Source organism: Hoeflea sp. AS60, from assembly GCF_038900115.1.
Lineage (GTDB): Bacteria > Pseudomonadota > Alphaproteobacteria > Rhizobiales > Rhizobiaceae > Hoeflea.
The window spans coordinates 173015-230685 of record NZ_JBBMQP010000001.1; the positions used below are offsets into that span (position 1 = coordinate 173015).

Annotated in this window: 54 protein-coding genes (2 of these 54 running past the window's edge); 22 read left to right on the forward strand and 32 right to left on the reverse strand. The window is 58.4% G+C overall.

Annotated features, from left to right (window positions below):
• On the reverse strand, positions 1–639 hold the start of the coding sequence (gene katG / locus WNZ14_RS00740) for a catalase/peroxidase HPI (protein WP_342866707.1). It extends 1566 nt beyond the left edge of the window; the window shows 639 of its 2205 coding nt (coding positions 1–639); the start codon lies at positions 637–639; its stop codon lies off the left edge, out of view.
• Positions 640–894: 255 nt separating this feature from the next.
• Between katG and WNZ14_RS00745 the strand changes: the two genes are divergently transcribed.
• A complete protein-coding gene (locus tag WNZ14_RS00745) occupies positions 895–1812 on the forward strand; it encodes a hydrogen peroxide-inducible genes activator (protein WP_342866708.1) in 918 nt (305 codons plus the stop codon).
• Between the two features lie 75 nt (positions 1813–1887).
• Here WNZ14_RS00745 and recQ read toward each other — a convergent pair whose 3' ends face one another.
• The 11 genes from recQ to WNZ14_RS00800 all read right to left on the reverse strand — a co-directional run bounded on the left by recQ (position 1888) and on the right by WNZ14_RS00800 (position 13194).
• Entirely contained in the window at positions 1888–3747 is a 1860-nt protein-coding gene (gene recQ, locus WNZ14_RS00750) for a DNA helicase RecQ (protein WP_342866709.1), read from the reverse strand.
• 203 nt (positions 3748–3950) lie between these two features.
• Positions 3951–4298 (reverse strand): RidA family protein, encoded by a 348-nt coding sequence (locus WNZ14_RS00755; RefSeq protein WP_342866710.1) that lies wholly within the window; start codon positions 4296–4298, stop codon positions 3951–3953.
• On the reverse strand, positions 4295–5422 hold the full coding sequence (locus WNZ14_RS00760) for an FAD-binding oxidoreductase (protein WP_342866711.1): 1128 nt from the start codon (positions 5420–5422) through the stop codon (positions 4295–4297). The genes WNZ14_RS00755 and WNZ14_RS00760 overlap by 4 nt, the downstream gene beginning before the upstream one ends.
• Positions 5419–6441, reverse strand: a complete 1023-nt coding sequence (locus WNZ14_RS00765) for a histone deacetylase family protein (RefSeq protein ID WP_342866712.1) — start codon at positions 6439–6441, stop codon at positions 5419–5421. Before WNZ14_RS00765 ends, WNZ14_RS00760 begins: the two co-directional genes overlap by 4 nt.
• Positions 6438–6923 (reverse strand): GNAT family N-acetyltransferase, encoded by a 486-nt coding sequence (locus tag WNZ14_RS00770; RefSeq protein WP_342866713.1) that lies wholly within the window; start codon positions 6921–6923, stop codon positions 6438–6440. Before WNZ14_RS00770 ends, WNZ14_RS00765 begins: the two co-directional genes overlap by 4 nt.
• 2 nt (positions 6924–6925) lie before the next feature.
• Positions 6926–7852 (reverse strand): 3-keto-5-aminohexanoate cleavage protein, encoded by a 927-nt coding sequence (locus WNZ14_RS00775; protein WP_342866714.1) that lies wholly within the window; start codon positions 7850–7852, stop codon positions 6926–6928.
• A gap of 12 nt (positions 7853–7864) precedes the next feature.
• Positions 7865–9211, reverse strand: a complete 1347-nt coding sequence (locus tag WNZ14_RS00780) for an aspartate aminotransferase family protein (protein ID WP_342866715.1) — start codon at positions 9209–9211, stop codon at positions 7865–7867.
• The gene (locus WNZ14_RS00785; protein ID WP_342866716.1) at positions 9208–10296 is read right to left on the reverse strand and encodes an ABC transporter ATP-binding protein; all 1089 of its coding nucleotides are present in this window, start codon (positions 10294–10296) and stop codon (positions 9208–9210) included. The genes WNZ14_RS00780 and WNZ14_RS00785 overlap by 4 nt, the downstream gene beginning before the upstream one ends.
• 63 nt (positions 10297–10359) lie before the next feature.
• The gene (locus tag WNZ14_RS00790; RefSeq protein ID WP_342866717.1) at positions 10360–11505 is read right to left on the reverse strand and encodes an extracellular solute-binding protein; all 1146 of its coding nucleotides are present in this window, start codon (positions 11503–11505) and stop codon (positions 10360–10362) included.
• Between the two features lie 37 nt (positions 11506–11542).
• Positions 11543–12328, reverse strand: a complete 786-nt coding sequence (locus WNZ14_RS00795; RefSeq protein WP_342866718.1) for an ABC transporter permease — start codon at positions 12326–12328, stop codon at positions 11543–11545.
• Positions 12328–13194, reverse strand: a complete 867-nt coding sequence (locus WNZ14_RS00800) for an ABC transporter permease (protein ID WP_342866719.1) — start codon at positions 13192–13194, stop codon at positions 12328–12330. The genes WNZ14_RS00795 and WNZ14_RS00800 overlap by 1 nt, the downstream gene beginning before the upstream one ends.
• A gap of 107 nt (positions 13195–13301) precedes the next feature.
• Here WNZ14_RS00800 and WNZ14_RS00805 point away from each other — a divergent pair, with 107 nt between their 5' ends.
• Positions 13302–14261, forward strand: coding sequence for a LysR family transcriptional regulator (locus WNZ14_RS00805; protein ID WP_342866720.1), 960 nt, complete (start codon positions 13302–13304; stop codon positions 14259–14261).
• 18 nt (positions 14262–14279) lie between these two features.
• On the opposite strand, the gene WNZ14_RS00810 is transcribed toward WNZ14_RS00805, so the two are convergent.
• The 4 genes from WNZ14_RS00810 to WNZ14_RS00825 all read right to left on the reverse strand — a co-directional run bounded on the left by WNZ14_RS00810 (position 14280) and on the right by WNZ14_RS00825 (position 19258).
• The gene (locus tag WNZ14_RS00810; RefSeq protein ID WP_342866721.1) at positions 14280–15437 is read right to left on the reverse strand and encodes an iron-containing alcohol dehydrogenase; all 1158 of its coding nucleotides are present in this window, start codon (positions 15435–15437) and stop codon (positions 14280–14282) included.
• A 79-nt stretch (positions 15438–15516) separates the two neighbouring features.
• Entirely contained in the window at positions 15517–16515 is a 999-nt protein-coding gene (locus tag WNZ14_RS00815; RefSeq protein ID WP_342866722.1) for an ABC transporter permease, read from the reverse strand.
• Positions 16515–18140, reverse strand: coding sequence for a sugar ABC transporter ATP-binding protein (locus tag WNZ14_RS00820; RefSeq protein WP_342866723.1), 1626 nt, complete (start codon positions 18138–18140; stop codon positions 16515–16517). Before WNZ14_RS00820 ends, WNZ14_RS00815 begins: the two co-directional genes overlap by 1 nt.
• Positions 18140–19258: a sugar ABC transporter substrate-binding protein gene (locus WNZ14_RS00825; RefSeq protein WP_342866724.1), complete on the reverse strand. Its 1119-nt coding sequence runs from the start codon at positions 19256–19258 to the stop codon at positions 18140–18142. Before WNZ14_RS00825 ends, WNZ14_RS00820 begins: the two co-directional genes overlap by 1 nt.
• Before the next feature lie 276 nt (positions 19259–19534).
• Between WNZ14_RS00825 and WNZ14_RS00830 the strand changes: the two genes are divergently transcribed.
• Positions 19535–20608: a LacI family DNA-binding transcriptional regulator gene (locus WNZ14_RS00830; RefSeq protein ID WP_342866725.1), complete on the forward strand. Its 1074-nt coding sequence runs from the start codon at positions 19535–19537 to the stop codon at positions 20606–20608.
• Positions 20609–20684: 76 nt separating this feature from the next.
• Here the strand turns inward: WNZ14_RS00830 and WNZ14_RS00835 are convergent, their stop codons facing one another.
• Together WNZ14_RS00835 and WNZ14_RS00840 are read right to left on the reverse strand one after the other, a co-directional pair.
• Positions 20685–22463 carry a hydantoinase B/oxoprolinase family protein gene (locus WNZ14_RS00835; protein ID WP_342866726.1) on the reverse strand — a complete coding sequence of 593 codons (1779 nt, stop codon included), beginning with the start codon at positions 22461–22463 and terminating at the stop codon, positions 20685–20687.
• A 5-nt stretch (positions 22464–22468) separates the two neighbouring features.
• On the reverse strand, positions 22469–24526 hold the full coding sequence (locus WNZ14_RS00840) for a hydantoinase/oxoprolinase family protein (protein WP_342866727.1): 2058 nt from the start codon (positions 24524–24526) through the stop codon (positions 22469–22471).
• Positions 24527–24720: 194 nt separating this feature from the next.
• Here WNZ14_RS00840 and leuC point away from each other — a divergent pair, with 194 nt between their 5' ends.
• The 6 genes from leuC to WNZ14_RS00870 all read left to right on the forward strand — a co-directional run bounded on the left by leuC (position 24721) and on the right by WNZ14_RS00870 (position 30805).
• On the forward strand, positions 24721–26133 hold the full coding sequence (gene leuC, locus WNZ14_RS00845; protein ID WP_342866728.1) for a 3-isopropylmalate dehydratase large subunit: 1413 nt from the start codon (positions 24721–24723) through the stop codon (positions 26131–26133).
• The gene (leuD, locus tag WNZ14_RS00850) at positions 26133–26783 is read left to right on the forward strand and encodes a 3-isopropylmalate dehydratase small subunit (RefSeq protein ID WP_342866729.1); all 651 of its coding nucleotides are present in this window, start codon (positions 26133–26135) and stop codon (positions 26781–26783) included. The genes leuC and leuD overlap by 1 nt, the downstream gene beginning before the upstream one ends.
• Before the next feature lie 66 nt (positions 26784–26849).
• Positions 26850–27731, forward strand: coding sequence for an isocitrate lyase/PEP mutase family protein (locus tag WNZ14_RS00855; protein ID WP_342866730.1), 882 nt, complete (start codon positions 26850–26852; stop codon positions 27729–27731).
• Positions 27728–28672 carry a 3-hydroxyacyl-CoA dehydrogenase gene (locus WNZ14_RS00860; protein ID WP_342866731.1) on the forward strand — a complete coding sequence of 315 codons (945 nt, stop codon included), beginning with the start codon at positions 27728–27730 and terminating at the stop codon, positions 28670–28672. Before WNZ14_RS00855 ends, WNZ14_RS00860 begins: the two co-directional genes overlap by 4 nt.
• A gap of 60 nt (positions 28673–28732) precedes the next feature.
• Positions 28733–30040: a histidinol dehydrogenase gene (gene hisD / locus WNZ14_RS00865; RefSeq protein WP_342866732.1), complete on the forward strand. Its 1308-nt coding sequence runs from the start codon at positions 28733–28735 to the stop codon at positions 30038–30040.
• 3 nt (positions 30041–30043) lie between these two features.
• Positions 30044–30805, forward strand: a complete 762-nt coding sequence (locus tag WNZ14_RS00870) for an SDR family NAD(P)-dependent oxidoreductase (protein WP_342866733.1) — start codon at positions 30044–30046, stop codon at positions 30803–30805.
• Between the two features lie 18 nt (positions 30806–30823).
• Here the strand turns inward: WNZ14_RS00870 and WNZ14_RS00875 are convergent, their stop codons facing one another.
• The 7 genes from WNZ14_RS00875 to WNZ14_RS00905 form a co-directional block, all read right to left on the reverse strand.
• Entirely contained in the window at positions 30824–32737 is a 1914-nt protein-coding gene (locus WNZ14_RS00875) for a TRAP transporter fused permease subunit (protein ID WP_342866734.1), read from the reverse strand.
• A 127-nt stretch (positions 32738–32864) separates the two neighbouring features.
• Positions 32865–33809 (reverse strand): TAXI family TRAP transporter solute-binding subunit, encoded by a 945-nt coding sequence (locus WNZ14_RS00880; RefSeq protein WP_342866735.1) that lies wholly within the window; start codon positions 33807–33809, stop codon positions 32865–32867.
• Between the two features lie 95 nt (positions 33810–33904).
• Positions 33905–35080, reverse strand: coding sequence for an ABC transporter substrate-binding protein (locus WNZ14_RS00885; RefSeq protein ID WP_342866736.1), 1176 nt, complete (start codon positions 35078–35080; stop codon positions 33905–33907).
• A 52-nt stretch (positions 35081–35132) separates the two neighbouring features.
• A complete protein-coding gene (locus WNZ14_RS00890; protein WP_342866737.1) occupies positions 35133–35879 on the reverse strand; it encodes an ABC transporter ATP-binding protein in 747 nt (248 codons plus the stop codon).
• Entirely contained in the window at positions 35869–36666 is a 798-nt protein-coding gene (locus WNZ14_RS00895; protein WP_342866738.1) for an ABC transporter ATP-binding protein, read from the reverse strand. The genes WNZ14_RS00890 and WNZ14_RS00895 overlap by 11 nt, the downstream gene beginning before the upstream one ends.
• Complete coding sequence (locus tag WNZ14_RS00900) at positions 36663–37583, reverse strand: branched-chain amino acid ABC transporter permease (protein ID WP_342866739.1); 921 nt, start codon at positions 37581–37583, stop codon at positions 36663–36665. Before WNZ14_RS00900 ends, WNZ14_RS00895 begins: the two co-directional genes overlap by 4 nt.
• Positions 37584–37585: 2 nt before the next feature.
• Complete coding sequence (locus WNZ14_RS00905) at positions 37586–38503, reverse strand: branched-chain amino acid ABC transporter permease (RefSeq protein ID WP_342866740.1); 918 nt, start codon at positions 38501–38503, stop codon at positions 37586–37588.
• 391 nt (positions 38504–38894) lie between these two features.
• Between WNZ14_RS00905 and WNZ14_RS00910 the strand changes: the two genes are divergently transcribed.
• Genes WNZ14_RS00910 through WNZ14_RS00940 form a run of 7 tightly spaced genes read left to right on the forward strand, consistent with a single transcriptional unit; the run spans position 38895 to position 45801 of the window.
• Positions 38895–40100, forward strand: a complete 1206-nt coding sequence (locus tag WNZ14_RS00910; RefSeq protein ID WP_342866741.1) for an NAD(P)/FAD-dependent oxidoreductase — start codon at positions 38895–38897, stop codon at positions 40098–40100.
• A gap of 44 nt (positions 40101–40144) precedes the next feature.
• Positions 40145–40891, forward strand: a complete 747-nt coding sequence (locus tag WNZ14_RS00915; protein WP_342866742.1) for an Asp/Glu racemase — start codon at positions 40145–40147, stop codon at positions 40889–40891.
• A 22-nt stretch (positions 40892–40913) separates the two neighbouring features.
• Positions 40914–41822 carry a hypothetical protein gene (locus tag WNZ14_RS00920; RefSeq protein ID WP_342866743.1) on the forward strand — a complete coding sequence of 303 codons (909 nt, stop codon included), beginning with the start codon at positions 40914–40916 and terminating at the stop codon, positions 41820–41822.
• A gap of 2 nt (positions 41823–41824) precedes the next feature.
• Positions 41825–42544, forward strand: coding sequence for a GntR family transcriptional regulator (locus WNZ14_RS00925; protein ID WP_342866744.1), 720 nt, complete (start codon positions 41825–41827; stop codon positions 42542–42544).
• An 18-nt stretch (positions 42545–42562) separates the two neighbouring features.
• Positions 42563–44071, forward strand: a complete 1509-nt coding sequence (locus tag WNZ14_RS00930; RefSeq protein ID WP_342866745.1) for an aldehyde dehydrogenase — start codon at positions 42563–42565, stop codon at positions 44069–44071.
• Between the two features lie 5 nt (positions 44072–44076).
• Entirely contained in the window at positions 44077–44913 is an 837-nt protein-coding gene (locus WNZ14_RS00935) for an SDR family oxidoreductase (RefSeq protein WP_342866746.1), read from the forward strand.
• 12 nt (positions 44914–44925) lie between these two features.
• Positions 44926–45801, forward strand: coding sequence for an MBL fold metallo-hydrolase (locus WNZ14_RS00940; protein WP_342866747.1), 876 nt, complete (start codon positions 44926–44928; stop codon positions 45799–45801).
• Between the two features lie 20 nt (positions 45802–45821).
• On the opposite strand, the gene WNZ14_RS00945 is transcribed toward WNZ14_RS00940, so the two are convergent.
• On the reverse strand, positions 45822–46586 hold the full coding sequence (locus WNZ14_RS00945; RefSeq protein WP_342866748.1) for a GntR family transcriptional regulator: 765 nt from the start codon (positions 46584–46586) through the stop codon (positions 45822–45824).
• Between the two features lie 181 nt (positions 46587–46767).
• Between WNZ14_RS00945 and WNZ14_RS00950 the strand changes: the two genes are divergently transcribed.
• The 6 genes from WNZ14_RS00950 to WNZ14_RS00975 all read left to right on the forward strand — a co-directional run bounded on the left by WNZ14_RS00950 (position 46768) and on the right by WNZ14_RS00975 (position 51446).
• Positions 46768–47514 (forward strand): aspartate/glutamate racemase family protein, encoded by a 747-nt coding sequence (locus WNZ14_RS00950; RefSeq protein WP_342866749.1) that lies wholly within the window; start codon positions 46768–46770, stop codon positions 47512–47514.
• Positions 47515–47559: 45 nt separating this feature from the next.
• Positions 47560–48420, forward strand: coding sequence for an isocitrate lyase/PEP mutase family protein (locus tag WNZ14_RS00955; RefSeq protein WP_342866750.1), 861 nt, complete (start codon positions 47560–47562; stop codon positions 48418–48420).
• A gap of 11 nt (positions 48421–48431) precedes the next feature.
• Entirely contained in the window at positions 48432–49076 is a 645-nt protein-coding gene (locus tag WNZ14_RS00960; RefSeq protein ID WP_342866751.1) for an isochorismatase family protein, read from the forward strand.
• Positions 49069–49815 carry an SDR family oxidoreductase gene (locus WNZ14_RS00965; protein ID WP_342866752.1) on the forward strand — a complete coding sequence of 249 codons (747 nt, stop codon included), beginning with the start codon at positions 49069–49071 and terminating at the stop codon, positions 49813–49815. The genes WNZ14_RS00960 and WNZ14_RS00965 overlap by 8 nt, the downstream gene beginning before the upstream one ends.
• Positions 49816–50130: 315 nt before the next feature.
• The gene (locus WNZ14_RS00970) at positions 50131–50346 is read left to right on the forward strand and encodes a hemin uptake protein HemP (RefSeq protein WP_342866753.1); all 216 of its coding nucleotides are present in this window, start codon (positions 50131–50133) and stop codon (positions 50344–50346) included.
• Positions 50343–51446: an alpha-hydroxy acid oxidase gene (locus tag WNZ14_RS00975; protein WP_342866754.1), complete on the forward strand. Its 1104-nt coding sequence runs from the start codon at positions 50343–50345 to the stop codon at positions 51444–51446. The genes WNZ14_RS00970 and WNZ14_RS00975 overlap by 4 nt, the downstream gene beginning before the upstream one ends.
• Here the strand turns inward: WNZ14_RS00975 and WNZ14_RS00980 are convergent.
• The 6 genes from WNZ14_RS00980 to WNZ14_RS01005 form a co-directional block, all read right to left on the reverse strand.
• Positions 51443–52288 carry a TonB family protein gene (locus tag WNZ14_RS00980; protein WP_342866755.1) on the reverse strand — a complete coding sequence of 282 codons (846 nt, stop codon included), beginning with the start codon at positions 52286–52288 and terminating at the stop codon, positions 51443–51445. The genes WNZ14_RS00975 and WNZ14_RS00980 overlap by 4 nt on opposite strands.
• Positions 52285–52761, reverse strand: a complete 477-nt coding sequence (gene exbD / locus WNZ14_RS00985) for a TonB system transport protein ExbD (protein ID WP_342866756.1) — start codon at positions 52759–52761, stop codon at positions 52285–52287. Before exbD ends, WNZ14_RS00980 begins: the two co-directional genes overlap by 4 nt.
• 5 nt (positions 52762–52766) lie before the next feature.
• Positions 52767–53654 carry a tonB-system energizer ExbB gene (gene exbB, locus WNZ14_RS00990; protein ID WP_342866757.1) on the reverse strand — a complete coding sequence of 296 codons (888 nt, stop codon included), beginning with the start codon at positions 53652–53654 and terminating at the stop codon, positions 52767–52769.
• 3 nt (positions 53655–53657) lie between these two features.
• Positions 53658–54341 (reverse strand): Fe2+-dependent dioxygenase, encoded by a 684-nt coding sequence (locus tag WNZ14_RS00995; RefSeq protein ID WP_342866758.1) that lies wholly within the window; start codon positions 54339–54341, stop codon positions 53658–53660.
• 64 nt (positions 54342–54405) lie between these two features.
• Complete coding sequence (locus WNZ14_RS01000) at positions 54406–56820, reverse strand: TonB-dependent siderophore receptor (RefSeq protein WP_342866759.1); 2415 nt, start codon at positions 56818–56820, stop codon at positions 54406–54408.
• A 468-nt stretch (positions 56821–57288) separates the two neighbouring features.
• Positions 57289–57671, reverse strand: partial view of an aminotransferase gene (locus tag WNZ14_RS01005; RefSeq protein WP_342866760.1) — the 3' portion only. It continues 808 nt past the right edge of the window; the window shows 383 of its 1191 coding nt (coding positions 809–1191); its start codon lies beyond the right edge, outside the window; its stop codon occupies positions 57289–57291.

Below are 57671 nucleotides of genomic sequence, written 5' to 3' on the forward strand. Positions count from 1 at the left end.
TGCGGCCAGAGGATTTTCGAGATCACGCTCGCCGCTGTAGCGGGTCTTGTCGTCGAGCCATGTTTCTTCCGAACCCCAATAGATATCTTCTTCCGGCTCCCACACATCGCGGCGTCCACCGGCAAAGCCGAACGTCTTGAAGCCCATCGATTCCAGCGCGACGTTGCCGGTCAGAATCATCAGATCCGCCCAGGAAATCTTGTTGCCGTATTTCTGCTTGATCGGCCAGATCAGCCGGCGCGCCTTGTCGAGATTGACGTTGTCGGGCCAGCTGTTGAGCGGCGCAAACCGCTGCGCACCCGAGGTCGATCCGCCACGACCGTCAGCTGTGCGGTAGGTACCGGCGCTGTGCCAGGCCATACGGATGAAAAATGGACCGTAATGTCCGAAGTCGGCTGGCCACCACTCTTTCGAGTCCGTCATCAGGGCATGGAGGTCCTGCTTCACCGCCGCCAGGTCGAGTTTCTTGAACTCTTCAATGTAGTTAAAATCCGCATCCATCGGGCTGGCCGCGGGCGAATTCTGATGCAGCATGCTGACATTCAGCTGGTTCGGCCACCAGTCGCGGTTCTGCCGAATGCTCATATTGGTTGCGCCATGCGCCACGGGGCATTTGCCCACTTTTGGAACGACATTCATTGTTTTCTCCGATCCTGCCTGTTTCGTTTGGTCCAGATGGCTATTGCCAAATTTTTTCCGGAAGGCGGTAAGCCGTGTGAAAATGGCTCAAACCGCATCGCTGCGTCCGGCCCATGGACGTTTGTCCAGGAACCTGCCTGCCACTGGGACAGGCAATAGGAATCAGCGATATCTCCTCCATGTGTCAATTCAGTGTAGCAAAGCCATGTCATTGGGATAAGTTGTTTTTATTGATCACTCTGATAATTTGAAACTATGAGAAATCTGACACTCAAACAGCTACGCTACTTCGAGGCGCTGGCGCAACATGGCCACTTCGGTCGTGCAGCGAATGCCTGTTCTATCTCCCAGCCGGCCTTGTCGGTGCAGATCAAGGAGCTTGAGGAAACACTCGGAACCGAGCTGTTCGAGCGTGGCGCCCGGCAGGTCAGGCTTTCAAACTTCGGAGAGGAGTTTGCAATCCGCGCTCGCGGAATCCTGCGTTCAGTCGATGAACTGGGCGAACTGGCTCGTGCTTCACGGGATCATCTGGTTGGACGCCTCCGGATAGGCGTGATCCCGACCATAGCCCCCTACCTGCTGCCCGATATCATCACGAAGCTGACCTTCGCCAATAGCAACATTGATATCCAGATCCGCGAGTCGCTCACGCCCATTCTGGTCCGCGAACTGGCTGACGGTCGTCTCGATGCAGCAATCGTTGCCCTGCCGGTTTCGGAACCTTCATTGACCGAGGTGTCGCTGTTTGAAGAAAATTTCGTTCTGGTTCGCCCGGTCGGTGACGAGGACAAGCCTGTGCCCGGTCATGAAGACCTGCGCGAGATGAAACTTCTTCTGCTCGAGGAAGGCCACTGTTTTCGCGATCAGGCTTTGTCCTTCTGCGACATTCAATCGTCGCGGCCGCGGGAAATGCTCGATGCGAGTTCGCTGGCCACATTGGTGCAGATGGTCGGCGCCGGTCTGGGAGTGACGCTCATACCGGAGATGGCAATCGTGGTGGAAACCCGTTCCGCGCCGGTTTCCATTGCCCACTTCAAAAGCCCACAGCCATCAAGAACCATTGGCATGATCTGGCGCAAGACAAGTCCGCTTTCCAGACAGCTGTTACAGATATCCGAGATTGTTCGCCAAGCGACCCTAGCCCACGGCAAGACTGAACGATTGGGTTCTTAGCGCGAGAGACTGATCTACGGCTTCAAAGCACAACAAAGACAAGAGCTTTTCCACGTACAAAACGTGATGGAGCACCTATCTCTGGTGCGCCTGAATCACCTTCAGGAAGGCATCCCCGTAACGCTCCAGCTTTGACTGCCCTACCCCGGAAATGCCGAGCAGCGCTTCGCGATCCTCTGGCCGGTTGGTTGCAAATGCCACCAGCGTCGTGTCCGGAAAAACCACATAGGGCGGCACCGACAGCTCCTTGGCGATCGCCATGCGTGCCGCGCGAAGCGCCTCGAAGAGCTCCATGTCAGCTTCTTCCAGCGCGGATTTTGCAGTCGATGAACTTGACGACGCGCCACGTGCCGCCTTTCCCTTGGTCGGGCGGTCCTTGCGAAAGCGCACCTCGCGCTCACGCTTGAAAACGGCGCGAGCATCTGGCCCGAGCTTCAGCGCGCCAAAGGCTTCGTGATCGACACTGACCAGGCCGCTAGCCAGCAGTTGCCGGTAGACCGACTGCCAGGTTTTTGCCGGAATATCTTTGCCTGCGCCGAACACCGGCATGTCGACATGACCAAAACGGCTGGTCTTGTCGTTCTCGTTGCCCGTCAGAACATCGATCAGGTGCCCTGTGCCGAAGCGCTCGCCGGTGCGGTAGATAGCCGCCAGCGCCTTGATCGCAGCATCGGTTCCGTCCCAGGTTTCAACCGGCTTGATGCAGGTATCGCAATTGCCGCAATTGCCCTGATGCGCCTCGCCGAAATGGGAAAGGATCGCCTGCCGACGACAACCCGAAGTCTCGCAGATGCCAAGCAATGCATTGAGCTTGGACCGTTCCACCCGCTTGATGTCTTCACTCGACCCGCCACCATCAATCATCCGTCCGCGCTGAATGACATCAGCCATGCCGTAAGCCATCCAGACATCGGATGGCAGACCATCACGCCCCGCGCGACCGGTTTCCTGATAGTAGGCCTCGACCGAGCCTGGCAGATCCAAATGGGCGACGTAGCGGACGTTCGGTTTGTCGATGCCCATGCCGAAGGCAACGGTTGCGACCAGACAGAGACCCTCTTCCTTGAGGAAGGCGTCCTGATTGTCATCGCGAACCTCACGCGCCATCCCGGCGTGATAGGCGCGGGCTCGGACGCCCTGCTTGTTCAACCATTCCGCCGTGTCCTCTACCTTGGCGCGTGACAGGCAATAGACGATGCCGCTCGAGCCCTTGTGGCGTTCAAGGAATCGCAGAAGCTGCTGGCGCGGCTGGTCGCGCTCGACAATCTCGTAGGCGATATTAGGACGGTCAAACGACGTGGTGAAAACCTTGGCTGATCGGAGCGCCAGCTTGTCGATAATGTCTTCACGGGTATGGGGATCAGCGGTCGCCGTCAGCGCCATCCGCGGCACGCCCGGATAGGCCTCGCCAAGATCTCCGAGTTCGCGGTACTCCGGCCTGAAGTCATGGCCCCATTGGGACACGCAATGCGCCTCATCAATCGCAAAAAGCGAAATCCGGGCATTGCCGATCATGTCCTTGAAGGCGGGCGTGACAATCCGCTCAGGGGTCACATAGAGAAGATCAAGTTCGCCGCTGGCAATCGCGCGGCGAACATCCATGAACTCCTCGCGCGTCAGCGAGGAATTGAGCGCTGCCGCACGAACACCCAGCTGCTTGAGCGCCTCGACCTGGTCACGCATCAGCGCAATCAGCGGCGAAACCACGATACCGACACCATCACGGCAAAGCGCCGGGATCTGGAAACAGAGCGATTTCCCGGCGCCGGTGGGAAACAGCACCACAGCATCACCGCCCGATACAACCTGATCGACCACCTCTGCCTGCCGCCCCCGAAAAGCCGGATAACCATAGACCCGCTTCAGGATGGAAAGGGGATCTTCAGCACCGTTCGTGGCAAGCATAGGGTCGGCAAGATTTGGGGATTGCGGCATGGAATCGCTTTCTTGGGAAGACCCGGACTATGGCACAGATTCCACCTGGGTCGCGAGCATTTCCAGACGTCCTCAGCACACCGCGCATCAAAACGCCGCGCATCAATGGTGACGCGCGGCGTTGGCATGTCAAATCACCCGATAGCCATTTGGCTGGGATCGGGAGCCGGAATCAATGCCTCGGCATCTACCGGCCTTTGAGGTCAGATCGCTGCGATGCAGATGATCTCTACCTTGTACTCAGGTGTGGCCAGCCTGGCTTCGCCAGTGGCGCGCGCCGGTGCATTGCCCTGCGAAACCCAGCCATCCCAGACAGCGTTCATTTCGGCAAAATCATCCATCGATGCCATCCAGATCGTGGTCTGCAGGATCTTGCTCTTGTCAGAGCCAACCGACGCCAGCAGCCGATCAATGTTGGCGAGGATGTCCTGGGTTTGCACGGTGACGCTTGCACCGGCAGTGCCGACCTGGCCGGCCAGGTAGACCAGACCGCCATGGACAACAGCCTGGCTCATGCGTGGGCCGGTTTCGATGCGTTTGATATCACTCATGTGTTTTGTCCTTGTTGTAATTTCAATACCGCCCGACCGGGGCTGAGCGCTTCTATTACGGTCTGGCCCAACGGCGATAGTCGTCCAAGACACAAATCCGCAGCAAGTTGCGACAAAGCGGGCGCCGTCTGCATACCATAGCCGCCCTGCCCTGCCAGCCAGAAGAAACCATCCACGTCCGAGGCGAAGCCAACCACGGGCGTTCTATCCGGAGCAAAGGTGCGCATGCCGGCCCACGTATGCTCGACCCTCGTGACCGGAGTGGTCACGGCCTGCTCGTAGCGGTGCAGCCCCTCGGCAATTACCATGTCGTCGGCCCAGACATCATGCGGCTCGACCGGATCTTCATCCGCCGGCGAGATCATCAGCTTGCCTGCTTCCGGCTTGGCATACCATTGATCGCCCGCATTGGCGAACAGCGGCCAGCGGTTGATGTCATGGCCATCGGGCGCCGGGATCAGCACAGCAGAACGCCGCAAAGGCGCCAGACCCGAAGTACGGACACCGGCCATCCGGGCTACGGCATCCGCCCAACCACCAGCCGCATTTATCAGCACCGGCGCTGTGAAATCTCCCGCTGGCGTGATCACGGTCCAGATCCCATCGCGGCGGGTAATCGACTGAACCGGAGCACCGGTGACTATGCTACCGCCAAGGCTCCGCAGCTTGCGAGCAAAGCCCTGCAACATGCGATCAACATCAATGTCCTGCGCGTCCCATTCAATCGCAGCGTCGGCGATGGCGTCTTGCCGCAGAATCGGAACAAGCTCAAACGCCTGGGCCGGCGACAATCGTTCCAGACCCTCGCTGCCATCGAGATAGGCATTGAACTTGGTCAGATCCTCATCTGTCGCCAGCAACATTTCGCCACGGGGCGATAGCAGACTGGTTTCGGAAACACCTTCCGGCGATGCCAGGAACGGTGCCGACGCCGCATTCAGTGCCCTCAAGGTGGCATTGCCGTAGTTGCGAATGAAGATCGCCGCCGAGCGGCCAGACGAATGATGGCCGATAACCGGCTCGGCTTCGAGCACGGTGACGTTCGCGTCAGGCGCCAGGCGGGCCGCTGCGCTGATGCCGGCAATGCCGCCGCCGATCACCAGAATGTCGAAATTCGTGCTCATCCTGCCTGATACCCGTTGAGAAAGCTCGTCAGATTGTCGCCCAGATTGGAGGACAGATAGCCGCCTTCCTGTACGATGACTGTTGGCAGGTCCAGTCCCGCAACCGCCGAAGCAATCTGCGCAAAACCCGGCGTCGTCACCTTGAAGCCATGGAACGGATCGTTCTCATGCGCGTCAAGCCCAAGCGCCAGCACCAGCACATCGGCGCCAAAAGACCGTATCCGGGCCAGCGCCAAATCCAGTGCGTCAAGATAGTCTGTATCCCCCGTGCCACGAGGCAATGGCAGATTAAGATTGTATCCCATTCCCTCGCCCTCCCCACGCTCCGCGGCGTGGCCCCAGTAGAACGGATAGAACCGTGCCGGATCGGCGTGGATCGAGACCGTCAGGACATCACGACGCTGGTAGAAGATACCCTGGGTACCGTTGCCGTGATGCACGTCGACGTCGAGAATTGCCGGACGGCGGCCGGCTCGCAACAGTGCCTGTGCCGCGATCGCTGAATTGTTGAGAAAGCAGAACCCGCCGGCCAGATCGCCGAACGCGTGGTGACCGGGCGGACGGCACAAGGCATAGGCCTGAGGCTCGCCTCCGAGCACCGTGTCCACGGCACCCAACGCCGTCTGCGCTGACCAATAGGCAGATTGCCAGGTTCCAGCAGCAATCGGACAGGACGTGTCAGCCTGGTGGAAGCCCGCCTGTCCGGCAGCTGAACTCGGATAGCTGGCGGTGCGCCGGTCGGGATGGATATTCGGGACCACCTCCTCGGAAGCCCCCTCGGTGCGCAGCCAGCGGCCATGAATGGTTTCAAGAAAGGTCAGGTATTCGGGCGAATGGATCTCCGCGATCGGGCCCACCCCATGATCAGTCGGCGCAACGAAATCACACCCGGCCGCCCGGGCGCCGCGGCTCAACTCCTCGATGCGTTGCGGCTGCTCGGGATTGGCCGAGAGCCTGCCATTTGCCATGAAGTGCTTCGGATCATGCGCCCATTGACGCTCATGGAAAATCGCCTTCATGCCTCATCTCCCAGTGACTCGTATGCCTTGCCGGCCAGCGTCATGAATTGGGTATCGGCGGCCGGGACAAAGCCAATGCGCTCATAGAAGGCCAGCGCTTTTGGATTGTCTTGGTAGACACCAAGCCGGATGAAGCCCGCATCCCAGGCAACGATCCCGGCCTTGCGAACTGCGGCCAGAAGCCCTTGGCCAAGCCGCTTGCCTCGCATCTGTTCAGCCACCCAGAGATCGGAAACATAGATGCCAACCGATCCATTGACGGTCGAGAAGAACGGCGAATAAGCCGCTGCGCCGACAATGGTTCCGTCTGCGGCCTCCGCCAGAAGCGCATGGAAAACCGGGTTTGCACCGAAGCAGAAGCGAGCAATTTCCGCTTCGCCGGCACGATGCTCGTCGCCCATGTCGGACGACAGCTGACTGAGCACCCTATTCAGGTTTGCAACATCTGCTGGCACTGCCTGCCTGATTTTGATCTCATCCATCCTCAAAACCTCACCCTGTCCTTGCCTTTCAGCTCCAGCATCGCTCGTGCCTCATCGGGCGTTGCTACCTCGCGACCGACGGCTTCGACGATCTCGCGCACCATCTCCACCTGCTCGGCATTGGATTTGGCGAGTTGACCGCGCGCGATGTAGAGATTGTCTTCGAGCCCCACCCGCACGTGGCCGCCCATAGTTGCGCCGAGCTTTGCCAATGCCATTTGCTGGCGACCGGCTGCAAGCACCGAAAACATGTAGTCGTCACCAAACAGGTTGTCGGCGGTTTGCTTCAGATATGCCAGATGCTCGGGCTCGGCAGCCACTCCGCCCAGTACTCCCATGACGAACTGGACGAAGATCGGAGCCCGGATAAGTCCTCGATCCACAAAATGTCGCAGCATCTGCAGATGGCTCAAATCATAACATTCGAATTCGAACCGCGCCCCGCGCTCCTGCCCCATCAGCCGAAGCACGCTTTCGATGTCCCTTGGCGTGTTCTTGAAGACCAGATCATCAGACTCGCGCAGAAACGGTTCTTCCCAGGCATGCAGCCATTCGGTGCGTTTGCCGAGCATCGGATAGAGCGCGAAATTCATTGTGCCCATGTTGAGCGAACACATCTCCGGTTCCGCTGCCAAAGGACCGGCCAGACGCTGTTCCATTGTCATCACCGCGCTGCCACCGGTGGTGAGATTGACCACGGCATCGGTCGCTGCCTTGATGGCAGGCAGGAAGGCCATGAAGTGCTCGACGGCAGCCGATGGCTGCCCGTTCTGCGGATCGCGGGCATGCAAATGCAGGATTGCAGCGCCTGCTTCTGCGGCGCCGATAGCCTGCTCTGCGATCGCCTCGGCGGTCACCGGCAGATACGGCGACATTGAAGGCGTGTGAATCGAGCCGGTGACGGCACAGGAGATGATGATTTTCGACATGCAGATCTCCGGTCAGACCGTCTCGACCGCAAGTCCGGCCTTGGCGGCGAACTTGTCGAGCGCCGTGGTCAGCATGTCGATGATTTCATCGACTTGACCTTCAGTGATGATCATCGGCGGGCAAACCAGAAAATGGTCGCCCTCTATGCCGCCCCGCGTGCGCCGCGAATAGATGATTAGGCCTTCCGCGTAGGCAAGTTCCACCAGTTCGAGGTAGGCATTGAGCTCCTTGGGCAGCGGCTGCATCGTCTGCCGGTCTGCCACCAGCTCAAAGGCCAGCAGCAGGCCTTCGCCGCGCACATCGCCAATGAAGGAAAACCGCTGCATCAGATTTTCAAGCCGCGCCTTGAGCAACGCACCGATACGGGCAGCATTCTGCATCAATCCGCCGGCTTCGATTTCCTCGAGCACGGCCAGACCCGCGGCACAGGCCTGCGGGTTACCGGCATAAGTGTGACCATGCAGAAATCCGCCGGCATCGAGGACCGGATCGATCAGCCGGTCCTGAGCAATCATCGCGCCGAGCGGAGCGTATCCGGCACCAAAGCCCTTCGAGATCGCGATGATATCTGGCTCGACGCCGAAATGCTCGGCGCCCATGAATTTGCCAGTGCGGCCTCCCCCCGACATGACTTCGTCATGGATCAGTAGCACGCCGTATCGGTCGCAAATCTCGCGCACCGCCTGCATGTAACCGGTCGGCGGAATAAGCGCCCCGGTAGACGCGCCGCCAATGGGCTCCTGGATGAAGGCCAGCACGCTGTCTGGCCCCTCTTCGATAATCTTCGCTTCCAGCATCGACGCGTAATGGGCGCCAGTCGCCGGATCATCAATCGCCAGACCATCGAGATAGGCGCGGGGCGCCGGGATCTTCGGCATCGCCCGCATCATCGGAAGAAACGGATCGGAGAGCGGCGCGTATCCGGTCAGCGCCAATGCACCCAGCGTGGAGCCGTGGTAGCTCGGATCACGCGAGATCACCTTCCAGCGCGATCCCTGACCGACCGTCACCGCATATTGGCGCGCCAGCTTGATCGCGCTTTCGACTGCCTCCGATCCACCGGAAACGAAGAACACCTTTTCCATGCCTGCAGGCGAGAGCGAGGCCACCTTGCTGGCGAGCTGCTCGCTTGCTTCGGTTTCAAAATGCAACCTGTAGCCGAAAGTCGACTTTTCCATCTGCCGGCGCATGGCATCCAGAACCCGGGGATTTGAATGGCCTATATTTGAGACCATGGCACCGGACGAGCCATCGAGATAGCGTTTGCCGTCGACATCCCACATATAGACGCCGCGGGCTTCGGCCAGAACCGGCCGTCGGGCGCGGGTCTGGTAAAACAGATGGCTCTCGGGTTTCACGAAAGGCTCCCCACCGGAAGCGCAGCACAGTCCTTGGCGCGGAACTGCAACACCACCTTTGCGCCTGTGGCAAAGGGGTGGTCCTCGATCATGTTGATGGCCTGCATCTGATGATCGCCTACACGCACGAAGTAACGCGCGGACTGGCCTTGGTAATCGACATTTTCGACGATTGCATCGACCGCCAGCATACCATCAGCGGGCGTTCCTGGAGCTCTCAGGTGCAGCTTCTCAGCACGGATCACCAGCCGCACCGGTCCAGCACCGGAAACTCTCGGAGCGCGATCCTTCGGGATTGTAATTTGCGGAAAATCGGCCAGTTCGAGCGCGATGTCGCCACCAGAAACGCTCTTGCACTGCGCAGAGAGCAGGTTCGAGGCGCCGAGGAACTTGGCGACAAATTCGGTCGCGGGCGTATTGTAGACTTCTTCCGGCGCACCGATCTGCTCAACCCGACCTTCCGACATGACGATGATCTGGTCCGACATCGCCAACGCTTCGGTCTGGTCATGGGTGACAAACACGGTGGTCACTCCGATGCTTTGCTGGATGCGCTTCAATTCAACCCGCATGTCCTCGCGGAGGTTGGCATCTAGCGCCGAAAGCGGCTCGTCAAGCAGCAGCACGTCAGGCTCAATCACTATGGCGCGCGCCAGCGCTATGCGCTGCTGCTGGCCACCGGAAAGTTCCTTCGGATAGCGCCCTCCGAGATCGGGCAATTGCACCAGTTCCAGCGCCGCCGCCACTTTGCGCTTGGCGTCATCCTTTGAGACATTGCGATAATTGAGGCCGAAGGCGACATTCTCTGCAACCGTCTTGTGCGGAAACAACGCGTAATTCTGAAAAACGAGACCCAGGTTGCGCTTGTGAATAGGTACATCATTGACCCGTTTGCCCTTGATGGCGATTTCGCCCTGGCTGGGGTCGAGCAGGCCCGCGATCATGCGCAACGTTGTTGTCTTGCCGCAGCCAGAGGGCCCGAGCAGAGTGACGAAACTGCCCTCCGCGATATCCAGCGACATCTGGTGCACGGCGGTATAGTCGCCAAAGCGCTTGACGATATTGCTTAAGGATACGGCGCTCACAGCATCATGCCTCCGGTTACGGAAAAGGCCGGCCCCGTCCTCGTGACGGGGCCGGATGTAGACTTAGTATCCGCGCTGGACGCGGCCGAATTCCTTGGACCAGTCAGCCTCGTTGCCATTCCAGTAGGTCGGATTGGCAAAGGTCAGACCGGCTAGCGTGCCGGTCGCATCAAAGGCCGGCAGCTTCGGAATCTTGGCGCCGAGATCGACCTTGGTCGGGTCGAGCGCAGGCGGGTAGCTCTGGCCTTCGGCCACCGCAATCGAGGTGTCCTTGTCGAGCATGAAGTTGAGCAGTTCCTCGCATGCCGCCATCGGGCTGCCTCTGAGTACGAAAAGGCATTCCTGCCAGCCAAAACCGTTCGGCGGATCGTAATAGCCGATGTCGTGACCCTGCTCCTGAAGTGCGTAGATGCGACCGGACCAGCCTTCGGTGACATGGATTTCTTCCTCGGCCAGCAGGCTCATCAGCTCGGCGCCGGAAGCCCAGTATTTCAGCGCCAGATCGCGGTGCTTGCGCACGGCATCCCAGGCTGCATCCATGTCCTTGATGTCGTTGGGGTCCTGGCCGGTCTGCAGTGCCGCATACCAAAGCCTTGTGCGCCAGTCGCTCCAGCCGCCGATCTTGCCCTTGTATTTCTCGTCGATGAGGATCTTTGCGCCCTTTTCCTTCATCTCCTCGTCGGAGATATATTTGCGGTTATAGGCGAGCCCCGTGGTGCCATAGTCATAAGGCGCTGCGCTGAGGCTGTCTGGCGTGATCGTCTTGAACGCGTCCATCAACGCCGGCATGACGTTGTCCATGTTCGGAATGTTGGCGACGTTAAGTTCGCTCGTCAGATCGAAGCTCGCGTAACGGGCATAATCGAACACGCCGGACAGGTGAGCGATGTTGTATTCACCCGGCTGGCTGGCACGCACCAGCGCAAGATATTCATCACCACCCGGGAACGTACCGTCAACGACCTTGACGCCGGTCTTTGCGGTGTAGGGATCGAACGCATATTTGCGGAAAGCTTCCGAAACAACGCCACCCCACCCATCGAAGCGAACCTGGCTCACATCACCAGCGGCAAACGCCTGCTTGGCGAAGGGCATCTGAAGACCATAGGCAGCGCCCGCTGCACCGAGGAGGCCGAAAAAATTGCGGCGGCTGATATCGCCGTTCTGAAACCGCTCGCGCAGTCGTTCATAGCGTTTTGTGTCGTCCATTTTGTTCTCCATCTCTGGTTCAGGTTCAGTTGGCGGTTTACCCACCGCTTCTTGTTGCAAGGCTTCGGGCGATCGCCGCACCAATCAGCGGCAGCCCGACCGTCAGCACGATCATGACCGTGCCAAGAGCGTTGATCTCGGGAGAGATCGAATTGCGCAGCATCGAGAAAATCTGCGTCGGCACGGTTTCAATCCCGCCCGGCTTCCAGAACAGAGTTCCCGTGATGTCATCAAAACTGATGGTGAAGGCGAACAGTCCGCCCGCGGCCACCGCCGGCATCAAGAGCGGCAGCGTGATCGCAAAAAAGGTCTGCATCGGCGATGCGCCGAGGCTGAGCGCCGCTTCCTCGACATCCCGCTTGATGCTGACCAGCCGCGCCTGCACAACCAGAATGACGAAGGGCAGCGTGAAAATGACATGGCCCAGCAAAAGCAGCGTGAAGCTCTTGCCAAAATTGAGGAAATTCAGAAACAGAAGCAATGCCACCGCCAACACCACTTCGGGGACCAGGATCGGCGCGATCAGCAGCGTGGTAATCAGGTTCCGGCCCGGAATTTTATACCGCACCAGCGCCAGACTGGCCAAAACTCCAAGTACGGTCGAGATCACCGCGGTCAACAGGCCGAGCACGATCGAGGTCCGGAATGCCCGCATGATGGCATCGTTGTTCCACAGCACCTCGAACCAGCGGGTCGACAACCCGGTCATCGGAAAGCTGCCGAACTGATTGGCGTTGAACGACAGGAGCACCACCACCGCAATCGGCAGGAACATGAAAAGGTAGACCAGGATTGTGTAGGTGCGGATCAGACGCCAGCCCATCAGCCAAGCCCCTTCGCCAGTTGCGCCATGCCGAGATAGCGGTTGTAAATGAGTACCAGCACGCCTAGCACCATCAGGAGCAGCAGCGAAAGCGCCGAACCGAGCGGCCAGTTGAGCTGCCTGATGATCGCCTCGTAGACGAGGTTGGCAAACATCGCATCGCGCGGACCGCCGAGGATCACCGGCGTGATATAGGTGCCCGCAGCCAGAACGAAACAGAGCAGCCCACCTGCGGCCAGGCCTGGTAGCGACAATGGCAGCGTGACCTGCAAGAACCCCTGCCAGCGCGTTGCGCCGAGCGATGAGGCCGCGTCTTCCAGATTTGTATCGATGCCGTCTAGGCTCACAAAAATATTGAGTACCATGAACGGCAGCAGGAAATGCGTGAGGCCAAGGATCACGGTGGTCTCGTTGTACAGCATCTGGATCGGCTCATTGATGAGCCCGACCCACATCAATGCCGAATTAAGCGCACCGGACACACCTAAGATGTTGATCCAGCTCATCGTACGAATGATATAGCTGATCCAGAACGGCAGCATCAGAAGCACCAGAAGCACCATCTTGTTGCCTTTGGAGCGGGCGATGAAATAGGCCGCCGGATATCCCAGCACCGCGCAGGCGACGGTGGTGACGGCTGCAATCTTCAGCGTATTGAACAGGATATCGCGATAGAAAGGGTCGGTCAGCGCTTCTTGCCAGTTGTCGAGAAAAAAGCCCGGCGTATCGGCGCCCGCAGCACTCTTGAGCCAGAACGAATAGACGATGATGAACACAAGCGGCACGATTAGCAGCAGGCCGATCGCCGTCAGTGCCGGGGTCAGCAGGATCCACGGCTGCCGCGCCTCGCGTTGTTCGATGCTCATGTTCCCAACGCTCCCTGGCGTTTTTTGTTGGGATCATGATGTTGGGTCAGGTTGCATTGATCAAATAGATAATTGATATTCTATGCATAGATGATATCAATAATGAAATGAACAGCCTTACTCCACCTGAACGTCTGGCCCGGGATCTCGACTGGAATCTGCTGCGCACGTTTCTGGTTCTCGCCGATTCCCGCTCGGTTACCGAAGCAGCCGAACGGCTGAGTCTGAAACAGCCAACCGTATCAAGCGCCCTCAAGCGGCTGGAAGACCGTCTCGGCAAACGGCTCATCAACCGCAAGCCAGGACGGTTTGAGCTCACCGCCGCCGGGCGGCTGCTCTATGACGAGGCGATAGATATCCACGGCGCCATTCTTCGTCTTGGCACCGCGATCAGAGATGTCGAAGACGAAGTCAGCGGACATGTCCGCATCGTCATGGCGAGCCACGTCATCAGTCCATTGTTCGACGAGACCCTCAACAAGTTCCACAGGGATCACCCGCGCGCCACCCTGTCGATCGAGGCCATGGCCAGCCGCAGCGCCTTGACAGCGGTGGCGGCACGCCGTGCTTCGCTTGCCATTTGCCTTGTGATGGACCGCAGCCCGCAGCTGGAATACCGGCGGCTTTTCCGGGAGTATTTCGGACTTTTTTGCGGCCCCACCCATCCACTCTATGGCCGTGAAGGCATCACCATTGCTGATCTGGCAGGCCACTCGTCGGTGAGTTTCGTCACCGACCAGATGGATGACGCGCTGCGGGCGGTGGCGAAAATGCGTGCCGAAGCGCAACTCGATGCCCGGATCGTTGGCACTTCACCCAATCTCGAAGAGGTGCGGCGCATGATCATTGCAGGTCTGGGCATCGGCCCCCTGCCGTTGCATGTGGTGCGAGAAGATGTGGAACGGGGCAGGCTTTGGCGCCTGCCGCCCTATGAAGCGCCACCTGCGATCGACGTGCATGTGGTCTGGAACCCGCATGCCAAACCCAACCGCGCCGAGACCGCCATGCTCAAAGGTCTGACAGATCTGATCGCGCACACGCCAATGGATCAGCGTATTTACAGCTGATGCGCTGAAGTATCGGTCTCAGAAGGCAGCGCGGTAAATGGACAACGCATCTGCTTCGCTCACCAGACGAGGATTATTGACCAGCAAACGCGTCTGGTTCATCGCGTCCTTGGCAAGCTTCGGCAGCCAGTCCTCGGTGATCTTCATGTCGCGCAGCGTCTGCGGCAGCCCGCAATCGGCTGAAAGCGCGGCAAGCCTGTCACAAAAGGCAGCGACACGTTCCTGTCCTTCAAGCGAGGCAAGATCCGGAAACAGGTGCGGTGCAAGATCGACATAGGCATGGTGGGCCGTCACCGCGTTGAAGCGCAAAACATGCGGCAGCACCAGGGCATTCGAAAGTCCGTGAGGAATGTGGAAATGCCCGCCCAACGGATAGGCAAGCGCATGAACCGCCGCAACCGGCGAGTTGGCAAATGCCTGCCCAGCCAGCATCGAGCCCAGAAGCATGTCTGCGCGTGCATCCGCGTCACTTCCGTTTTGCACCGCCCGCAACAGGGACGGCCCCATCAATTCGAGCGCCTGAGTGGCAAGCGTGCGCGAAAGCGGATTGTTGTTGGCGCTGGCCGACGCATAGGCCTCGATCGCATGCACCATTGCATCAATGCCCGTGGCTGCGGTCACATGTGCTGGCAGGCCATAGGTCAGTTCCGGATCAAGAAGCGCGATATCCGGCAATAGCACAGGCGAAACCACGCCCATCTTCTCCGATGTTCCGGTGGTGACGATCGAAATTGGTGTCACCTCGGATCCCGTCCCCGAAGTTGTGGGCACCAGGATCAGCGGCAGCCGCGGGCCCTTGGCATTACCGACGCCATAAACCGCTTTCAGTTCTTCCTTGCCGACGGCGAGCAAAGCCACCAGCTTGGCCACGTCAAGCGAAGATCCGCCGCCAAGACCGATCACGACTTCGGCTCCGGCCGAGCGAGCAGTTTCAGCTGCAGCAAGGATCACAGCCTCTGGTGGATCTGCTTGCACGTCAGAAAACAGCGTCGTCTCTATTCCGGCCGCCTTGAGGTGATCCAGCGCCTGATCGACGATCCTTGTCGACATCATTCCGGGGTCGGTCACGAGAAAGACCCGACGCCCCATGAGGGTCAACGCAAGCTCACCGATTCGGGCAAGCGAACCTGCACCGAACTGGATGCTTTTCGTGGTGTTGAAGACAAAAGGAGACATCGGGACTTTCCCTCCGGTAAATCAGTCGACTGCGAAATGCCTACGCGACGAAGGGGACAATTGTCCACCTTCCATGGGCTCATCCGATATCGGATGCTTCGCGACCGCGCGTGATCTGGGAGATGGTTACGGCCAGGATCAGCGCACCGCCGTTGAAGACGTTGGTGACCCAGAGCGGAATGCCAAGCATGGAAAGCCCGGTAATTCCTGTTGCAAGAAAATACACCGCGACAATTGTTCCCCAGGGATTGAAACGCCCGGGCTGGATCGTCGTCGCTCCCAGGAACGCCGCAGCGAACGCCGGCAACAGATAGTTCAGGCCGGAATAGGGATCAGCCGAACCCAGTACGCCCGCATAAAGAATGCCTGCAGCCGAGGCCAGAACGGCTGACATGACCAGCGCGCCGACACGGACCTTGTTGACCGAAATCCCGTTGAGCCGCGCAACTTCCCTGCCCCGTCCGACAAACAGCAATCTGCGCCCAAGCGGCATGAAGTCGAAAATGTACCACATGATCAGCGCGGCGGCCAAAGCGTAATAGAAGGCGTAGGGGATGCCGAACAGCCGGTAGCCGACGGCTGCCATGATCAGGCTGTTGTCGATGCCGCCGATGGTCGAGGAATTGGTGATCAGCTGGACAATCCCGCTCATCAGCGAGGTCGAGCCGAGCGTGACCACAAGGGAAGGCACCCGGAAATAGACGATGAAGAGGGCATGAAACAGACCGACGGCCACGCCCATCAGCAGCACGATGACCAGAACAAGACCGATCGGCATGTGCTGCCAGACATTGAGGACACCGATGGTTGACGCCGCCAGCGTCAGGGTCGCACCGACCGAGAGATCATAGTCCCCAGCTGTCAAAGGTATGATGATTGCCAGAGCCAGAAGCGCCGCTGGCGCATAGGAGGCAAACATGATCGAAAAATTTCCCCAATTGAGGAAGTTGTTCGGGATCAGGAAGCTGAAAAGAGCGATGGTCAACGCCCAGACGATAAGCAACGCAACCCGCTCGAACTGCCGCGCATAGTTGGTCGCGGATTTGGCTGGTACGGCGGTTTTCACAGTGTCGGTCATCAGGCAACTCGCGGCGTGGTGTTCATGGAAGCGGGTCCGGCAGAGACATAGCAGGCTTCAGAAATGCCTTCCTTTGTCAGCCGGTCACCGGTGATTTCGTCGCAGATACGGCCTCTTGCGAAGACCAGTACGCGGTCGCAGATTTCGGCCAGTTGTTCGGCCTCGGAACTTGCGCAGATGATCGACATACCGCCCGCAGCGGCCTTGCGCAGTGCTGCGAAAATCTGCTGCCGGGTTCCGACATCAACGCCCTGTGTCGGCTCATCAAGCAGCAACAGCAGCGGCGAGCGGTTCATCCAGCGCGCAATCAGAACCTTCTGCGCATTTCCGCCCGAAAGTGCGGAAAGCTTCAGTGCCGGATCGTTCGGACGAACTTCATATTCCTTGCCCAGTTCTTTGGCCTCGCGCACCATGGCGCCGTTGCGCATGAAGCCGCCCCTGAAGAACCGGTCAATATCGGGCAGGAACATGTTGTCGACGATGGAAAGGCTGTCGACACCGCTGTCAGCCTGCCGGTCACCTGGCAAAAGCGCAAAACCACGCTCGATTGCATCCGCCGGGGTCAATGTCGATTGCGCAAACGCCGCGCCGTCTTCGATTTTGATCGTGCCTGATGCGCCACTGCGTGCGCCGAAAGCCAGGTAGGGAACTTCTTCGTATCCGGAACCGATTAGTCCGGTCAGTCCGAGGATCTCGCCTTTCCCGACATGCAGATCCGATGGCTGAAGCATCTTGTCGGACAGGCCTTCAAACCGCGCATAGACCGGAAAGCTCGTCTTTTCCGATTTCCGCACCTGCCCGCGGGAAATGCTTTGGCCGACGATCATCTCGACAATCTTCTCGTGCGTCGCGTCCGCTCGCGCCAATTCACCCGATTGTTTGCCGTCGCGCAAAACTGTGATCCGGTCGGTAATTTCCATCACCTCATCGATATCGTGTGAAATGAAGATGACGCTGGATCCCAGAGCAGTGATCGACCGCACCAGCTCGAACAGCTGGGCAACGCCACTTGCGGGCAGAAAGGGTGTCGGCTCATCAAGCAGGACAAGACCGGGCTTGCCGGTAATCGCGCGCGCTGCCTCGATCTCTTCAAAAGCCCGCACGATGGCCAGAAGAGCACGTTGGACTGGCGTAAGACGGTCGACTCTTTCATCGGGGTCGATATCAAGCCCGAAACGCGTCAGGGCCTGATGCGCAGCCGCTCTTTCAGCTGGCCAATTGATGAAAGCCTTGCCACCTTTCGTGAGCTCTACCAGCCGCAGGTTTTCCAGCACGGTCAGCGATGGCACCAGCCCGAGATTTTGATGAACAAAAGCCATTCCGAGCCGACGGCCCTCGCCAGCCTTGAGCGGCAGGGAAACGCGTTCACCATTGAATTGAAGTGTTCCACCTTCGTCAGGGGCGTGAAATCCGGCAAGGATCTTGACCAGCGTCGACTTGCCTGACCCGTTCTTGCCCAGCAACCCGTGAACTTCGCCGGGCAGGACATCGAAGGAGACATTCTGCAGCGCTTTCGCGCCGCCGAACGATTTGGAGAGATTGGCGACCGAGAGAACCGGGAGCGCTGTGTGCGCTCCCGGCTCGGTTGCCGGATCCTGTAGTGCCTGATCCGGCTGCTGCGTCATTATTCGACGCCCCAGAGCTTACGGAAGCCAGCCTTGTAGGCATCGCCGTAACCGGTATCGAACTGAGCAGGCGTTCCTGCTTCGGCGACATTGTCCTTGTCGAAGATGTAGAACGGGACGTTGAGTGCGGTTGGGCTCTCAAGGCCGCAAGCATCGCGCAAGTGACCATCGACAGTTGCATAGGCGATCCAGTCGAGGCTCTCGCCGATGTTCATGTCAGCCAGACCCTGTGCGATGTAGTCAAGCACGAAAGGCGTACCATTGAAGGTACCAACCTTCACTTCGCCTGTCTTGCCGGCAAGCCGTAGAGCCGGAATGACGAACTGCGACATGGAATCATAGATCGGGATGACCACGTTGATTTCCGGATTGGCCTGCACCGCTGATTGAACAGCAGTCTGGATCTTTGTGCCCCATTCGGTCACGCCGACATTGATTTCCTGGACGATCTTGCAGTCAGGGCAGTTGGCAGCCAGTTGCTTCTTGAAGTTCTCGACCAGCGGAATCGTTGGCGGCACTTCATTGGAAACAACAATCGCGATATTGGCCTTCCCATCAGTCGCAACGGCCGACCAGTCCGCCAGGATCGTTCCAACTTCACCGAAGCCGATTGTCAGCGAGCTGGAGACAACCGGGTTTTGCTCGAAGCTTGGATCATAGAAGTGCGACGTCATAACCTTGACGCCAGCTTCTTTGGCGGCTTTCAGCTGCGGTTCGATGGTGCCCGGATCGATACCGGAAATCAGATCGATGATGTCGTACTTCTCGCGCGTTGCGAGTTCGACGCCCTGAACCCACTGGCTCGGCTGGCCCTGGTTTTCCCATTCACGTACTTCAAGGCCAACTTCAGCCCCGGCTACCTTCATCCGGTCGATAATGCCTTTCAGGAACGGGTTGCCGCTGCTGTTGGGGATCGAAAGCATCTTCTTGCCAGCCGCACAGGCCTTGGCGTCAAAAGGATCGCCTGGGGCAACGAACTCGGGCTTGGACTTGTATTTGGCAATATTGGCTGTAGCACGGGCCAGCCCGTCAGATGCTTCATCTGCGAAAGTGGCCCCTGTTATGCACATAGTTGCGGCAATGGCGGTTAGCGATGCGAGTAGGACGCGCTTTGTCATTCTTGAACTCCCTGTCCTGTCTTGTGCCGCCCCTGCCCCTCAGCAGGAAAAGCACGTGATGAATACGCATGCATTGTTCGCCCAAGTGATTGACCAAGTCAATCGCCCATCCTGCGAAATCTTGAAATCCCTGCACCCGGACCGGGCTGCAATTAGCCCGTGAACAATTTCAAACGCGCACCAAAACTATTGAATACCGTGTCGCTGAACGCTATCGATTATTGTGCGTCTTTTTTGAATACGCAGTCGAGACAGGCAGATGGAAAGAAGTCGTCAATGACACGAAGCAGCAACCGGTCTACCTCATTCGATGTCGCTGCATTGGCAGGCGTATCGCAGTCTGCCGTCTCCCGCGCTTTCACGCCTGGATCCAGTATTGCAGAGGAGACACGGCAGAAGGTCTACGAAGCTGCAAGCAAGCTCAATTACGTACCGAATTCGATCGCCAGCAGCCTTACAACCAAACGCACCAACATTGTGGCCCTCATTCTGGGGCACATGGCAAACCCCTTTTACACCCATGTTTTGCACGCTTTCAGCCAGAAACTGCAGGAGCAAGGCCGTCAGGTTCTGATATTCACTGTAGATCCCGGAGCCGAGAGCGACGAAGCCATCTTGCATCTGCTGAAATATCAGGTCGATGGCGTGATTTTGACCGCAGCGCAATTATCGACCCGGATGACAAGCATGTGCCATGATCGAGGCATTCCGATCGTCCTGTTCAACCGCTACATACCCGGCAGCGACGCCTCGGGCGTACGCTGTGACAACGCCGCAGGAGGACGCCTGATCGCCGAAGCTTTCCTTGCTGCCGGCGCCCGGAGTTTCGCCATGATAACCGGTGATCCCAAAGGTTCGACCAGCAAGGACCGCGTACGTGGATTTGTCGAGCGACTGCAGGAAAATGGCGTCAAGCGCTCCGACATCATGGAAGTCGAAGGGCAGTCTTCCTATGAAGGCGCATTCAACGCCACCTTGAGCATCTTCCGCGACAAGGACCGTCCCCGTCCTGACGCGCTGTTTGGCATCAACGACATCATGGCAATGGGCGCCATCGATGCGCTGCGTTACCGACTTGGTCTTCGGGTCCCGGAAGACCTGATGGTCGCGGGCTTTGACGATATTCCAGAGGGGCGTCGCGCGCCTTATCAACTAACAACAGTACGCCAGCCGATCAACCAGATGATCGAAACGACGTTGTCCATCCTGCATCTCGACGACCCCACACATCGCATCGAGCGCGGTATAGACCGTCCGATCAGCGGACGGTTGATCTGGCGCAACACCATTCCTGTTCCGCCCGATCATCGTTGGGATACCAGCAAAGCCGAAAGCGAATCTGTCGTCTGAACCTTTCTGATACGCTATCTACCTATGACTCCGCGGCAGTGGAACATGAAAAAAGGGGCTCGAAAGCCCCTTTTTGTTATCCGGATGCCTGCCCGTTTGGAGGCGTGTAGCCGAAGTCGAAAGCTGGCGGCTCGCCACGCTTCTCCTTGGCCGCCGCACGATGCGCCACTGTAGCGGCTTCGTCAGCATGATTGTCTGCTGTCAGCACGACACCGTAGGATGTTTCTGCCTGATCCCGTGAGACCAGCCCGTAGCGAACATCGCGAGCCACAACTGAACTGTCGCGGTCGAGTGGATCGCCCCAGCCGCCTGATCCCGCGGTCTTGAACACAACGCGATCGCCCGGCTCAACCTTCAAATTATCGATCTTTGATGGAATTCGGGTCGGTGTATCCTCCCCGGCCTTGATCACCCATTTGCTGGATGTGCCGCCATGCAAGCCACCATTGATGCCCCACGGTGGAACCACCTCGCGGTCATCGTGGATTGAGACATTACCTGCCGCAAGCACCCGGTAGACCTTTTCGATCCCCGCACCGCCTCGGTGAAGACCAGGTCCGCCAGAATCCTGAATCGGGAGGTAGCGCTCAATCAGCACTGGATAATAGTTCTCGATGTACTCGATCGGCGTTGCCGAAAACAGCGGCCACCATGCGTGTCCATCGAAACCATCACCCTTGGGGCGCCCCGGCACACCACCGAACAGCAACTCCATCAGCTGGAAATACTTGTCGTCCTTGTCTGTACCCGAGAAGATGAAATGAGGGCTGGTGCCGTAACCGGCAGCCATAGACAGTTGCGGCACGAACTTGCCGAGCGCGCCTGCCTGGCAGTCAAAGAAGCGCGTATGCGTATTGAGGCGGTTCGACAGCGCCGCGGGGAACCTCGGATTGAGCAGGCTTCCCTCTGGCAACACGATCTCGAACAGATCGTAGAAGCCTTCGTTAAACAGCACCGACGGGTCGAACGACATGATCATGTAGACGCCGAAGAACAGCTTGCAGAGGCCTTCGTGAATGTGAAAGTTGATCGGCCCTTCCGCCTGGTCATCAGTTCCTGTCCAGTCGAACACGGCGATATCACCACGTCGCGAGATGGTCAGCGTCATCTTGAACGGACCATTTCCCAGACCATCATCATCGACATAGTCGGTGAAGCTTACCGGCTCTTCTGGAATGTATTTCCGGATCACCTGGCGCATAGCTTCGCGAGTACGCGCCAGAAGCATGTCGCACGCTGTCATGTAGGTCTCGCGACCGAAACGGTCACAGATCTCGCGCACCCGGGTTGATGCCGTGCGGCAGCCCGCAATCAACGCCATCAAGTCAGCCCGGTTCATGTCAGGCGTACGTGAATTGTTGAGCATGATATCAAGGACGCCCTGATTGAGCACGCCCTTGTCGTAGATCTTCACCGGCGGTACGCGCAGGCCTTCTTCCCAGATCGTGCGGGCATTGGCAGGCATAGAGCCCGGCACGGAACCACCAACATCGACCATGTGGCCGAAGATCGAGGAGAATCCGACCAGCACCTTCTCGTGGAAGATCGGCAGCATCACGCACCAGTCGTTGTTGTGCGAGATAGAGCCCTTGGAAGCGTAGGGGTCATTCCAGACGAAGATATCGCCTTCATTCACATCTCCGCCGAATTTCTCGACGACAGACGGAATATAGGAACCGAACTGGCCAACAATCATCTGGCCGCGTTCATTGCAGATCATCGGAAATTCGTCGTGCTGCTCGCGAATAACCGGCGAGAGCGAGATGCGGACGACAACGCCGTCCATCTCGAAGCGGGCATTCTTGAGCGCGTTCTCGATGATGTCGAGAGTGATGGGATCGACTTTGGTTGCCATCTTGATCACTTTCCCTTCGAAATTGGCCAGATGAGGACGTTGCCGTGCTCATCGATCTCGGCATAGTGAGCCGGCAGCAGCACGGTGGTGGTGTCATATTGCCGAATGATCGCCGGGCCTTCGACCCGGCTACCGACGCCGAGCTTGCCCCGGTCGTAATGCGGCGTGTCTTGCCAGGCGCCATCGAAATAGGCCGGACGGGTCTCCATGATTGCAGCAGCAATATCGCTGCCAACGCCCGTCGGCGCAGTTTCATTGACGGGCTCCGTTGCACCGCGCGCAACGACCCGCAACGCAACCAGTTCCACCGGAACTGTGAAGCGCACGCCGTAGAGACGTTCATGCAGTGCGTGGTAATCAGCAAGAATTGGATCCAGCCCGCCTTTCTGGCGAACAAGATCGGCACTCACATCCACAGAGACTTCAAAGCCCTGCTGCTCATAGCGCAGATCGAGCGTGTACTGGATCGATGCATCTTCAGCATCAACCTCCTGCTCCTTGAGCCAAGCCTGAGCCTTGTCTTCGAGTTCAGCAAACCGCGTCCACACGGTCGCCGGATCAAGTCCGACTGTTGAGCGTATATAGGTCTGAACGAACTCGTTCTTGAAATCGGCTTCGAGAAAGCCGAGCGCCGACAGCACGCCGGGATTGGGTGGAACCATCACTGGATAACAGCCGAGCAATTCCGCGATTGCGTTAGCATGCAACGGTCCGGCGCCGCCGAAGGCGACAATGCCGAATTCACGCGGATCAAGGCCACGCTGCACCGTTATAACACGCAAAGCGCCAAGCATGACTTCGTTGGCAATATCGATGATGCCCTTTGCGGCGTCTTCCGGCGACAGACCGAGTGTTTCGCCGATACCGGCAACAGCCTTTCGTGCGCCTTCAACATCGAGCGACATGTCACCGCCGAGAAGTACGGGCGGAAGATAGCCGAGCACGACATTGGCGTCACTTACAGCCGGCTCAGTACCGCCCCGACCGTAGGACACAGGACCCGGATTGGCTCCGGCACTGCGGGGACCGACACGAAGCGAACCCGTCAGCTCGGACACGTCGGCGATGGAGCCACCGCCTGCGCCCACGCTGCGCACATCAAGCGTTGGAACTTTGGCCGGGAACATCCCGACCTCGGTGGAACGCGAGATCGTCGCCTCACCATCGATAATCACCGACACGTCAGTCGACGTACCACCCATATCAAAGGCCAGCAGCTTGGAGAAACCGGAGCGCCGGGACAGCATAACCGTGCTGGTCACGCCACCGGCAGGGCCGGAAAGAACTGTATGAACGGGCCGCTCGGATGCTGCAGCAGCGCTCATCAAACCGCCGTCAGACCGAACGATATGCAGACGCGCACTGACACCTTCCTGCTTGAGCCGATCTTCGATGCGCGACAGGTAGCGCTTCATGATTGGCCGAACATAGTCGTTCATAACGGTAGTGATGGCCCGGTCGTATTCGCGAAACTCCGGTAGAATGTCGGACGAAAGCGATACCGGAATGTCCGGATAGCGGGCCGCGACGATATCGGCAAGCGCACGCTCATGTTCCGCATTGGCGTAAGAGTGCATAAGCGAGATCGTCAGCGCTTCGATACCCGAGCTGCAAAGATCATCAATCAGCGCAGTGGCTTTCTCGATATCAAGCTCACGCACAATCTCGCCCCGCGCATTCATGCGCTCGGGAATGCCACGCGTATCGGCAAGCGACGCCAGCGGATCAGGCTTTTCCATGTTGATCCAGCCGAACAGCGGCCCGGGCGTCCAGGCCTTTGCCAGATGCAGCGTGTATTCGAACCCTTCCGTCACCAGCAGACCGACGCGTGCGCCCTTGCCTTCAAGCACGGCGTTGGTCGCGACAGTTGTTCCATGCAGGATCAACTCGATGTCCGACGGCGAAATGCCAGCCTTCTCGCAGATCAGCTTGACGCCGGCAGCGACGCCGATCGACTGATCTTCCGGCGTTGAAGGCGTTTTGGCCTCAAAGGTGCGCTGCGTTTTCTCATCATGCAGCAGAAGATCGGTGAACGTGCCACCAACGTCGACGCCTAGTCTCATGTCAATTCCTCTATGCGCATTGTCATCTCCATTTCGCATGGGTCTCCAAAAGGATGTTGCATGCGTATTCAATTCAACATAGATTGCCTTTCTCCCCAATCGCAACAGGAAAATGCGCTGGGTGCCGACATTTTTCTCCGCCGATCCGGGTCGTCCGCATCATCGCCACCATGCCTCGGGACTGAAAAACGCCAATGAACGCAAAAACGCTTTACGAAAAAGTCTGGCAGAGCCACGTCGTCAAGGAATATGACGATGGAACGTCGCTGCTCTACATCGACCGCCACCTGGTTCAGGAGGTATCAAGCCCGCAGGCTTTTGCCGGCTTGATAGAGCAGAACCGGCCTTTGGCGCGGCCATCTGCGCACATTTCCGTGGCTGATCACGCTGTGCCAACTCGCGATAGGCATCTGCCATTGGCCGAAGGTCTGGCCTCGCGGCAGGTGGCGCGCCTTATCGAAAACTGCAAGCACTTCGGCATCGACTATATCGAAATGACCGACGATCGGCATGGCATCGTCCACGTTATCGGACCGGAACTGGGCTTCACACTACCCGGCGCCACTCTGGTTTGCGGCGACAGCCACACCTCGACCCACGGTGCATTCGGCACCATCGCCTTCGGCATCGGTGCGAGTGAATGTGAATGCGTATTCGCCACCCAGACACTGCGTCAAAAAAAGCAGAAGACAATGCGCGTCACGCTCAATGGCGCCTTGCAGTCGGGCGTCGCCGTCAAGGACATCATTCTGGCGCTGATTGCCAAGATCGGCACCAATGGTGGTGTCGGCTATGCAATTGAATATGCAGGTGCGGCAATCGCCACACTGTCCATGGAAGCACGCATGACCTTGTGCAACATGTCGATCGAGGCTGGCAGCCGGGTCGGCATGGTTGCACCTGATGAAACCACATTCTCCTACCTAAAGGGTCGACCACTGGCACCCACGGGCAACGCTTGGGACGCTGCAATCGCCCATTGGCGGAGCTTGCCAAGCGAACCTGACGCAGTGTTCGACCGCGAGGTCGAGCTTGACGTTGCGACCCTGTCGCCGCACGTGTCCTGGGGAACCAACCCCGGAGAAACCAGCCCGGTATCTGATCATGTCCCGGACCCGGCCAGCGAATCCGATCCAGTCAGGCGCGGCAAGATCGAACGCAGCCTTGCCTATATGGATCTGAAGGCTGGCATGCCTTTGGAAGACATCAGGATTGATCACGTCTTCATCGGCTCCTGCACCAATGGGCGGCTTGAGGATATGCGCATTGCCGCATCAGTCCTCAAAGGCAGACGGGTAGCTCCAACAGTGACAGCAATCGCCGTGCCTGGCTCTGCCAGTGTAAGACTGCAAGCGGAGGCCGAGGGTCTCGACCTCATCTTCAAAGAAGCGGGTTTCGAATGGCGCGCGTCCGGATGCTCCATGTGCGTGGCCATGAATGATGACCGGCTCAAGCCCGGCGAGCGCTGCGCGTCTACTTCCAACCGCAATTTCGAAGGTCGCCAAGGCCAGGGTGGCCGCACCCATTTGATGAGCCCCGCCATGGCTGCAGCCGCGGCAATTGCCGGCCACTTGATTGATGTGCGCAAATTGGGATCTACCAACTGATGCAGAAATTCACGAAAATCACCAGCGTGGCCGCTGCGCTGCGCGAAGCCGATGTCGATACAGATGTCATTTTCCCGGCCCGCTTCCTGCTGCTGCTCGACAAGGCCGGCCTAGGAAAGCACTTGTTCCACGAACGGCGCAATGCCAGGGGTGGTGGCAAGACCGACTTCGTGCTCAACACAGCTCCCTTCGACAAGGCGGAAATTCTGGTTGCAGGCTCCAATTTCGGCTCCGGCTCAAGCCGCGAACAGGCCGTTTGGGCGCTCACCGATTTTGGCATCCGGTGCGTCATTGCGCCAAGTTTTGGCGAGATCTTCTATTCCAATTGCTTCAAGAACGGCGCCTTGCCGCTGGTCATTGAGGGCGACGCTCATGAACGCGTAATGCTGGCCGCGGAAAGCGGCAAGCCCCTGACCGTCGATCTGGAAGCCCAGACAGTCGTGTTGCCCGATGGCGAAGGCATCGGGTTCGAAATCGATCCCTATCGGCGACGGACGTTGATGCTCGGCCTTGATGAAATAGGCAGCATTCTTGCCGACGATGCCTCAGAGATTGCAGCATTCGAGGCCGGCCATCGCAAAGATCAGCCCTGGCTGTTTCTCGATGATGGACGGCTCGAACGTCTGTTCTCCGGAACACGGTCCAGCTAAGTTTCAGTTATCAACTTCTCCCCTGGCGGGTCCCAAGCTCGTCACTTCACACTACAGGAACCAAGAATGAGCAAACCAAGTCTCAAGGCCGCGCTCGAATCCGGTCAGTTTGTTCTTGCGCCGGGCATCCACGACATGATCACCGCCGCCGTCAGCAACAAGATCGGTTTCGATTTCGTCTATGCTTCTGGCTACTGGATGACGGCGTCGGCGCTTGGCCTGCCGGATGCAGGCATCGCAAGCTACACCCAGATGGTCGATCGCGTCGCCACACTCTGCCGGACGTCCAATGCTGGCGTCATTGCGGATGCCGACACCGGCTATGGCGGCCTTCTCAACGTGCATCACACCGTCCGCGGGTATGAAGAGGCGGGCGTCGTGGCCATTCAGATCGAGGACCAGGAGTTCCCGAAGAAATGCGGCCACACGCCGTTCAAGCGCGTGGTGCCGATGATAGACATGGTCGAGAAGATCAAGGTCGCGGTGGAAGCACGACGCAATCCGGAAACCCTGATAATCGCCCGTACCGATGCGCGTCAGACAGACGGTTTCGAAGGTGCCATGAAACGTGGGATCGCCTATGGCGAGGCGGGAGCCGATGTCGTCTTCCTCGAAGCGCTGGAAAGCGAAGACGAGATGCGCGACGCCTGCAGCCGCATATCCAAACCGATGATGGCCAACATGGCCGACGGCGGACGCACACCAATCCGCTCCAAGGAAGAGCTGCAGGCAATGGGCTACAACATGGCGATTTTCCCCGCCGCCACCGGCCTTGCAGCAGCAGCAGCAGCCGAAGCCGTTCTCAAGCTTCTGAAGAACGAGGGAACGTCGCTTTCGCCAGATGTGCCCCTGTTCAATTTCAGCGAATTCAACTCTCTGATCGGCTTTGACGAGGTCTGGGAATTCGAACGGCGCTGGGCACGCGATCCAAAGGTAACGACCGAATGAGCAAGGTCGCATGTATCGGCGCGGGGACGGTCGGACGGGCATGGGCCGTCGTCTTCGCCCGCGCTGGCCATGAGGTGAAGCTTTTCGACTCGCTCGAGGGTGAGGCTGCCGGCCGAGCGATGGCTGGGGCCAGGCGAACCTTGGAGCTCTTTGACGAAAATGGCATGTTGGACGAGCCGGTCGACAATGTGCTCGACCGTATCATCCCGTCACCCTCGATCGCCGAAGCGGTAGTAGGTGCGGATTACGTTCAGGAAAGCGTACGCGAAGATACCGACACCAAGAGACAAGTCTTCGCGGAAATCGCCGCCCATGCGCAGCCGGATGCCGTATTGGCCTCCTCCACTTCTGCCATACCCGGCTCGGACTTTCTGGGCCATGTCGTCAATCCTGACCGCGCCTTGGTGGTCCACCCCGTCAATCCGCCCTCACTGATCCCGTTGGTAGAATTGTGCGGCACAAAGTGGACGAGCCCGGATGTGCTGGAACGCGCCCGTGCATTCATGACCGAGGCCGGCATGCGGCCGATCGTGGTCAAGAAGGAAATTGACGGTTTCACTCTCAACCGCCTTCAGTTTACGCTTGTAGCCGAGGCGCTACATCTCGTTGGTGAGGGCTATTGCACGCCGGAGGATATCGATGCGGTTCTGACTGACGGCCTGGCGCTCCGCTGGGCCTCTATGGGGCCCTTTGAAGTCGCCCACCTCAACGCCCCGGACGGGCTGCAGGGGTTTGTCGACCGGCTCGGTCCGATGATGCGCCATCTCGGCAAATCAGCCCGGACCGACTACGACTGGACGCCGGAACAGATTGCCGATGCTCATGCAAGGCTCGAAAGCCGGATCCCGGGCGACATGATCGCACAACGCCAGGCCTGGCGTGACAGCCGCATTCTTGCGCTCCGGCGCATGAAGCGGGACGTCACAGACCCCCTCGCCTGATACTTACACCACTTACGTGGCGCCGATCCGGCCCGCGTACCGGTTTTGAACGGAGACTTGATGATGAAATACCTCAAGCAAGGCAAGCAGGCCGAGGCAATCGCGAATGAGGACAGCAAGGTCCGCGCGACCGTCGAAAGCGCGTTGGCAGACATCGCCGCTCGCGGCCATGCCGCTGTACGCGAGATGTCGGTCAAATTCGATGGCCTGGATCGCGACGACTACCGCCTGAGCGATAGCGAGATCAACGATTGTCTGAGTCAGCTGTCCCAGCGAAACATCGATGACATCAAGTTTGCACAGACACAGGTGCGCAATTTCGCCGAACACCAGCGCGACGCAATGCTTGATATCGAAGTCGAAACGCTTCCGGGCGTCGTACTTGGGCACAAGAACATTCCGATGAATTCGGTCGGCTGCTATGTCCCCGGCGGCAAGTACCCGTTGCTGGCGTCGGCCCATATGTCCGTCGTGACTGCCAAGGTTGCCGGCGTTCCGAGGATCATCACCTGCGCGCCGCCGTTCCAGGGCAAGCCTTCAGCGGCAATCGTCGCCGCTCAGCATCTTGCCGGTGCCGACGAGATCTACTGCCTCGGCGGTATCCAGGCTATTGGCGCAATGGCGCTTGGGACCGAGCAGGTCGCGCCGGTGGATATGCTGGTGGGCCCCGGCAACGCCTTCGTGGCCGAAGCCAAGCGCCAGCTCTACGGACGTGTCGGCATCGACCTATTCGCCGGTCCAACAGAAACGCTGGTCATCGCTGACGAAACCGTGGATGGCGAGATCTGCGCTACCGATCTTCTCGGCCAGGCCGAACATGGACCGAACTCGCCTGCAATCCTGCTGACAACCTCGGAGAAGCTGGCTCGGGAAACAATGGCCGAAGTGGAGCGCCTTCTCTCCATCCTGCCAACGGCAGAAATTGCCCGCCAGGCGTGGAACGATTACGGCGCGGTCATCGTCTGTGAAGACGACGCAGAAATGGTCAAGGTCGCCGATGACATCGCCTCTGAACATGTTCAGGTGATGACCAGGGATCCGGACTATTTTCTGGCCAACATGACCAATTATGGCGCGCTGTTCCTGGGCGCCAGAACCAATGTTGCCTTTGGCGACAAGGTCATCGGCACCAATCATACGCTTCCAACGAAAAAGACCGCGCGTTACACCGGCGGCCTCTGGGTCGGGAAATTCCTCAAGACCGTAACCTATCAGCGCGTCTTGACCGATGAAGCTTCAGCAATGATCGGCGAATACTGCTCGCGGCTCTGCATGCTGGAAGGGTTTGCCGGCCATGCCGAGCAGGCCAACGTCCGCGTGCGCCGCTACGGTGGCAAGAACGTTCCCTATGCGACGGCTGCGGAGTAACCGGTGAAGGATCTCGCCGAACTGTTCAGACTTGATGGAAAACGGGCTCTGGTAACAGGAGCCGGACGCGGAATAGGCCTTCATGCGGCCCGCGCACTGGCTGCTTACGGCGCGCATGTCACCCTCGTGGCACGCAATGAAGCAGAAATCGTTGACGCCGCAAAAGCGATCATCGAAGAAGGCGGGGACGCCGAGGCCATGGTCCTCGACGTCACTGACATCGACGACGTCCGGCGGAAGATAGAGGCCGCACCACCGTTCGACATTCTGGTCAACAACGCCGGCACAAACCGCCCGGGCCCCTTCGTTGAAGTCGAACCGGAAAGTTTTGACCTGGTCAATGAACTCAACGTCAAGGCTGCGTTCTTCGTGGCCCAGTCGGTGGCACGACGTCTTATAGAAGCCGGCCTTCCCGGCTCGATCATCAACATCTCCTCGCAAATGGGCCATGTCGGAGCCGCAAACCGGACAATTTACTGCACAACCAAATTTGCGGTCGAAGGGATGACGAAGGCGATAGCCGTCGAACTCGCCCCGCATGGCATCCGGGTGAATTCGATTTGCCCTACATTCATCGAAACGCCGATGACCGCGCCTTTCCTCGAGAACGAAGCCTTCAAGGCTTCGGTACTGTCGAAGATCAAGCTTGGGCGCTTGGGAACAGTGGAAGACCTGGCAGGCGCTCTGATCCTGCTCGCCGGCGACGCATCCGGCCTGATGACCGGATCTTCTCTTCTCGTCGATGGTGGCTGGACGGCTGAGTAACGCCAGATCCGCCTTGCCCTATGCCTTGAGCCCATCTGCCTTTGGGCTGAAGGCAAAGGAGACAACCAGCAGCACGAGACCGAATGCGCTGACTGCGTATTCCAGCGTATGGCCGCCGAACTCAGCCAGCGGCATGATCACCAGCAGACCCACCACAGCCCAGACGACCCTAAGCAACGGATTGAGCGGGCGGAGGCTGTGCCCCACAAGGCCACCAGTCACCAGCACCAGCGCCATCAGCGAACTGGCAAACACATAGCCGATGTGAAACCACGAACCGACGAGCAGGAGGCCCGGCTTGTAGATGAACAGGAACGGCAGGAAGTAGGCGATCCAGCCAAAGCGGAAGGCTTCCAGCTCGGTGGCGCTCTTTGTCGCCCCGGACAGGCTTGCCGCGGCAAAGCTTGCGAGCGCGATCGGCGGCGTTATCATCGACAGGATGCCGTAATAGAGCACGAACATATGCGCGGCGATCGGCTCGATGCCAAGCTGCACCAGTGAGGGTGCTGCCAGCGACGCCAGAAGCAGGTAGACACCCGTTGTTGGCAGGCCAAGCCCCAGGACAATGCTGATGGCCGCAGTCAGCAGCAGCAGGCCGAACATGCTTTGCCCGCCGAAATCGAGCAGATACAGAGACAGCGCAAATCCGAAGCCGGTGGTCGAGATCAGCCCGATGATCATTCCCGCGACCGCGGTGATCAGCAGTACATCGCAGGTGTTGCGTCCCGTATCGATGACAGCCGTCAGGATCTGTCCCGGAGACATGCCCTGCTTGCTCCCCCTGCTGATCCCGATGGCAAGACCACCAATGATCAGCGCCACTATGGCCCACACTGCCGCCACCTCAGCCCGCATATTCCAATGGAATATACCGGTCAGGAGCACGCCAAAGGCGATGATGGCCAGCCAGCCTTCCTTGACGATGGTGACCATCGTATTGCGCTGAATGTCCTTCAGCGAGGCAATGTTGTCGCGCCGTGAAATGAAGTCGATCTGAACATAGAGAGACAGGTAATAGAGGATCGCGGGTAGCAGCGCTGCCAGCAAGACGGTCTTGTAGGGAACCTGAAGGATCTCAGCCATCAGGAAGGCGGCAGCTCCCATGACTGGCGGCATCAACTGCCCGCCGGTCGAAGCAACAGCCTCGATACCGCCAGCCTGAGCAGCCTTGAACCCGGACCGCTTCATCAAAGGAATGGTCATGATTCCGGTCGACATCACATTCGAAACAGCACTTCCCGATACGGTGCCGAAAAGCGCTGATGCGGTGACCGCCACTTTTGCGGCATTGCCTGGGCCGTTGCCTGCAACGCGCATGGCAAGCTGGGTAAAGAAGTCGCCACCGCCGCACGCCATCAGCAGACCGCCGAACAGAACGAACACCACCACGACAAAGGCCGCGATCTGCAGCGCCTGCCCCCAGACCGCAGAGGAATCCGCACCGATGAAACGCAGCACGTCAGCCGCAGCCATCGGCCGTCCCTGCAACGGGCCAGGCACCCAATCGCCGAAGACGGCATAAAGGAAAAGCACTGCGAAGATGAAGATAAGCGTCCAGCCAACCACCCGCCGCAATGCCTCGAGCGTGAGCAGGGTCACAGCAATACCGATCAACAGCGTTTCTGTCGGAAACAGATGCGTCGCTTCGGAAAGAACCGGGAAACGGACAAAGATATAGCAACTCAGAGCAACCGAGATTGCAGCAAGCGCGGCATTGACTGGCACCGCAAGCGGCGAAGCCGATGTGTTCGGCCTGCAAAAGACCACGGCCAGCGCGGCACCCAACATCAGAACGACAATCTGCTCGGGATAGATGAGGAGCCCGAGCCGCTGTGGCACAGCCATCACCCACAGGACTGCCATGACGGGCACAAACAACGAAAAGGCCGAGGAGACCATATTCATTGCCCTGGTCATTTGTGCTTCAGCCAATTTATTGTCTCCATTCGCACCGCGTCGCGTTCACAGGGACGCCGCTCACTGAAACCCTTGTGAGCGGCGCTCTTTATTCAGATCATTGCGGCAAGCTTTACCTGCCACGGGATCGAGACAGGGCGGCTCAGTTGCCGGTCCAGATGCCCACGCTCTTGTAGAACTCGACGGCGCCGGGATGATACTCGAGCGTCGTCACACGGGCGAGCTTGGCAGGATCGAATTCACTCCAGATCGGTCCCGATTCCTGCAGGCTGGCCTTGCCTTCATACAACGCCTTGGCCACCTTCACGACCGTCTCGTTGGGGACGTCGACATTGGCAAACAGCGTGTAATCATAGGAGAAGATGACCGTATCTGCCGTGATACCGGCCGATTCTGGCAACTCGGTTCCTTTTTTCAGCGAAGTGCCAGGCAGGCTTTCCGATAGGATGGTCTCGTCGCCGTCCTTGTAGTCGAGGAAACGTACGCCGCCTGTCGAAGCTTCAATGTCGAGTGCCGATTGAGAACCAGCGGTCGCGATGGTCACGTCTGTGGTGCCGTCCTTGATCGCCTGAAACATGGCAGGAAAGTTCGCGATCGGCACGCTGGTTACGTCATCATAGGTAAGATCAGCTGTGGCAAGCGAGGCACGGACAATGAAATCGCCGAGCGAATTGGCCGGAAACCGCGGCACGCGCTTGCCCTTTAGGTCGGCCATGGTCTTCATGCCGGATTCGGCAGTGACCAGCAAACCGGCATTGAACGGAATGAGGGATGCGACCATGCGCAGGTTGGGATGCGGCTGGCCTTCAGACATGCCGGTCCCCGAGATTGCATAGGAAGTCTGCGGGAAGTTGGCGATACCGAATTCAACGCGGCCCGAATCCACCAGTGGCAGATACTGCGCCGTATTGGCCATCACCTGCGGCCTGACCATGAGATCGGAAAGCTCCGAGATAGTCTTCGCAAGAGCGATGGAAATCTGCGAGGTCGCGCCGCCCTTGGTCGTTGCCAGGCCGACTGTCTGGGCTGCGGCCGACCCGCAGACTGCGCCTGCCAATGCAACGGCGATTATCAAACGTTTCAACATTTCAAGTTCCTCTTGATAGCGTGTTCGAACGGTGAGAGGCCCTTGCCGTCCGCAGGAAAGGCCTGCGCAGCATCAGGCTGCGCAGGCCGTCTAAATTACTCGCACTTGTCGGCAGGAGCCGAGTCGAACTTTGTCCATTCGCCGTCCTTAATCTCGATGATGTAGCCCGGCAGCTCGGCATCATGACCATTAAAGCAGATGTTGTCGCCCAGAATACCGGAGAAAGTCACGCCTTCCATACCGGCGACAATCGCTTCGCGCTCTTCTTCGAGCTTCGCAGGATCGCCTGTCGTGCCAACCTTTTCCATCACCTGCTTCAGGAGAAAGAAGGTATCGTAGGCCTGCGCGTCGGAATGGTGGGCACCGGCTTTCTTGATACCGCGCTTGGCAGTTTCGGCGATGAACTTCTCGTTGAAGGCTTCTGAAGCGGGGCTGAAGCCCTTCCAGAAACCGGCGACCAGCATGGTGCCGTTGCCTTCAGGGCCGAACAATTCGACGACGTTCGGATCGGCAAAGATCTGCGAGCCGATGATCCGGCCCTTGTATCCCTGGCGGCGCAATTCGCCGATGACCTTGGAGGCCGAATCCGGCAGTGCAGCGATGGCGACGAGATCAGGATTTGAAGCCAGGATCTGGGCAGCCTGAGCCGACATGTCGAAGCTCTTGTACTGAACCGGAATCGGCTCGCCATGCTTGATGCCTGCCGCTTCCAGCAATGCCGGATAAAGCTTGGTGCCTGCAGCGTTCGAGACGACTTCTTCCGAGATATATACGATCTCGGCGGTGTCGGACTTGATACCGTTCGCCTTCAGCGACTTGAGTAGACGGCCGAACTGCTTGAATTCGTCCTCGGTGAGGCGCCAGCCATATTTGCGGCCTTCGGTCAGGCCCGGGGCAGATGCCGATGTCGGCATCATCAGGACTTTGAGGCGCTCTGCATCATTAAACGCAACAGCGGATTCGCCGGAAGAAAAAGGTCCGACAATCGCCAGAACACCATCATCCTGCGCCAACTTGCGGGTACCGACAGATGCCTGCTTCGGATCCGAGCCCGTATCAAAGCGGATGACTTCCACCTGCTTGCCGTTGATGCCGCCTGCAGCATTGATTTCATCAACTGCGATGTCGACAGCTGTCAGCGTCGGCTCGCCTGCGCTTTTGAGAAAGCCGGCGGTAACGACAATATTGCCGATCTTGATGGTATCCGCTGCCCACGCGGTGCTTGCCAGAAGCGACAACGCGCCCGCGGCCAGGATTGATTTGATGTTCATGAATAGTCTCCCTTGGTTGATAGTTCCGTTGTTGTTTTGGTTTCGTCCGGCGTCACGCGTCTGTGCCCGTGAAAAGGGTCGCCGAATTTTCATGTCCGCCGCCGAGATACGCCTCGGTAAGAGCGGCATTCTTGGACAGAGCCTCCGCACTGTCTTCGATAACAACCTTGCCGAGCTCGAGGACATAGCCTCGCGCGGCAACGTCCAGTGCCATGGTGGTATTCTGTTCAACGAGCAGAATGCTGATGCCGCTTTTGTTGAGTTCCACGATCAGATCAAACAGGCGCGACACGAAAAGCGGTGACAATCCAAGCGACGGTTCATCAAGCATGATCAACCGCGGGCGGCCGACCAGCGCTCGACCGATTGCAAGCATCTGTTGCTCGCCGCCTGAGAGGACACTCGCCTTCATGTCGCGACGTTCGGCCAGATTGGGAAAGCGGTCGTAAACGGCATCCAGATCGCGCGACACGTCGCGGTCCGAGCGCAGATACACTCCCATCTGAAGGTTCTCATGCACCGTCATGGATACGAAAATCTGGCGGCCTTCCGGCACCAGCATCATACCGGCACTAACGCGCGATGCGGGGCTGGAACCTGAAAGTTCCTTTCCGTCGTAGGTGATCGTTCCGGAAGCCGGACGAACCGCACCCTGCAACGCTCGTAACAACGATGTCTTGCCGGCGCCATTTGCGCCCAGCACGGTGACTATTTCGCCTTCGCCAACGCTCAGATCAACAGCCTTGACCGCGTGCGTACGGCCATACCGGACATCAAGCCCTTTGACATCAAGCAACATCGGTCGCCTCCTTCGCTGAATCAGCCTTTCCGGCATGACGCATGCCGAGATAGGCTTCGAGCACGGCTGGGTCTTTTTGAACGTCCGCGGTGGGGCCGTCGTAAATCTTCTCACCGAAATTCAGCACGACGGCATGATCGCAAAGGCTGCGGACCAGGCTCATGTCGTGCTCGACGACTATCAGCGTGACCCCGCTCGCAGCGATCTTCATGAGGAAGTCCTTGAGATTGGCAGTCTCGGTGTTGTTGAGTCCGGCTGCCGGCTCATCGAGCATCAGGATCTTCGGCTTCGCAACGAGTGCGCGCACGACCTCGATCTTCTTGCGGATGCCGTATGGCAAGGTGGCCACAACTTCGCCCGGAAACGTGCCGAGCCCCATCTGATCGAGCAGGTCTTCCGCTTCCTGGCGCCATTTGGATTTACCCAGAAAGGACAATGGCGACAACATGTCCTTGAGGCTTCCGGCCCGGGACTGCTGGCCGAGCATAACATTCTCAAGCACCGACAGATGCGGCATCAGGCGTATGTTCTGGAAGGACCGTGCGATACCAAGACCAATTCGCTCACGCGATGGTGTGGCCGAAATTTCCCGGCCTTCCAGCCGGATTTCACCTTCGGAAGGCTCATACACACCCGAGATCAAGTTGAAGATGGTTGTCTTTCCGGCACCGTTCGGACCGATCAATGCCATACGAGCGCCAGCGGGCACATCGAAACTGACATCGCTGATAACTGCGAGACCACCGAAGTTTTTTGAAACATTGGTGAGTGACATCAAAGCGGTCATGCCAGCGCCCCCTTGCCTTTGCTTGATCGACGGAAGCTCAGACGCTCGATCATTGTCCGCGTAATCAGGCCTTCCGGCCGGAATACCATCATGGCAATTGTCAGGGCGCCAAGGATGACAAAACGCCAGGAGTCGTCTGGCGCATCAATGGCGCCTTCAACACCGGCCAGACCATAGAGCGCACTTTTCAGCGCAGGCAGGATTGTCCTGAGAGCTTCGGGAAGCAGCGTGAAGAATGTGGCGCCGGCAAGAGGACCCCATGCCGTCTGTGTTCCACCGAGCAGCACGTAAAGCAGCACATAGATCGAAACGAGCGCATTGAAGCTCTGGATTTCGACATAGTTGAACGAATGTGCATAAAGTCCGCCTGCCAGGCCGGCGAGAGCGCCGCCAATGGCGAATGCGGCCACCTGAACATAGCGGACATTGACGCCCATCAGGTCAGTCACGACCTCATCGTCATGGGCCGCACGCATCGTCAGACCAAAACGTGTCGACATGATATAGAAAACGAACACCGTGACGACAGCAGCAGCTGCCACTGCAACATGCCAGTCAATAAATGCCGGAACCGACAAACCCATCGCACCGCCGAAGGTGTCGGAATTCAGGATAAGCCCTCCGATAACCTCTGCAAAGGCAAACGTCGCCAGAACAAGATAGACCCCGCGGGTCCGCAACAGCGGAAACGCGATCAGAAACCCGGTTATTCCGGCGATCGCCATGCCGACACCGATTGTGATCGGAACCGGCAGTCCGAATGACGCGGACATGAACGCGGCGCCATAGGCACCGATTGCCTGGAACCCGGCACCACCGAGGTTGAGTTGTCCTGTCGCTACAGGAAGAAAGATCCCGTAGGCAAAAATGATGTTGATCGCGAGGATCGTGAGAATACCTGCCCAATAACCGCTCATCTTCAGAGCTTCCCCTTGCCGATGGAGTTGTGGCCAAACAGGCCTTGCGGGCGAACAAACAGGGTCAGCAACAAAAGCCCCCATACAGCAACCTGTACCGTGTCCGCACCAAAGAAGTGGATCGTCATCATCTCGATCAGTCCGACGATGAGGCCTCCGAGTACAGCACCCCAGATCGAACCGAGCCCACCGACGACCATGCCGGCGATTGCCTTGGTGCCAATATCCTCGCCCATCTGCGGCGAGACCTCGCCATAGTTGACAGCAAACAATGCGCCGGCCAGGCCGCACAACAGGCCTGTGAGCATGAAGACGATCGGCACTACACGCCGCGTGTCGACGCCCAGAATGTTTGCCGCATCCGGATTTTCGGCGATGGCGCGCAGGCCGCGACCGATCCGGCTCTGCTTCAACAGCCACGTCAGTCCGACAACAATGAGGATGACAAGGAAAAGGCTTACCAGTTGCGGAATGCGGATGAAAATGCCGCCCAAATTCATTGTGAGGTCAGCGCTCGGCCCCGGAAACCGCTGTGCATCGGTGCCGTAACCGATGCGGACCAGGTTTTCGAGAACAAGCAGGAAACCGAGCGACGAGACCAGTGGAATGGCGTGCTCCGTTGAATCGCCATACTTGGTCTTGAGGTATCGGAAGGTGAACCGCTCGACGATCAGCGACGCCACGATCGAGGCAAGAATGCCAAACAACAAAGCCAGCGGCCAAGGCAATGGTCCCGACAGTTCGAACGGAAGGCCCCAGTAGGCAAGTGCCCAGCCTATCATTCCCGCCAGCATGAATAGGGTAGGAATGGTGAAATTCAGAAAATTGAGCACGCCGATCGTCAACGTGAAAGCCACGGCAACCGTGACGTAGACGCTGCCGAGCATAACCCCATTCAGCAATTGCTGTATCAACAACATGAGCTTCTCTCTCGTTTTTGTATACAAACAGGACCAAAGCGATCAGACAAAACGGCTGCCCGAATGGCGCATCAATCGATCGCCTGTCGCCCAAATCCCACCGGACTCAGATGATGAGAAAAGCTGGATCAGACCAATATTCATTGGTTTTCAACGCGTGTATTCCCTCATTATACGCCTTTTTGGCGCATTTTCTTATTGCCGTCGCGCTTTCTGCGCGTTTCGTCATTCTTGAACATAACGACAGGATGGCACTTGAAGACCGGCCTGACGCATTTCCCAGATAATCACGACATTTTGAATTTTCTGCTTTAAATGTCGTGACATGTTGTACACAATGATTTAGCCCTTGAGCCTTGTCAAGCGGAACATTGATGGAGAGAAATTCACAATGACGGCGAAAAAAGATCGCGTATTGATCGTTGGAGCAGGCCCCGTAGGCCTCGTCTCGGCATGCTGCCTGTCACAGGCCGGTATTCCGGTTACAATTGTAGAGACAAGTCGCGAACTACCGAGTGATCTCCGCGCATCCACCTTCCATCCACCCACCCTCGACATGCTGGATCGCTTCGATGTCAGCAAGAAGCTCGTGGAACGAGGCCTGGTGTGCCCTCAATGGCAGTTCCGTGACCGGACCGAGGGGGTTATCGCAACCTTCGACCTTGGCTTGCTCGCAGGAGAAACAAACCATCCGTACCGTCTGCAATGCGAGCAGTGGAAGCTGTCTGAAGAGCTGCGCAGTGTAATCGAGGCGGATAGCCAGATCGATCTGATTTACGGCGCCCGAGCGACAGATGTGCGCCAGGATGAAGCCGGCGTTACGCTGACCGTTGAACACACCGATGGTACCAGTGAGGATCTTTCAGGATCTTACCTGATTGCCTGCGATGGTGCCCACAGCGTGGTCCGGAAGACACTTGGAATTTCTTTCGATGGCCTCACCATCCCCGAGATATTCCTGTCGATGTCAACGACCTTCGACTTCGTTGAGGCAATCCCGGATCTGGCGCCCATCGCCTACCTGACAGATCCGAGCGAATGGGCGGTCCTGCTGCGCACACCCTCACTCTGGCGCGTTCTTCTGCCAACAGATCCAAACCAGACTGAGGAGCAGATCAAGGATCCCGAGACAATGGAACGCCGACTGCAGGCACTTTGCCCCAAGTCAGGCCCCTACGAACTTGTGCACTCCACTGCCTACCGCGTGCACCAGCGTGTCGCCGCTGCCTACGTGGCTGGACGGGTGTTCCTGGCCGGGGATTCGGCCCATCTAAACAATCCGCTCGGCGGAATGGGCATGAATGGCGGCATCCATGACGCAGTCAACCTGTGTGACAAGCTCGTCGATGTCTGGAACGGCAAAGCGCCACTTGACGTCACCGAACGCTACAACCGTCAGCGACGCAAGGTGGCAATCGAGACTGTGCAGGAACAATCTCTTCGCAACAGGAAGATGATGGCGGAAAACGACCCCGCTGCCCGCGCCGCCTACCACGATGAGCTGCGCCGTATCGCCGACGATCCGGCGGCCCACAAGGATTACCTGATGCGCTCCTCGATGATCCAGTCGCTTCGTGATCTCGAGAACGTTGCCTGACGCAAACCGGGCACGTCACACTATAATGAAAAGGACACTTTGAAATGGTCGACAGTCTCGGTTACCGGCGCAAGTTCGGCGTCATCGCACCTTCTACCAACACATCAGTTCAGCCAGAGTTCGACTCGATGCGACCGGTCGGAGTGACCAATCATTTCTCGCGCATCACCATCCCGGATGATCCGGTTAGGAACGACGAGGATTTTCTCGCGCTGATTGACAATATTCGCGGCACGATCATGGACTCCATCGATTCCCTGATGACCTGCAGCCCCGACCATCTGGTGATGGGGATGTCGGCGGAAACCTTCTGGGACGGCCTTGACGGGTCGGTGGAGTTGCAGAAGCGTGTCGAGGCACGGGCCGGCGTCAAGGTGACGATGGGATCGGATGCCTGCCAGGCAGCGCTTTCGAAATACGGCAGCATCAAGCGTATCGGCGTCGTCACGCCATACATGCCTGTGGGCGACCAGCAGGTGATCAAGTTCTTCACCGATTGCGGCTACGAAGTGGTTCATCTCAAGGGCCTCAAATGCCCGAGCCCGATGCAGATTGCTCATGTCAGCGAGCAGGAACTGCGCGACAGCATCAACGAGGTCAACGACGATAGCGTCGAGGCGATCGTCCAGGTCGGCACCAACCTCGCGATGGCTCGCCTTGCAGGCATCGCCGAATTCTGGCTCGACAAACCGGTCATCGCCATCAACACAGCGACCTACTGGTACGCGCTGCGCGAGAACGGCATCGAGGACAAGGTTCAGGGCTGGGGCTCGCTCCTGTCGCATCACTGAGACCACTTGCGGGAACAACGACATGAATTACGATTTCATTCCGATCAGCGAACGCAAGCCTCTCAAATGGCCCAACGGCAAACGACTGGCGATCATTCTCACCACCAATTTCGAATATTGGGATCCGGTGCGCGATACGCCAAAGCCATACTATCCGGGTGGCCCGAGCATTGTTGGCGGCGACCTGCCAGGCAACGTCTATGACAATGCCAACTACACCTGGCGTGAATATGGCCAGCGCGTTGGCGTCTGGCGCATGTTCGACATCTTTGATGCGGAAGGCGTGCCCTCCAGTTGCACAATAAACGCCAAGATGGCGCTGGAACGGCCGCAGGTCGTCCAGGCCGCGCTTGACCGCAAATGGGAAATCGTCGCCCACAATTATGTGCAAAGCGAGTTGCTCACCGACAACATGTTCGACGAAGACGCCGAACGCGAAGTGATCCGCGCCACGCTCAAGGTCTACGAGGAGTTTTGCGGCTACAAGGCAAAGGGCTGGCTTTCCAGTTCTCTGCGTTCGACGCTCAACACCATCGACATCCTGGCGGAAGAAGGTCTGTTCTTCACCTGCGACCTGCTCAATGACGACCAGCCCTACATGGTCAAGACCCGCAGCGGCAAGCCGATGGTCTCGATCTCCTACACCTCGGAAGTCAACGACTTCAGCTTCCTGCGCCAGGGTCTCGGGGCCGAAGGCGGTCTGCAGATGTTCAAGGAGCAGTTCGACTGGCTCTATGCCGAGAGCGCAACGACCGGCAAGTTCATGAATGTCGGACTGCATCCGCACGTCATCGGTCAGCCCTACCGGATTCGCGCATTGCGCGATTTTATCCGCTACGCCAAGCAATTTGACGATGTATGGTTTGCCACGCGCGAAGAAATTGCCGCCTGGTACATGCAAAACCATGCGAGCCATATTGAGGTAGACTGACAATGACGGACTTTGCGGGCGATGACATCCTGAACAAGACCGACGCAGGCTTAAGCCACAGCGACGACATTGAGGCACAGCGTCCCGCTGAGAAAGCCTATCAGGGTATTCGTCATGCGATTCTGAACGGACAGCTGAAGCCGGGCGATCATCTGCCAGAAGAAATGCTGGCGTCCATGACGGGCACCAGCCGAACGCCGGTTCGGGATGCGTTACGACGCCTTGTCAATGAAGGTCTGGCGACAGCCAACAACCGCCATCGTTTCGTGACGCATTTCTCTCCAGATGAGGTCTCGATCATCTTCGACATCCGCGCGCAACATGAGAGTTACGCCGCGTCCATTGCCGCGCAGAAGATCACCCCTGCGGAACTCGCCAAGCTGCAGCAACTGATCGACGCCATGGCCGAACTTGAGACGGATCCAAGCGACAGCGTCGAACGCTTCCTGGCGCTCAACACCGAGTTCCACGCCGTTATTGTCGACGCGGCACGCTCAACCCAGCTGAAACGCCTGACTGCACCAGCAGCCGCACTGCCGCTGATTTTGGTCAAGCAATTTGTCATGGATCAGCGTGTCGATGTCGTGCGCTCCAACCGGCAGCACCGCGATATTCTCGCGGCACTCACCGCACGTAACAGCGAATGGGCGGCAGCAACACTGTCCGGCCATATCCTCTCCACCAAACCCAAGCTGCGCGACGCCGCTCGCACACCAAAATGATTTTCTGAGGATTTCTGCATGTCCGACCTTCGTGAACAGCTCAACCGGACCCCACTGCGATTGAGCGGCTACGTTGCCGATCGCTTCACCGCCTCTTCGGGATCAGAAGAGATTGGCGTGTTCGACCCGACAACCGAAAAGCAGGTCGCAACGCTGTTTGAATCCTCCGCCGACGAGGTGGATGCGGCTGTCTCGGCCGCCCGCATGGCGTTCGACAAGGGTCCATGGGGCCGCGCCACTGTCGCCGAGCGTCAGCTGGCGTTGAACGCCATACATGACGCCATCCTTTCCCATGCCGACGAACTGGCCCTGTTGGAGACCATCAACACAGGGATCCCCCTCGCCCAGACGCGCACTGTTCACATTCCCCGTGCCGCATACAATTTCCGTTTCTTCGCCGAGTACATCAATCAGGCCGGAGGCGACGTGTTTACTCAGGAACCAGGCCTGATGAGCCTGGTGACCTATGAGCCAATCGGCGTCTGCGCGTTGATTGGCCCCTGGAACATGCCGCTCGGATTGACCGCAATGAAGATCGCCGGAGCGCTGGCCTTCGGCAACACCTGTGTCGTCAAGCCATCGGAACTGACACCGCTCACCGTCACCCGCCTGTTCGAGATCATAGAGGGTATCCTGCCCGAAGGTGTGATGAACCTGGTCAACGGTCGCGGCCATGTGACAGGCACCTCGCTCGTCTCTCACCCCGGCATTGACATGGTATCCTTCACCGGCGGAACGGTTACCGGTGCGGCGATCCTCGGGTCACTCGCCAAGGGGATCAAAGGGTCCGCAATGGAACTGGGCGGGAAGTCCGCTAACATCGTCTTCGCCGATTCCGATTTCGAGCAGGCAGTCGATGCCGCCCTGATGAGCTCATTCATGAACAACGGCCAGATGTGTCTGGCCGGCAGCCGGATTTTCGTCGACCGCAAGATTTCCGATCGTTTCATCGACAGCTTCACGCGCAGGGTGAAGGCGCTGAAGATCGGGGATCCTGCCTTGAGCGGCACAGAGATCGGCCCCATGATCAACCACTCCCAAAGGGAGCGCATGGAACGCTATGCGGGAAGCGGACTTGGCGAAGGCGCCACTCTGCTCGCTGGGGGCCATCGCTGCGCCAATCTCAACACCGGCTTCTTCTTCGAGCCTACCGCCATGTTGGCACCGACCAACGAACTGGCCATCTGTCAGGAAGAAATCTTCGGACCCTTCGCCGCTCTTCAGCTGTTTGATGACGAGGACGAAGTGATTGCCAAGGCCAATGATAGCGATTTCGGTCTCGTCGGCTATGTCTGGACCGAAGATCTCAACCGCTCGATGCGCGTGGCATCGGCGCTCCGCACAGGAACAGTTCTGGTCAACACCCCTATCGTGCGGGATCTGAGAACCGGCTTTGGCGGCTACAAGCAATCCGGTCTCGGCCGCGAAGGCGCCAAGGGATCACAGGCTATGTTCACCGAAATGAAGACCACGATCATCGCCCGCGAGCCACGCAAGATGCCACGCATGGGCATGGCCGGAGCATGATCGATATGTCCGATACCTATTCATCGCTTGCCGGTCGGACTGTCATGGTGACCGGAGGCTCACGTGGGCTTGGGCGGGAAATGGTTCTTGCGCTCGCAGCAGCCGGCGCGTCAGTCGCTGTCGTGGGCTCGCGCCCCGGCCCGGCGCTTGACGAGACTGTCGAAGAAGCCAACCGTCTCAATCCCGGCAAGGCAATCGCGATTGCCGCCGACGTTGCCGACTACGGTCAATGCGAGGCAGCCGTTGCGAAAGCGAATGAAGCCTTTGGGCACATTGATGTGCTGGTCAACAATGCCGGCCTCGGGATGCGGCGCGTCAGCGAAACCTTCAACACCGAGCCCACGCGCTTCTGGGAAACTGACCCGTTGGCCTGGAAGGACATCATCGATACCAATGTGAATGGCGCTTTCAACATGGCCCGTGCCCTGGTGCCCGGAATGGTGGCGAGGGGCTTTGGCAAGGTGATCAACATCTCCACCAGCGACCAGACGATGGTCCGACGAGGCTATTCGCCTTACGGTCCGAGCAAGGCGGCACTTGAGGCCATGTCCCGCGTCTGGGCGCAGGATCTCGAAGGCACCGGCGTCGATCTCAACGTCTACCTGCCGGGTGGCGCCGCCGACACCGATCTGTTGCCGCCGAGCGCCGACAAGAAAGGCGCCGATGGCAATCTGCTGCCGGCCGCCATCATGCGACGCGCAATTCTGTGGCTTGCGGACGACCAGTCCAACGGCATGACCGGCGGACGCTATATTGCCCGGCTTTGGGACGAGACCTTGCCATTCTCAGAAGCCGCCGCCGTCAGCCGTGTGCCGTCCGTCGCCAAGCCTGCGATCATGTGAGCGGATCCTGTCATGCTAAGCTTTGGCGCCGCCACAATCGACACTATCACGGATCTGGATCCCTTCGCTCTGCCGATCGATCTGCTGTTTCCCGGTCGAACTGTGGAAACACTGGAGCCAAACCGTGCGGCGCTTGCACCGCATCATGTGGATTTCGATGCCGGACAGATCGTGCTTGGCGTGCACAGTCATCTGATCCGGATTGGCGGCCGAAACGTTCTGATCGATACCTGTGTCGGTGAGCACAAGCCACGACCACGCCGTCCGGACTGGGACCAGCGCGCCTCGACCGGCTATCTGGAACGGTTGACCCGTGTCGGGCTGCGCCCCGAAGACATCGATATCGTGATGTGCACCCATCTGCATACCGATCATGTCGGCTGGAACACGCAGCTGGTCGATGGTCGCTGGGTGCCCACCTTTGCCAATGCCCGCTATCTGATCGGCCGCACTGAATTTGCCCATTGGCAAGCCGAGGAACAGGCATCGCCCGGCGTTCACAATCACGGCTGCTTCAATGACAGCGTCATGCCGATCATCGAGGCTGGCCTTGCCGAGTTTGTGGACGACGGTTTTGACATAGCTGCCGGCCTGTCGCTTGTCGCATTGCCGGGACATACACCAGGGCAGCTCGGACTTTGCCTGTGCCACGGATCACGACAAATGATCTTCTGTGCCGACGCCGTTCACAGCCCGGTCCAGGTCTTTCATCCCGACTGGGCGAGCCGTTTCTGCAGCGACCCGGCCATGGCAATCGTCACCCGGCAAGAGCTGTTCGAACGAATGGCGGGAACCGGTGACCTGCTGATCCCGGCGCATCTTCGCCATTTCTCCGCCATGCGCATTGAAGGTTCAAACGCGAGCTTTGTGCCGAGCTTCGTGCCATGAACAGCCAAGCCGCCCCGTCTTCAGTCTGCCGCTTGCTCGTGGCTGCGATGAATTCGCATCACATAGGTCATCTGGTCGGCCGGATGCCAGTTGAAGGACGCAATCAGAACGCCGCCTTCGGTCACATATCGGCGCAGCAGTTGCATCGACCAAGATCCCGGTTTCAAACCAAGCTGGCGGCTGAACTCCACCGGCATCGGCAGTGCGCGAATTTCCTGCACCACCTCTTCGATCGTCCCTTCTGCATGCCGCTCCAGAAGTTCGAAAAATGGCCCCTGATGCCCCGGAAACTGTTCGACCACATGTTCGAAGCGCTTCGGCACGTAGCTCTGGATATAGCAGATCGGCTTTCCGCCGGGTTCGGTCCAGCGCACGCCGTTGATGAGAATCCACTCCTCGCCGGCAAGTCCGCCAACAAGTTCGGCAAGCTCCTGATCAATCACGATGGTCTTGACGTCCATCACCACGTAGTAGGTCTCGATCGCCACCTGAAACAGTTCGTCGAGCGAGCTGAACGACTGGAAATAGGGCGATCGCGTGGTGTCCGAAATAACCCGCGTGCCAACCCCCTGCCGCCGTTCTACATAGCCGCGCTCGCGCAGATAGCGCAGTGCCTCGCGGATGGTCGTGCGACTGCTGCCAAATTCCGCAGACAACTCCTGCTCCGAAGGCATGAGGCTGCCAATCGGATACACCCCGTCGATAAGACGCTGCTCCAGGTTCTTCTGGATCTGCGCATAGCGGGGCAAGCTGTCGTTCAACAGGGTATCCTCTTCTGCGGCCATAGGGGTCTTCCGGTTTTCTCTCATAGGCTGAGCATACGCCCAGCGCGTTCAGATACAGTAATTTCGATCAGTAAGACACCGGGCCTTTCGCATGATTATGGGGATGACAGGGTGAATACATCACCTTGTCTGGACATTTGCTCTCAAAATTTTCTATTGGTACCAACAAGAGGATCCATCCATGCTTGAGCGGCACAAGTCGGCCTACAGTTCCAGAGCCAAGCTCGGCCTCATCACGCCGCCAACCAATACCGTCAACGAGGCGGAGTGGTCTCGGATGATGCCGCCGGGCGTGACTTTCCATACCCATCGTATGCCGCTGCATCCAGACACCACGAGCGAAGAAGGCAAGGCCGGACTGATGCGCGATCTCGAATCCGTCTTCGGCATGCTCAAGCCTGCACGCGTCGATGCCATCGCCTATGCCTGCACCGCAGGTTCGATGATCAATCCGGTCGAGTCGCTGCCCGAACACCTGACCAGCAGCATGGGGGTCAAGGCTGTTACGACTTCCGCCGCGATCATCCATTCCTTGAAGACCCTTGGTGCCGTCCGCCTTTCAGTTGCCACGCCTTACCACGACAAGCTAAACCACCACGAGACCGAATTTCTGCAGGAAAATGGCTTCACCGTGGAAAATCTCATCGGCCTTGGCATCGGCGCCAGCGGCCCGGCGGATTATGTCCGCATCGCCGAAACCCCGCTAGAAGAGGTCGCTAAACATGTCAGGGCGGCCTTTGTACCGGGAAGCGACGCCATTCTGATCACCTGCACCGACTTTCCCACCCTGCCGCTAATCGCGGAACTGGAGTCTGAATTCGGCGTGCCAGTTGTGACCTCAAACCAGGCGACCTTCTGGGCCATGCTCAGGGCCGTCGGGATCGAAGACCGTTTCGAAGGATTCGGCAGGCTTCTCGCTGACTTCTGACCACTCGAAAACACAAAAGACCACTTGAACAAGGAAGGAAAACCCATGGCAGACCCCCGTCTGAAACAGGCCATCGAGGCCAAGGAATTCATTCTCGCCCCCGGCGTCTTCGATCTCATTTCAGCGCTGATCGCCGACCGTTCCGGCTTCAAGGCACTTTACGTGACCGGCTACGGCACAGTTGCGTCCTACCTCGGACTGCCTGATGCGGGGATTGCCACCTATCGCGACATGATCGAGCGCATCGGCCAGATCGTGAAAATGACCAAGACCCCGGTTATTGCAGACGCCGATACCGGTTATGGTGGTCTTCTCAATGTCCAGCATACTGTGCGCGGCTACGAGGACGCTGGTGTCACAGCGATCCAGATCGAGGACCAAGAGTTTCCGAAGAAGTGCGGCCACACACCCAATCGCCGCGTCATCCCGCTCGAAGACATGGTGCGCAAGATCCGCGTCGCCAGTGACGCCCGGTCAAGCAGCGACTTCCTGATCATCGCCCGTACAGATTCGCGCACATCGCTGGGTCTTGATGAAGCTATCCGCCGCGGAGAAGCCTATCGTGAAGCCGGCGCTGATGTGGTTTTCGTCGAGTCCCCGGAATCCGAAGCGGAAATGCAGACTGTATCCGATCGCATTGACGCACCGCTGTTTGCCAACATGGTCAATGGCGGCCGCACGCCGCTACTCTCCGCCGACAGGCTGAAAGAACTCGGCTATGCCATCGCCATCCATCCGGCTTTGGGCTTCCTCAGCGTTGGCGCCGCACTCGACAAGGCCTACAAGGATCTTGCCGCCAACGGCATCACATCACCCGACATCGACCTTTATTCCTTTGCCGAATTCAACAAGCTGCTTGGTTTCGAGGATGTCTGGGAATTCGAGAAGCGCTACGCCGAAATCTGAGGGAGACAATCATGACCCAGAATCTCGATGACAACTACAAGATCGCCTATGATAACAAGGCAGGCTTCGGCAAATCACCTGCCTTGGTGATGGTCGATTTTGCTCACGGCTATTTCGACCCGGACTGTGTACTTTACGCTGGCGTAGACGATGCGCTGGCGTCGGCATTGCGCGTCCGCGAGATCGCCCATGAAATGGGAATACCGGTCATTCTGACCGAAGTGACCTATCAGAGGGGCGGCCTCAACGGAGGCCGCTTCTTCGAGAAAGCCAAGCCACTCTCCTGCTTCGTCAAGGGCGAGAAGACCGCCGAGTTTGCACAAGGCCTTGTGCCCCGCGATGACGAAATTATCGTCACAAAGCAGTATCCGTCCGCGTTCTTCGGCACATCCCTGGCCTCCACCTTGACAGCCATGGGGATCGACAATGTCGTCCTGACCGGGCTTACCACGAGCGGATGCGTGCGGGCATCCTGCGTGGATTCAATGTCGCACGGTTTCATCACCAGCGTTGTGGCCGACGCATGTGGCGACCGCCATCCTGCGCCGCACGAAGCCAACCTCTTCGACATGAATGCAAAATATGCAGACGTGGTTTCCGAGGCGGAAATCATCGCCTTCTTCCGCTCGCTCAAGACGGGCAAGCCCGATGCGTGACCCTCAGAAGGCACGCCGCGTCGCCATCCTTGGCGGCGCCGGCGGCATCGGCCGGGCGCTGGTCTCACAGCTCACGGCTCAGGGCGACGAAGTCGTCGTGCTGGATCTTGCTACGTCGCTTGAGCGGCATGCCCTCAACGCCAAGGGCATCGCCATCGATGTCTGCAATGAGCAATCCGTAGCCTCCTCCTTCGTAGAGCTCGCTCAGCATTGGGACGCGATCGACGGCTTCGTCAATCTGGCCGGCTACAACAGCGTGTTGCAGCCAATCGGTGACATGTCCGCCGCCTATTTCGACGAGATCACCGGTGGCAATCTCCGCGGCGCGTTTCTCGCGGCAAAGGCGGTCCTGCCGCTGATGGCTAATGGCGGCTCGGTGGTGATGATCTCATCGGGTCTGGCTTCAAATGTCCGGCCAGGCTACGGCGCCTATTCGGTCTCAAAGGCTGGCGTCATTGCCATGACCAAGGTTTTCGCGCTCGAAAATGCACCGCGGGTTCGTTTCAACGCCGTGGCTCCGGGACTGGTCGACACCGCCTTTCTGCGCGGCGGCACAGGTCGTTCGGCGGAAGATCAGGACGCCATCGTCAACCTTGAAGCCTATCGTGCGGCGACGCCGATGCAACGGTTGGCGCTGCCGGAAGACGTCACCGGGCCGATCGAATTCCTGCTGTCACCGGCAAGCGGATTCATGACCGGCCAGGTTCTTTGGGTCAACGGCGGCGGTTACATGCCGTAAAGCGGAAAAGCCTGCATTGAGCCTTGCCAATTGAGCGCACTCTGGCAAGGCGAACCGGCAATCATTTGACCGGAAAGCCTCGCGTCGCGTGCCTTCCAAGCGGCCTCGCAAAAGACGCAGTTCTCGGCCCTGCGTTTGTCCGATCATCAGGCAATGATCATCTCCACAATCTCACCTGACTGAATAACGAATGCACCGCCATTCACGGTAGACAAGGCTGTCGAATTTAAATATGACTATTTTTATCATGTATTTCTGATGGCCCGCTCCCGCCATTCGTGAGGGCCTTTGCCCTTTGCCAGTACGAGTATTGTTATGCGTAGACCTCATAGTGAAGAACTGCTTTCCGCTGAACCGGACACGACACGATCCGTGAGCGAACACCCCACGCCAGCGGAAGCTGAAGCGCTGGCCAAGGCGATCCCCTCGAGCACACTGTTTCAAAACCGCCGTGAAATCACCATCGCCCATGACGGCTCCCTGTACCGGTTGCGCATTACACGGCAGGGCAAACTGATCCTCAACAAATGATGTCGGGACGGCCAACGGCAGAATTGCAGCCGACCTTGCGCGATTACGAGAGCCGGGCTCGTCATATCCTGAGCGCTGACCGCTCGGCCTATTTCTTCGGCGGTGCTGCCGATGAACTGACACTTGAGGCCAATCAGAAGGCCTTTTCCAAGATCGAGCTTCTTCCCCGCATGCTGTGCGATGTGCGCGGTGGCTCATCCCGCCTGACACTTCTGGGTCAGGATTTGGCATCTCCCGTCCTGGTAGCGCCAGTCGCCTATCAGAAACTGGTTCATCCAGACGGGGAAGCAGCCATGGCAATGGGCGCTGCCGCCCAGGACACAGCCATGGTGCTGAGCGCGCAAAGCAGCATCGATGCCGCCGATGCCCGCGCAGCTGGCGCCAGTTGCACATGGTTTCAGCTTTATTGGGCGCCGTCACGAGAAGCCAATCTGGAGCTCGTTCGGGGAATGGCGGATCTAGGATTCACTGCGATCGTGCTGACCGTCGATGCCCCTGTGCAGGGCGTCCGCGACCGCGAAACCCGCATCGGTTTCCGGCTGCCGGCGGATGTTTCGGCGGTCAATCTCGCCCATATGCCGGTCCCACGCTTTGCACCACTGGAACAAACAGAGTCGATGCTGTTCGACCGTATCGCCCACGTCGCACCGGTTTGGTCTGATATTGAATGGCTTTGCCAAAACTCCCCCTTGCCGGTGATCGTGAAGGGCATTGTTCATCCGGGCGATGCCCGGCAGGCGATAAAGGCTGGCGCAAGCGGCATCATCGTCTCCAACCACGGCGGCAGGATACTCGATACCGTGCCTGCCAGCATCACACTGCTGCCTGCAATCGTGAAGGCTAGCGCCGGCGCCGTTCCTGTGTTGATGGATGGCGGCGTGCGGCGTGGCACCGATGCCTTGAAAGCGCTTGCTCTTGGGGCCACGGCGGTGCTTGTCGGACGCCCTGCAATTGCCGGCTTGGCTGTCGCGGGTGCTGCCGGCGTCAGCCATGTCCTCAGACTGCTGCGCGACGAGTTTGAGATCGCCATGATGCTGACCGGATGCCGCACAGTGCAAGAGATCACACCGGACATCATCTATCGACCAGACATCACCTAGCGAAACGAATAGCGGATGGGCGCCAGCAGCGTGAAGCTGTCGCCCTTGAGGTAGCTTGGCGGGGTCGGCAATTTGCCGATTTCATTGAAGACGGCCAACGCTGCCTCATCGAGCACCGGCGATCCCGAAGACGTCTCGACTTCGGACGACAGGATTGTCCCATACTGGTCGAGCGTGAACCGGACCCGCACTTCCCCTTCGGTCCGATCCTTGCGCGCGAGCGCCGGATACTTCCGTACCTTGCTGATCCTGAGCACGATATCGCGCTGCCACTGGCGCACTTCCGCTTTCTGTTCCGCGGTCAGCCCCTCGCCAGTCGCTTTGGTGGTTTCCGCGGTTTCTTCAGTCGCAACTGCAGCGACCGATGCATCCGCAGCATCACTTTCCTGAGCGCCTGTGGTGCTGGCCTGGTCAACATCTTCCGGTTTGTATTCGGCGGCGATCTCGTGCGCCAACTCTTCGGTCTCCTCGGCCGGCTCGGGACTGGCCACGCCAAATTTCAGGCTGTCATCCTCGACCTTGTAGGGGATCTGGCTGAGCACCGGCTCTTCCGCAGCCTTCGCCGGATCAACAACTTCGGGACTTTCCGTGACCGTCGGAGCTTCAGCAGACTCGTCCGCTGCAGCGCTGTCTTCGGCCATATCCGCAGGCGCCGCAATCAGGTCCGAGAGATCAAACATGATCGCGCCGGTGATACCGGTATCGACCTGCTGCTCGGCCACCTCGACGGGCTCGTCGCGCAACGCCAGATAAGCCAGCCCGCCATGAAACCCGACACTCACAACCGCAGCGCAGGCCCAGAACCAGATGCCAGATGTGGCCCGTTGATAGACCAGGCTCATGGCTCCTGCCCTGCGCCTGTCACTCCGCTAGCCGGGATTTGCCCATCCGGCGTGACAGCACTTTCATCGAGCCCAACCAGTCCGATCTTCAGGAACCCGTCAGCCCGCAGGATGTTCATCACGCGAATGAACTCACCATAAGGCACCGATTTGTCAGCCCGAATATACAGGCGCGTGTCGCGCTTCTGCATCGTGGCGATCCCCACATCGATATAGAGCCGCTCGAACGTCGTCTTGGCCTCTCCGATCGACAGCTCCAGATCCTCGGCTATCGTGATGAAGACCGGCTTGAGCGGCCGTTGCGGCGGCTCGGCAACGGCAACCGGCAACTCCACCGGAATATCAACCGTCGACAAGGGTGCCGCCACCATGAAGATGATCAACAACACCAGCATCACGTCGATGAAGGGCGTGATATTGATGTCGTGGCTCTCGGCCAGTTCGTCGTCGTCACCACCAATCCTGCCAGCCATGGTCGTTACTCCGCAGCCTCGGCAAGATCAGCCATCTGCGCGGCTGGTTTTGCCGTCGTCGAACTTCTTGAGGCTTGAGCCGCAAAATCCAGATCACGCGACAACGTGCGCTCTACCAGCGCAGCCGCATCCGCCAGCATCACCTTGTAGCCGCCAAGGCCGCGCGCGATGAGGTTATAGAAGATCACAGCAGGAATAGCCGCTACCAGACCGATCGCGGTCGCGAGCAGCGCTTCGGCAATCCCGGGCGCCACAACAGCCAGATTGGTGGTGTTGCTCTCCGAGATCGAAATGAAGCTGTTCATGATGCCCCAGACTGTTCCGAAAAGACCGACAAAGGGAGCCGTCGAGCCGATATTGGCGAGAATTCCAGTACCTGACATCATGCTCCTTGAAGCTCCGGCTTCAATCCGCGAGAGCTCGGAAGAAACGCGTTCCTTGATGCCAGCCTTGTCGAGCCCCCCGGCACTGCTGCGTTCGCGCTCACGCAGCGCGGCATGCACCATGCGCCCGACAATTCCTTTGCCATTTGCAAACATCGCTTGAACCCCGGTCAGGGTGGCATGCGCATCAAGCCGGCGGAAATCGCGTTTGAGGCGGTTCCGCTGCCAAAGGAGATCAGTGGTTTTCGCAAAGAAGATGACCCAGGTCAGCACGGACGCAAAGGCCAGCGAGATCATCACCGCTTTCACAACCCAGTCGGCGGCCATGAACATGCCGATGGCGCTCAACTCGTCTTCACCGGCTTTGTGAAGCCAGTCGGAAAGCCCAGTGCCAACACCACCAAGAAAATCGCCCGAGACTGCAGACTGAACAGCATCCTGCGCAAACGCGTTTCCAGCAAGCAATGCGAGCATGGTCACAACACCAAATCGGATCAGTTTCGTCTTCATAGTTCAGGTCTCTGCCCATGTGCGGATGAGGTTGTGATAAATGCCTGTCAGGCGAACGACTTCGCTGTCGCCCGTGCCCAGGCGTTCGGCAAGTGATTGTATTGTCTGGTCAAGATCGAACAGCATGGTGCGGTGTGCATCCGAACGGATCATGCTTTGCAGCCAGAAGAAGGAAGCGACCCGTGCGCCGCGGGTGACCGGGGTCACCTGATGCAGACTGGTCGACGGATAAAGCACCATATGCCCGGCTTCCAGCTTGACCTCCTGGGCGCCGTAATGATCCTCGACGATCAGCTCGCCCCCATCATATTCGTCCGGCTCGCTCAGGAACACCGTCATCGAGAGGTCGGTCCGGAGCCGCTCCTGTGTCAGATGGTTGAGGCGGATGGCATTGTCGACATGAACGCCAAACGTCTCCTGCGTCTCATACCGGTTGAACATCGGCGGCAGGATTCTGAGTGGCAAGCCAGCAGACAGAAAAATCGAATTTGCAGAAAGTTTCTGCAGCAGAAACTGACCAAGCTTGAGCGCGGCTTCACTGGAGACCGGCAATTGCTGGTTTCGCTTGACCGCCTCCGACTGAACACCAGCGGTCTTGGAACCTGACTCCCACTCCGCAGTGTCGAGCACCTCGCGGAAGTGGCGCACCTCATCCTTGCTCAGGATATCGGGAATCGTGATCAGCATCTGGCTATTCCATAAAGTGCGTTCCGGACGTTTTGCCGCCCGGAACGCTGTTTCGTATCAAGCCTTAGAACTTGGCTTTCAGGTTGAATGAGAACTCGCGTCCGGGCGCCACATAGGTGAAAGGCGAACCTGACCGGTATCCGGAGTCGTAGTAGGTTGCGTCAGTCACGTTGGAGACATTGAACTGCAGCTCGGCATTTTCGGAGAACTGGTAAGTCGCCAGAAGGTCAAGCGTCGTGTAGTCCGGCAAGGTGTTGCCATTTGCCGATACGCTTCCGAGGTTCCTGCCGCCGGCATAGTTTACCCGCGCCCCAAGTGTCAGCTTGTCATTGTACTTGTAAGTACCCAAAAGGCTGAACTGCTGGTGGGCGATGTTGGCAATGTCCTTGCCGACTTCGGCAGCATCAACACTCTTCAAGATCTTGCTGTCCATGAGGACCGCGCCGCCAAACAGGCTGATCCGGTCAGTCAGATTGCCCGAAACGCCAACCTCGACGCCCGTCATGCTGTACTTCAAGGTATCGAGATACTGGGTTGCGGCCGGGCCGTTGCGACCGTCAGGATCATAATCCTCGCGGGCGTTCGATTTCACCGTCCTGAACAAGGCAGCGGTCAGAAGCAGGTTGTCATTGTACTCGTACTTGACACCTACCTCATAGGACATGTTGCGTTCCGGGGCCAGAAGCGCACCGCCATTATCAAGACCGCCGTAGAAACTGCCACCGGCAGCAATTTCCTGCCCGGACGGATTCGATGAACTCGCAATGGCCGCATAAAGACTGGTGCTTTCCCATGGCTTGTAGGTGACACCGGCATTCCAGTTGAACAGCGTGTCCTTGCGCGAAAGATCGGTGGTGCCCGAACTGCGCTTGTTGTCATAGAAGTCGACGCGAACGCCGCCATTGATCAGCCAATGATCAGACAGCTCGATTGTGTCGAGCCCATAGAGCGATGTCGAACGAACCCTGGTGGTTGTCGCTGAAGTTCCCAGAACCGGAGCCCCACCTGACCAGCAACCTTCCGCGATCGGGTTGGGATTGACCACGCTCACTGTACAGCCGCGCTGCCCGGCCGGTGGATTGTAATCTTCACTCTGCAGATTCTGATACGAGCGGGTGTTGACCCTCTCATCGCTGTAACTCAGACCCGTGACGTAAGTGTGCGAGACGCCGCCAAGGGAGGTTTCACCGGTCATCTCCAGCACGTCAGAGAATACATCCGTTTTCTGGTAGCGGCTCTTGAAGCTCAGAGACACCTTCCAGTCATTGATATTGGAGGAACCATTTGTGCTGAGGCTGCTTGGTGCGGTGAGCACGTAGTCATTGATCGAGTGCGAGAAGCGCGCGGTATTGCTCAGCTTCATACTTTCGTTCAGCTCATAGATCGTCTTGATCGTTCCCACGGTCTGGGTCACGTCCTGGTAGTCGCGCCCGACCACACCGTAGAAGGTCGCACGGTCGACACCATACTCGGTCACCGGGCCGCCATTGTTCGAAACATAGGGAACACCCCAGTCCGGCGTCTGGTTGATGACCGTGTGTGCGATATCTGCCTCGATCGTGAACTGATCGGTCGGCTTGATGGTCGCGGCACCGGCAAACCCACGCCGGTCATCCTCAACATTGTCACGGCCGGCAACATTGCCATCCTGAATCAGCCCGTTCATGCGGATCTGGATCTGCTCGTTGAAAGCATGGTTATAGTCGATGGTGGCCCGCTTGGTCTTTGCGCTGGTATAAGTGGTCGAAGAATCGAAGAAGGAGATGTCCTTCGCCTTCTTGGAAACAATATCAAGCGCACCGCCGGTTGTGCCGCGCCCGCCCACTGTTCCGGCCGGACCTTTGATCACCTCGATCTGCTCGGTATTGAAGGTCTCATGCACGCTGACGCCGGAATCGCGTACGCCATCAACATAGAGATCGTTGTTGGCCTTGAAGCCGCGGATATAGATGTTGTCACCGAAAGAGTTGCCGCCCTCGCCAAAACCCAGCGAAATACCAGGCGTGGTGCGCGCAATTTCGCGAACCGATGTCATACCGGTGGCTTCCAGAACTTCTTTGCCGATTGCCGTTACGGTCCGCGGCGTATCGGCAATGCTTCCAGGCAAACGGGAGTTCGCCAAACGGTCGCTCTTGAACGGCGCATCCGGATCGGCATAGGGATTGCCGCGAGCGATTTCCTTGGCCTTCGCAGCGGCTTGAGCCGCCGCTACGGCTTCCGCTTCGGCGCGCTTGTTGGCCTCCTCGAGCGCTGCGGCAGCATCGGCCTGACGTTGCGCGTTCGCGGCTGCGGCTCGTTGCGCGGCGCGCCTGCTTGCTGCTGCCTGCTGTTTTGCCGCAGCTGCTGCAGCGGCAGGTTCCTGTTGTTGCGTGGTTTCAACTTCAACTGTCGGGAGAACGATCGTCTCGCCATCCTGCGCCAGTACGTGGTGCGTCCCTACAGCAACGAAACATGCCGCAGCCACTGTGGCGCTCAACATATCTGAAATCTGCGAGTGTGAATTTTTCCGAGTGCCGTAAACCGGCATGCCCCTGAGCGAGACTTTCATGTCCCATCCCCCATAAAGATGTACAAAGATCTGTGAGCCTCCCGTACGGACATCCGCGGGGAGAATTGGATTGGCTGGCTCACGATCCCGAGGGGGACAATTGGCTGGCTATAATGACAAACCCATTAGTTGACTATTTTTGTCAAGTAAACTGCTGGAACACAGGTTTGCCATCGACCCAGGCTATAAAACCACGGTCATAGATTGACAGATACAATTTAAGTAATTGAATAAATTGGACTTATTGAACTATTCAAATCCTGAGGAAAACGTACCTTCTGCACGAGACGCCAGCAATGTGGCAAATTTGCTACAGAAATCGTCTTCAGCCTGGCTCTTGCAAAGCCCAGCATCGATAGCTGTATTCAAGCAGTTTGACCAACTGGAATTGATGGTGGATCAGCGGGAGCAGGACGCGAAACGTGTACCCAGCTCGCGAATGGTGGCCACATCAGCATTGGCAAACGCGACACGCAAATAGTGCTCCAGCCCGTTGCCAAAGAACGAGCCGGGAATGGTAATGACACCGGCCTCCTTTGCCAGTCTGTGGGCGGCCGCATGGCTGCTAAGATGAGTGAAAGGATGGCGAACGAAGGCGAAGTAGGCGCCAATCGCCGCAATTTCCCATCCCTGGGCGCTGGCCATGACACCGGTCAACGCCGCGCTCCGCGCCGAAATCTCAAGCGTGTTGGACTGGCGCCAGTCGCCCAGTGCCGGAATTGCTTTCGCAAGTGCGGCCTGCGGTGGCCGTGGCGCACAAATCTGCAGATTGTCCATCACCT

Bases quoted from the DNA above. Each gene is read 5' to 3' on its own strand.
- WNZ14_RS00745 (WP_342866708.1), top strand. From the start codon at position 895: ATGAGAAATCTGACACTCAAACAGCTACGCTACTTCGAGGCGCTGGCG.
- recQ (WP_342866709.1), bottom strand. From the start codon at position 3,747: ATGCCGCAATCCCCAAATCTTGCCGACCCTATGCTTGCCACGAACGGT.
- WNZ14_RS00755 (WP_342866710.1), bottom strand. From the start codon at position 4,298: ATGAGTGATATCAAACGCATCGAAACCGGCCCACGCATGAGCCAGGCT.
- WNZ14_RS00760 (WP_342866711.1), bottom strand. From the start codon at position 5,422: ATGAGCACGAATTTCGACATTCTGGTGATCGGCGGCGGCATTGCCGGC.
- WNZ14_RS00765 (WP_342866712.1), bottom strand. From the start codon at position 6,441: ATGAAGGCGATTTTCCATGAGCGTCAATGGGCGCATGATCCGAAGCAC.
- WNZ14_RS00770 (WP_342866713.1), bottom strand. From the start codon at position 6,923: ATGGATGAGATCAAAATCAGGCAGGCAGTGCCAGCAGATGTTGCAAAC.
- WNZ14_RS00775 (WP_342866714.1), bottom strand. From the start codon at position 7,852: ATGTCGAAAATCATCATCTCCTGTGCCGTCACCGGCTCGATTCACACG.
- WNZ14_RS00790 (WP_342866717.1), bottom strand. From the start codon at position 11,505: ATGGACGACACAAAACGCTATGAACGACTGCGCGAGCGGTTTCAGAAC.
- WNZ14_RS00795 (WP_342866718.1), bottom strand. From the start codon at position 12,328: ATGGGCTGGCGTCTGATCCGCACCTACACAATCCTGGTCTACCTTTTC.
- WNZ14_RS00800 (WP_342866719.1), bottom strand. From the start codon at position 13,194: ATGAGCATCGAACAACGCGAGGCGCGGCAGCCGTGGATCCTGCTGACC.
- WNZ14_RS00805 (WP_342866720.1), top strand. From the start codon at position 13,302: ATGAACAGCCTTACTCCACCTGAACGTCTGGCCCGGGATCTCGACTGG.
- WNZ14_RS00810 (WP_342866721.1), bottom strand. From the start codon at position 15,437: ATGTCTCCTTTTGTCTTCAACACCACGAAAAGCATCCAGTTCGGTGCA.
- WNZ14_RS00815 (WP_342866722.1), bottom strand. From the start codon at position 16,515: ATGACCGACACTGTGAAAACCGCCGTACCAGCCAAATCCGCGACCAAC.
- WNZ14_RS00820 (WP_342866723.1), bottom strand. From the start codon at position 18,140: ATGACGCAGCAGCCGGATCAGGCACTACAGGATCCGGCAACCGAGCCG.
- WNZ14_RS00825 (WP_342866724.1), bottom strand. From the start codon at position 19,258: ATGACAAAGCGCGTCCTACTCGCATCGCTAACCGCCATTGCCGCAACT.
- WNZ14_RS00830 (WP_342866725.1), top strand. From the start codon at position 19,535: ATGACACGAAGCAGCAACCGGTCTACCTCATTCGATGTCGCTGCATTG.
- WNZ14_RS00835 (WP_342866726.1), bottom strand. From the start codon at position 22,463: ATGGCAACCAAAGTCGATCCCATCACTCTCGACATCATCGAGAACGCG.
- WNZ14_RS00840 (WP_342866727.1), bottom strand. From the start codon at position 24,526: ATGAGACTAGGCGTCGACGTTGGTGGCACGTTCACCGATCTTCTGCTG.
- leuC (WP_342866728.1), top strand. From the start codon at position 24,721: ATGAACGCAAAAACGCTTTACGAAAAAGTCTGGCAGAGCCACGTCGTC.
- leuD (WP_342866729.1), top strand. From the start codon at position 26,133: ATGCAGAAATTCACGAAAATCACCAGCGTGGCCGCTGCGCTGCGCGAA.
- WNZ14_RS00855 (WP_342866730.1), top strand. From the start codon at position 26,850: ATGAGCAAACCAAGTCTCAAGGCCGCGCTCGAATCCGGTCAGTTTGTT.
- WNZ14_RS00860 (WP_342866731.1), top strand. From the start codon at position 27,728: ATGAGCAAGGTCGCATGTATCGGCGCGGGGACGGTCGGACGGGCATGG.
- hisD (WP_342866732.1), top strand. From the start codon at position 28,733: ATGATGAAATACCTCAAGCAAGGCAAGCAGGCCGAGGCAATCGCGAAT.
- WNZ14_RS00880 (WP_342866735.1), bottom strand. From the start codon at position 33,809: ATGTTGAAACGTTTGATAATCGCCGTTGCATTGGCAGGCGCAGTCTGC.
- WNZ14_RS00885 (WP_342866736.1), bottom strand. From the start codon at position 35,080: ATGAACATCAAATCAATCCTGGCCGCGGGCGCGTTGTCGCTTCTGGCA.
- WNZ14_RS00890 (WP_342866737.1), bottom strand. From the start codon at position 35,879: ATGTTGCTTGATGTCAAAGGGCTTGATGTCCGGTATGGCCGTACGCAC.
- WNZ14_RS00895 (WP_342866738.1), bottom strand. From the start codon at position 36,666: ATGACCGCTTTGATGTCACTCACCAATGTTTCAAAAAACTTCGGTGGT.
- WNZ14_RS00900 (WP_342866739.1), bottom strand. From the start codon at position 37,583: ATGAGCGGTTATTGGGCAGGTATTCTCACGATCCTCGCGATCAACATC.
- WNZ14_RS00905 (WP_342866740.1), bottom strand. From the start codon at position 38,503: ATGTTGTTGATACAGCAATTGCTGAATGGGGTTATGCTCGGCAGCGTC.
- WNZ14_RS00910 (WP_342866741.1), top strand. From the start codon at position 38,895: ATGACGGCGAAAAAAGATCGCGTATTGATCGTTGGAGCAGGCCCCGTA.
- WNZ14_RS00915 (WP_342866742.1), top strand. From the start codon at position 40,145: ATGGTCGACAGTCTCGGTTACCGGCGCAAGTTCGGCGTCATCGCACCT.
- WNZ14_RS00920 (WP_342866743.1), top strand. From the start codon at position 40,914: ATGAATTACGATTTCATTCCGATCAGCGAACGCAAGCCTCTCAAATGG.
- WNZ14_RS00925 (WP_342866744.1), top strand. From the start codon at position 41,825: ATGACGGACTTTGCGGGCGATGACATCCTGAACAAGACCGACGCAGGC.
- WNZ14_RS00930 (WP_342866745.1), top strand. From the start codon at position 42,563: ATGTCCGACCTTCGTGAACAGCTCAACCGGACCCCACTGCGATTGAGC.
- WNZ14_RS00935 (WP_342866746.1), top strand. From the start codon at position 44,077: ATGTCCGATACCTATTCATCGCTTGCCGGTCGGACTGTCATGGTGACC.
- WNZ14_RS00940 (WP_342866747.1), top strand. From the start codon at position 44,926: ATGCTAAGCTTTGGCGCCGCCACAATCGACACTATCACGGATCTGGAT.
- WNZ14_RS00945 (WP_342866748.1), bottom strand. From the start codon at position 46,586: ATGGCCGCAGAAGAGGATACCCTGTTGAACGACAGCTTGCCCCGCTAT.
- WNZ14_RS00950 (WP_342866749.1), top strand. From the start codon at position 46,768: ATGCTTGAGCGGCACAAGTCGGCCTACAGTTCCAGAGCCAAGCTCGGC.
- WNZ14_RS00955 (WP_342866750.1), top strand. From the start codon at position 47,560: ATGGCAGACCCCCGTCTGAAACAGGCCATCGAGGCCAAGGAATTCATT.
- WNZ14_RS00960 (WP_342866751.1), top strand. From the start codon at position 48,432: ATGACCCAGAATCTCGATGACAACTACAAGATCGCCTATGATAACAAG.
- WNZ14_RS00965 (WP_342866752.1), top strand. From the start codon at position 49,069: ATGCGTGACCCTCAGAAGGCACGCCGCGTCGCCATCCTTGGCGGCGCC.
- WNZ14_RS00970 (WP_342866753.1), top strand. From the start codon at position 50,131: ATGCGTAGACCTCATAGTGAAGAACTGCTTTCCGCTGAACCGGACACG.
- WNZ14_RS00975 (WP_342866754.1), top strand. From the start codon at position 50,343: ATGATGTCGGGACGGCCAACGGCAGAATTGCAGCCGACCTTGCGCGAT.
- WNZ14_RS00980 (WP_342866755.1), bottom strand. From the start codon at position 52,288: ATGAGCCTGGTCTATCAACGGGCCACATCTGGCATCTGGTTCTGGGCC.
- exbD (WP_342866756.1), bottom strand. From the start codon at position 52,761: ATGGCTGGCAGGATTGGTGGTGACGACGACGAACTGGCCGAGAGCCAC.
- exbB (WP_342866757.1), bottom strand. From the start codon at position 53,654: ATGAAGACGAAACTGATCCGATTTGGTGTTGTGACCATGCTCGCATTG.
- WNZ14_RS00995 (WP_342866758.1), bottom strand. From the start codon at position 54,341: ATGCTGATCACGATTCCCGATATCCTGAGCAAGGATGAGGTGCGCCAC.
- WNZ14_RS01000 (WP_342866759.1), bottom strand. From the start codon at position 56,820: ATGTTGAGCGCCACAGTGGCTGCGGCATGTTTCGTTGCTGTAGGGACG.